Here is a 55,273-nt window from a genome sequence, read left to right on the forward strand (position 1 = left end):
CGACCTCGACGCCGTCGCCGACGAACTGAACACCCGTCCCCGTCAAACCCTAGGTTGGGCCACTCCCAGTGAGAAAATGGCCCAACTACTCGGTGTTGCAACCGCCGCTTGAATCCGCCTCGGTGGGGCGCTGGCGGACCAAGATCTGCGTCGTCAGGGGTGCCAACCCGCCGCTGTGAGGGCGGTGCGGAGTTGGGTGATGACCTGGGTGGGTGCGTGGCGGATGGCCCAGGCCGGGAAGCGGAGCACCCGGTCGCCGCGCTGCCACAGGTCGTTCTGCCGGCGCATGTCCGCCCATGCCGTGGCCGGATGGAGATGCTGGCCGCCGTCGATCTCCACGAGCACTCCCCACTCCTCGAACAGCGCGTCCAGGTAGCGGCGCCGGCCGGCGGCATCCCGCCGGACCGCCTGCCGGGTCGGCTCGGGCAACCCGGCGCGCCGGACGAGGGCGAGGAACTCCAACTCCGGCAGGGAGTCGCGTCGACGGCCGTCTGCCGGATCAGGCTGCGCCGCCGGGCGCGGGGTAGGCGATCGAGTACGCGCCGGACATCGTCGCCGCCGACGAGGCGCTGCTGGTATCCGGCCGCGATGATGGCACACGCCTCATGGTCATCGGCCGCCCATTGCGCTGCGTCCACGATCGACCGGGCCGGCATCGTCCGACGCGGTTGCCCGACGTCGAGGATGTCCGCGTCGGTCAGGATGGTGGTGCGGTGTACCCGGACACCGGGTGGCATGGAACGCGGTCGGTGTCCGGACGGCACGAGCAAGTGCACGAGTCCGTCACCATGTCTGCGCAAGCCCCATGCCTGCGCGGCGCTCAACCCGCCGAGCACCGCCGCCGGGCCGACGGACAAGACGGCGATCCACGGCAGTTGCGCAGGTGTCAACGGCCCGTTGTGCGTCACGTAAACGGCTCGGTGCACCTGCCGCCAGCGACCGGATGCGACCCGGTGCCGGATGGCCTTCGCTGACAGATGCAGGCGAGCCTGATCGAGGCTGAGCACCTGCTCCTGGTGGAACAGCAACCAGGTCAGCTCGTCCGCGTCGTCTCGCGGTAGGTCCGGCCCCCAGCCTCGAAACGTCGCCCTCGGATGACGCTCCCGGGCACTCCGCCAACCTGCCCTCGGATCGCCCTCCGAAGCGTCTCGCCAGCCCGCCCGTTCACCCGGTCCGGGGTCGCGTCGTGTCACCCGCCCGCTAGGAGGCCGAAACTGTCCCACCCCGCGCCCTGCGGATCGACCCGCTGCGGATGCACCTGCCGCCCATCCCGTGCCCTGACTCCCCACACCGCCACCCTGCCGCGTAGCTGTCCCTGCCCGCTGCCCCTGTGGACAGTCGAGGGATCTTGGTCCACGAGCGCCCTTACAGGGGCGGATTCGGACCAAGATTCGCGGCGGATTCAGCCGAAGAGAGTCGTCAGGTAAGGGGTGGTGAGGGTGTGGTGGGGGTCGAGGCGGGCGCGGATGCGCTGGAAGTCGGGCCAGCGGGGGTAGACGGGGGCCAGGGAGGCGGCGTCGCGCCAGTGCAGCTTGCCCCAGTGCGGCCGGCCACCCAGTCCGGTCGCCACCGCCTCGAAGGCCCGGAAGTACGGCTCGTACGGCATGCCGACGTACTGGTGCAGGGCCAGGTACGCCGAATCCCGACCGTGGGCGTGTGACAGCCAGATCCCGTCAGCTGCGGTGAACCGCACCTCGACCGGAAAGAGCACCTTGAACGGCAGTCCGTCGATGATGCGACGCACCGCCGCCAGCGCCTCGGGCAGCGCCTCGCGCGGCAGCGCGTACTCCATCTCCAGGAAGCGGACCCGGCGGGGGCTGCAGAAGACCGCGTCGGAGCGGCCGGTGTAGCGGCGCTCGCTGAGCGCCCGCGCGGAGATCGCGCTGATGCCCGGTGCCAGGCCCGGCACGGCCCGGCCGAGCCGACAGACTCCGGCGAAGACGGTGTTGGCCAGGAAGTCGTCGTCCAGCCAGCCGCGCCAGCGGGACAGCGGGCGGTCGTCGACGGGCACCCGGTCGTTGGTCTTGAGTTGCACCCGGTCGGTGTACGGGAACCAGAAGAACTCCAGGTGGTCGTGTGCGTCGACCAGGGCGGGCACCTGCGCCAGCACGGCGTCAAGCGTCGCCGGACGTTCGTGGGCCAGCAGAACGAAGGCGTCCACACAGCGCAGCGTCACCTCGACGAGTACGCCGAGCGCGCCGAGCGACACGCGGGCGGCGTCGAACACCTCCGGATGCTCCTTGGCGGAGCAGCGCAGCACCTCGCCGGTGCCGGTGACCAGGGTCAGCGCCGCGACGAAGGTGGCCAGGCCGCCGTGGGCAGCACCGGTACCGTGGGTGCCGGTGGAGATGGCCCCCGCCACGGTCTGCGCATCGATGTCACCGAGGTTCGGCAGAGCCAGTCGGTGCGCGGCGAGTAGGGCGTTCACCTCCCGCAGCGTCATCGCGGCCGGTACGGTGACGAGGCGTCGATCGATGTCCACGCGTACGTCGATGGCGAGTCGGGTCAGGTCCATCCGCTGCCCGTCGCTGACCGCGACCGGGGTGAAGGAGTGGCCGCTGCCGACCGGGCGGATCCGCTCGCCGGCTTGGGCGGCACGTCGGATCTGCTCGGCGACCTCGTCGACCGAGGACGGCCGCAGTACGGCGGTGGCCGCGCCGCGTTGGTTACCCGCCCAGTTCGACCAGGCGGCGGCCTCGGTGACGGTGCTCTCGACCATCGGCCCGCTCCTAGAGATGAATATGAACAGAATTCATATCAGGAACGTTGTCCCTGGTAAACACCGCAATCGAGGTCCGCTCGTTGTACCGGTAGTCACGGACTCGTGACGTGCAGATATGTTCATCCGTCGAGAGGGGGTGGCGAGTGTCCACTTCAGCCGCCACGACCGGGCCACTGCGTCGAGTACCAGTGCAGGGTCGTAGTGTCGCGCGGGTCCAGCGGATGCTGGACGCCTGCGCCGAACTCGTCGACGAGGTGGGGTACGAGGGACTGACCACCACCCTGCTCGCCGAGCGGGCCGAGGTGGCGATCGGGTCGGTCTACCAGTTCTTTCCGGACAAGCGGGCGATCGTGCAGGCGCTGACGCTGCGCACGATGGAGTCCTACCTCCAGCGGCTCGATGAACGCTTCGCCTCGGACGACCTGACCCACTGGTGGGACGGGGTCGACGCGGGGATCGATGAATACATCACGATGCACCGCACCGTTCCCGGGTTCCGTACCCTGCACTTCGGCGACGTGGTCGACCTGCATCTGCTCGATGAGCAGCGGGACAACAACGGGGTGATCGCCGACCAGCTCGCTCGGGTGCTCACCGAGCGGTTCGGGCTGGCCGACGTGCCGGACCTGCGTTTCCATCTGGAGATCGCGGTTGAGGCGGCCGACGCCCTGATCAAGCTGGCGTTCCGGCGGAGGCCGGACGGGGACGACCGGGTGCTCACCGAGGCGAAGGCACTGATCCGGGAGTACCTGCACCGGCAGGTCGACGCTCGGGGTGACGCCGGCCGCCGGCCGGTGGTGCAGCCGGCGAAGCCGGCCGACGACCAGATCGTCGCCGAGGCCGAACCCGCCCAGCCGGCGGCCCAGCCCGTCTGACACCGACCGCACCCACCGCCGACGCGGCCCCGCCGGCCCACCGGTCAGAGGAAGGCTCGACCCTCGCCCCGGTAGGTCGGCACGGTGGCCACCACCCGGTCGCCGTCCACCAGGTGCAGCTCGTTCACCCGTTCGCACAGCTCGCCCGACTTCGCGTGCCGGAACCAGACCCGGTCGCCGATGCGCAGGTGGGCGGCGGGTGCGCCGCTCAACGGGGTCTGCACCTCGCCGGCGCCTTCGGCACCGAGCAGGCTGAGCCCTTCGGGCAACCAGGGGCGGGGCAGTCGGCTGCGGTCGGCCGAGCCGGAGGCGATCCAGCCCCCGCCCAGCACGGTGGCCAGGTCGGGCGTCGGGCGCCGGACCACCCCGCAGGCGAAGAAGGCCGCCGGGGTAGGCCGCCAGGCGCGGTAAGCGTCGAACAGCGTCGGCCCGTACAGGCCCGATCCCGCGGTGATCTCGGTCACCGCGGGATCAGCGCGGGTCGCGGCCACGCTGCCGGTGCCACCGCCGTTGACGAACTCCAGGTCGGCGTGCTCGCGTACGGCGGCCACCGCCGCGCTGCGGCGGACCAGCAACTCGCGGTAGGAACCGCGCTGGGCCAGCCGGATCGCGGTGCCGAGCGCCGCCCGCCCGGGCGGTGCGTCGCCCAGGCCGGCGATCTGCGCCTCGTACGACATCAGCCCGACCAGCCGGAAGCCCGGTCTACGGGCGACGGTGGCGGCCAGCCGGCCGGCCGCCCGGGCGCTGTGCACCGGTGAGCGACGGACACCGACGTGCAACCGCCCGTTCAACAGCCGCCACGAGGCGTCCAGGTCCAGACAGATCCGTAGCTCGGCACGGCGGCCGGAGGGTGACACCGCGTCGCAGAAGTCAAGTTGGTCCGGGTCGTCGATCATCAGCGTGATCGCGGCGGCGAGCACCGGATCGGCGCCGACTTCGGCGAGCGCCCCCCGGTCGACGGTGGGGTACGCCACCAGCACGTCGGCGGTGATCCCGGTGCGGACCAACCAGATCGCCTCGGGCAGGGTGAACGCCAGCACCGAGTGCCAGCCCGGTCGGGCCAGCGCGCGGGCGATCAACTCGCGGCTGCGCACCGACTTGCTGGCGACCCGCAACGGCTTGTCGCCGGCCAGGTCGACGAGCGCGGCGGCGTTGGCGTCGAAGGCGCCGAGGTCGACCGCCGCGTACGGCGGGTCGAGGTGCGCGGTCGCCCGGTCCAGCCGGTGGCGCAGATTCTCGCTGTCGGTGGCCACGTGTGCACGCTAACTGTGAAACGGTTAATGCGAAATACCCTCGTGTCCTGGTTGCCCGGGTCGGGCTGGCCACAGCGGCCTAGGCTCGGCGAGCAGGCGGTGCAGGACGGGAGGACGTCCCTACCGGGTCTAGAGTGTTCCACCGGGGGTGCCCAGCGATGGGCCGGCACGTGGAGGTACGGCCATCGAAAGCGAGTTCAACGGCGAGTCGTCCGGCGTGTCGCCGTCCGCCGACCAGCCCGCCGGCACAGCCGACCAGCCCGCCGGCACGACCGGCGGCTCCGGCGGTGCCACGAACCAGTCCGGCAAGCCCGGGACGCAGGGTCCGGCGGGCGGCTCCGGCGGTCAAGCCGACCTGACCGGGTACGGTGCGATCCGCTCGGTGCTGCGCATCCGTCCGTTCCGGCGGCTCTGGATCGTGCTCGGCGCGGCCTCCTTCGGTGACTGGCTCGGCCTGCTCGCCACGAGCGTCTTCGCCGCCGCCCAGGTGGAGGGCAGCACCGCCAAGGGCGCAGCCTTCGGCGGCGTGATCGCCATCCGGCTCTTGCCCGCGCTGCTGCTCGGCCCGGTCGCCGGAGTGCTCGCCGACCGGTTCGACAGACGCTGGACGATGGTCATCTGCGACCTGCTGCGGTTCGTGCTCTTCGCCTCCATCCCGCTCTACGCGCTTACCGGCGCCAGCGGCGCGCGGGTGGTCAGTTGGGCGGCGATCGCCACCTTCCTGATCGAGACGGTCACCCTGCTCTGGATCCCCGCCAAGGAAGCCGCCGTACCGAACCTGATCCCGCGGGCCCGGCTGGAGACGGCCAATCAGCTCACCCTGATCACCACGTACGGCCTCACCCCGGTCTTCGCCGCGATCGTGCTCTCCGCGCTCGACGGCATCATCCGGGGTGCCACCGGCGGTGAGATGCCGGGCTGGGCCCAGCCGGCCCAACTCGCGCTCTGGTTCAACGCGCTCTCCCGGCTCGCCACCGCCGTCGTGGTGGCCTTCGGCATCAAGGAGATCAGCCAGGGGCAGACCGACGAACGGGAGCGCACCGAGCAGAGCATGATGCGCCAGTTCACCGAGGGCTGGCGGTTCATCGGGCAGACCCCGCTGGTGCGGGGACTGGTCCTTGGCATCCTCGGCGCCTTTGCCGGTGGCGGCATCGTCATCGGCACCGCCCGGTTCTTCGCCGATTCGCTCGGCGCCGGTGACGCCGCGTTCTATCTGCTGTTCGGCGCGATCTTCATCGGTCTGGCGCTCGGCATCGGGCTCGGGCCGATGATCGTGCGGGAGATGTCCCGGCGTCGCTGGTTCGGCATGAGCATCGTGCTGGCCAGCGCCTCGGTGATGACGCTGGCCTTCGCCATCCACCTGTCCATGGCGCTCGTCGGTGCGGTCTTCGTCGGAGCCGGCGCCGGGATGGCCTTCCTGTCCGGCACCACCCTGCTCGGCGGCGAGGTCGCCGACGAGGTACGCGGCCGGGTCTTCGCCGTGGTGCAGATCGGTACCCGGCTCGTGCTGATCCTGGCGATCGCACTCGGGAGCCTGCTGGCCGGTGTCGGTGGCTCCCGCACGCTGACCATCGCCGACCTCGGCATCTCCGTCTCCTCCACCCGCCTGCTGCTGCTCGCCGCCGGCGCGGCCGGCATCTTCGCCGGGATCAGCGCCTTCGGGCAGATGGACGACAAGAAGGGTGTGCCGGTCCTGGCCGACCTGTGGGGGTCGATCCGGGGCCGTCCGCTGATGCCGGCCGAGCCGTTCGTCTCGGCCGGACTCTTCGTGGTGTTCGAGGGCGGCGAGGGTGCCGGCAAGTCGACCCAGCTCGGCAAGCTGGCCGAACTGCTCCGCGGCCAGGGACGGGACGTGGTGGTCACCCGGGAGCCCGGCGCCACCGGCGTCGGTACCCGGATCAGATCGCTGGTGCTGGACACCACGCCCGACGAGGCACCCTCGCCGCGCGCCGAGGCGTTGCTCTACGCCGCCGACCGGGCGCATCATGTGGCCACCGTGGTCCGGCCCGCGCTGACCCGGGGCGCCGTGGTGATCAGCGACCGGTACGTCGACTCGTCCCTGGCCTACCAGGGTGCCGGCCGCACGCTGCCGGTCGACGAGGTGTCCTGGCTCTCCTCGTGGGCCACCGGTGGGCTCAAGCCCGATCTGGTGGTGCTGCTCGACGTCGATCCGCGTACCGGGCTGTCCCGGGTCGCCGCGCGCGCGGAGAGCGCCGACCGCCTGGAGGCCGAGTCCATCGCCTTCCACGAGCGGGTCCGCTACGCCTTCCTCGATCTCGCCGCCGCTGACCCCAAGCGTTACCTGGTGCTCGACGGCGCCCGCCCGGCCGAGGACATCGCCGAGCGGGTCGCCCGCCGGGTGGAGGAGATGCTCGGCAGTGCCGACGGGGTCGAGCACCCGGGCCCGGCGCACGGTCCGGACACCTCGGTGCAGCCCGAGTTATCCCCGTCGGAGCTGGTGACGACGGAGCGGACCTGATGCCGGACGCCTTCGCCGACCTGGTCGGCCAGGACGAGGCGGTGCAGACGCTGCGGCGGGCCGCCGCGGCCGCCGCCGCCTTGTTGGGCGCCACCGGCGAACCCGAGGCGACCGTCGGCGCCGACCCCGGCGGGGGGATGACCCACGCATGGATCTTCACCGGCCCGCCCGGCTCGGGCCGGTCGGTCGCGGCGCGGGCCTTCGCCGCCGCGTTGCAGTGCGTGCACGGCACCGGCTGTGGCGAGTGCCCCGGCTGCCACACCACCCTCGCCGGCACCCACGCCGACGTCCGGCTGGTGGTGCCCGAAGGGCTCTCCATCGGGGTCAACGAGATGCGGGCGCTGGTGCTCCGCGCGGCCAGCACACCGTCCGCCGGACGCTGGCAGGTCGTCATCATCGAAGACGCCGACCGGTTGACCGAGGCGGCCGGCAACGCACTGCTCAAGGCGGTGGAGGAACCGCCGCCGCGTACGGTCTTCCTGCTCTGCGCGCCGTCCACCCACCCGGACGACATCTCGGTGACCATCCGGTCGCGGTGTCGGGTGGTGCCGCTGCGGCAGCCGGCGGCCGAGGCGGTGGCCGAGGTGCTGGTCCGCCGGGACGGGGTCGCTCCCGACGTGGCCCGCTGGACGGCCGCTGCCACCCAGGGCCACGTGGGGCGGGCCCGTCGGCTGGCCCGTGATCCGCAGGCGCGGGCCCGGCGGGAGGCGGTGCTCGCGGTGCCGCGTCGGCTCACCGGGGTGGGTGCCGCGTTCGACGCGGCGTCCGCGCTGATCGAAGCCGCCGAGGCGGAGGCCGAGGCGTCGGTCGTGGAGATCGACGCCGCAGAGCGCGCGGCGCTGCAGACGGCACTCGGTGCCGGCGGCACCGGTCGGGGTGCGGCCGGCGCCGCCCGGGGAGCCGCCGGCCAACTGAAGGACCTGGAACGACGCCAGAAGTCACGGGCGACCCGGGCCCAGCGGGACGCGCTGGACCGGGCCCTGGTGGACCTCGCCGCCTTCTACCGGGACGCATTGACCATGGCGCTGGGTGCACCTGTGTCGCCGGTGCACTCCGACACCGCCGAGTTGGCCGAGGCGGGTGCCCGTAGCTGGCAGCCGGAGGGAGCGCTGCGGCGTCTGGAGGCGGTGCTCACCTGTCGCGCCGCGATCGAGGCGAACGTCAAGCCCCGGATCGCCGTCGAGGCGATGATGCTCGCTCTCTGGAAGGGCTGACCACCGCCGCTCGGCGTTCCCGGCCGCCCGGTAACCGGACCGTTGCCCACAGCCATCGACAGGCGCAATTCGCGTGCGGTACGGTCCGGTGTGCCGTGGTGACGGTGGCGGCACGCACAGTGATGAAACCGGGAGGAGTCCGGCGATGCCGCGCGGTGAGATCGACGAGGCGTGGATTGAGGAGGCGGTCCGGCGCTACCGCCGCATCGAGTCTCTCCAGGCCGAGTTCGACCAGGCCGTGGCGACGGTCGAGGTCACCGTCCGCTCACCGGACAGCCTGGTCGAGGTGGTGGTCACCGCCGGCGGCCGGATCACCGACGTACGCTTCCTCGGCCCCCTGCACAACCGGGCACCGCGCGACGTGGCCGACTCGGTGCGGGCCGCCGTCACCGCCGCCGCCGACGCCGCGGAGTGGGCGAGGGAGAAACTGCACAACGAGACCTTCACCGCGTACCGACCGCTGACGGGGGCCTGAGATGGACAGCCTTCGCACCCTGGCCGGCCGCCTCGACGAGGCGAGCGCCACGCTCACCGCGCTCTCCCGGTCGGTCACCGCCGGTGACCCCGCACAGGTTGCGTTCGGTGCCGACGCACCTGGTCGGCCGGGCGAGGTCGGGCGGGCGTTGCACCGGCAGTGGGTGGCCGCCACCGGTGATCGGGCCCGGGAGGCGCACAACGCGGCCAGCCAACTGGCGTCCGTGGCGGCCGCGCTGCGCGAGGCCGCCGACCGTTACTCCGACACCGACTCCGCCATCTCCCGTCGGATCGCCGGTGAGGCGTGATGGATTTCCTCGACCGGCTCGCCGAGCCTGGCCTCGACCTGCTGGAGCGGGTCGACACGCTGCTCGCGGCCGGTGCTCCCGAGGGGCACCGGGTCTGGCCGTTGCTGCGCCGGATGCAGGTGCTGCCCGGTGACGCGCTGCGCGGCTTCCTCGACCTGCGGCCGGGGCCGCTGGCAACCGCCGGGCACGCGGTACGCCGGCACGTGCACGGCTACGACCACGCCTGCGCCGCGCTGACCGACCCGGTGCTCTGGTCCGGCTCGGCCGCCACGGCGTACGGCCAGTCTCGGGCGGCGCTGCTGCGGCACCTGGACGAGGGCCCCGAGAGCCTGGTCGGGCGGCTGGAAGCCACCGCCGGCTACGCCGACGCACTCGCCGACTGGGTGGAAGGCAGCCGGCTCGCCGTCGCTCGGGCACTGGCCGAGGCGATCGGGTCGGCCGAGGCGGTAGCCGTCGTCGCCATCACCTCGGTCGGCCGGACGACAGCAGGAACCGGGGCGACCGGATCGGGGGCGGTCGCCGCCGCCGAGATCGGTGCCCGGGTGCTGGCGGTGCTCTCGGTGGCGTACGACGGCGTCGAGACGTTGTTGCGGCAGTGGTCACCGAGCCTCGCCGAGTCTCCGTGGCGACCGGGAGGTGGACGGTTCCGCCCGGACACCGGTGGTGGCCCGGCGGGCGGCCGGACCACCCGGGTCGGCTGGTGACGTCCGCCCGCGTCGTCTCCGGTGGCGGCACCCGTGCCGGCACAGGGCGCACGGCGCCGCTCGCGGACACCTCCGAAAGGTGGCCCGTCAGCGGCGCCGTGGCCTTCCCTGCACCCCCCGCAGGTCTGCTCTCCACTCAACGCGCTCGGCGCGGTCTTGTCCCGCCCGTGACGCAGGTTTCAGCCGTCCGGGCGGCATCGTCGTACCGGTGGTCGGGATGGGAATCGGTCGAGTCGACAATCATGGATGGCTGTGGGCCGCGGTCCCGTGGCACGTCGCCAACGGTCGACCCGGCGCGTTTGCGCTCACGCGACGTAGGGTGAGGCAATGGGCATGCTCTGCGCGGTCAGCTTCCAGCGGTACGGGCGTCTCTACTACCTCGACCCGGGCGAGCTGCGCCCCCAGGTGGGCGACAAGGTGCTGGTGCCCACCGACGACGGTCCCGAGGTGGCGGAGTGCGTGTGGGCGGCGCAGTGGGTCACCGAGGAGACCGCGGGTTTCCCCCGGCTGGCCGGGCTGGCCCAGGAGGAGGATCTGCGGCGCGACGAGGAGTTGCGGCGGCGCAAGGCCGAGGCGAAGGTGGCGGCCAAGCGGCTGATCCGCGAGCACGGCCTGCCGATGAAGGTGGTGGCGGTCGATCACGTGCTGGGCAACGGCGATGGTGGCGGTGAGCGCAGCACCATCTACTTCACCGCCCCGCACCGGGTGGACTTCCGCTCGCTGGTCCGCGATCTCGGCGCGACCCTGCACTGCCGGGTGGAGCTGCGCCAGCTCTCGGCCCGCGATTCGGCCCGGGTGCAGGGTGGCATCGGCTCCTGCGGGCGGGACCTGTGCTGCGCCACGTTCCTCAACGACTTCGAACCGGTCACCATCCGGATGGCCAAGGACCAGGATCTGCCGCTCAACCCGCTGCGAATCTCCGGCGCGTGCGGCCGGCTGATGTGCTGCCTCAAGTACGAGCATCCCCTGTACGCGAAGTTCGCCGAATCCGCCCCGGCGATCGGTGCCCGGGTCACCACGCCGGACGGCGAGGGCCGAGTGGTCGGCCACAGCGTCCCGAGAGACGCCGTCACCGTCCGCCTCGACGCCGACGGCTCCCGCTCCAGCTGCTCCCGCGCCGACGTCTGCGGCTCCCGCCGCGCCTACGAAACCCGCTGACCCACCCCACCCCCTGCTGGTCCGCGTCGATCACGAGGTTAACGGCAGTTTCCGAGATCAACTTCGCCGCTAACCTCATGATCAACGGCCGGTGTGGGGTGGTCAGGTGAGGGTGACGGGGGGTTCGGCCAGGCGGGGGGTCAGGGGGGTGCTGGGGGTGAGCCAGGAGGAGTCGGGGGACTGGTCGGGGTTGATCCGCCAGTCGCGGGCGACGCGGTCGACGGCGATCGGGTAGAGGGTGAGCGTGCCGTCGGGGTCGATGCGCATCCTGACGAAGCCCTTGGCGTCCTCGATGCCCTGCCCGGCGAACAGCTCGTTGACATTCACCCCGAAGGCGCTTGCGAGCAGCAGGTACCCGGCCACCAACTGGCTGGCCACCAGCCCGATCACCGGCAGGTAGACAACTGCCGCGGCCACCGCCGGCAGCGGCCAGGACCAGTCGTGGAACGGCAGGGCGAGCCAGGCCCAGGTGCCGGCGGCGGCCAGGCCGACGTGCGCCAGCCCGTGCCCGACGCCGAGGATCCAGTGCCGGGCGTGGCGCTTGCCGCTGGAACTTGGCGGTTTCGCGAACATCGCCGCCGCGAGCACCGTCACCAGCACCATCATCACCAGCGGCACGCTGAACAGCCGCTGTTCGGAGGCCTCGGACCGGAAGTCGGCCACGCCGGCCATGGAGAGCATCAGCAGGGTTTGCAGCACGCCCAGCAGCGTCGAGAAGCCCGGGTTGCGGCGCGGCAGCCGGGCGAAGATCCCCCAGCCGTACCGGCGGGAGCGGGCGGCGTCGGGGTAGCGGCCCGCCAACTCGTACGTCCGGGACGGGCTGGACCGCCGGGCCAGGGTGTCGGGCGGTGGCACCTCGATGCGCTCCGGCAGCTTGTGCGTCGGGTAGAGGTAGGCACCGCCGCTGCCGGAGGTCACCAACTGCCGTCCGTCCGGCCCGGTGTACCGCGCGTAGTGGTGCAGGTCGCCGGAGATCAGCAGGCGGACCTGCGCACCGGTGGGCGCGACGATGGTCCGGATGAAGTAGTCGATCGAGTCGTACGCGGTGGGCCGGTCGACGGCCTTGACCCAGGCCGGAGCCGGTACCGCCAGGATCACCCGGCTCTGCGGTCCGAGCCGCTTCGCCACCGCGTCGAAGTAGGTGAGCTGCGGGTCGTCGACGTACGAGCCGGACTGGTCGTCGAGACCGAGCAGCCACCAGTCCGCCGGCAGCTCGACGGCGAAGTACGACCGGGACTGGCCGGTGCGCCAGCCGCCGAAGTGCCGGTCCCGGGTGCGGACGAACAGCCGCAGGAACGCGGTCAGCCCGTCGTACCAGTCGTGGTTGCCGGGCACCGCGAAGATCGTCGGCTGCTCCGCCGGGGTGGCCGGTAGTGCCGCCTGGTACGGCCCCTTGCACCGGTCCTCATATGCCGCGTACTCCGCCGACGGGTAGACCTGGTCGCCACCCATCACCAGGGTCTGCGCCCGGGGCAGCCGGTGCCCGTCCACCGTGATCTCCCGCTGGGCGAGCAGGTACGCCACCGAATAGGTGGCGTTGAACCCGTCACCCAGGTCGGCCACGTAGTCGAGCCAGAGCCCGCCGTCCGGCCCCACCTGCCGGGAGATTTCCGCGTCCAGCGCCTTCTGGAGCTCCCGCTTGTCCAGGTACGCCCCGAACAGCATCGCCAGCAGCGTACGCAGGCCGGTGCTGATCAGCAGGATCGGCGCGAGCCACGGCACCGGCTTGCGCGGCGTGAAACCCAGCTCCAGTGGATCGGTGCTGCGGGGCCGCCGGGCCGCCCGACCGCCGGCGGCCTCCCCGGCGTACGGCCCCGGTGGCTGCGGCCGGTCGCGGGACGGCGGCCCGGCGTCGGCCGGTTCGTCGCGAGAGGTGTGATCGTCGGTCATTCGCCGCAGCGTAGTGCGACCCGGGTGACCCGACGACCCCGTAAACGCCCTGGGCGTCCGGTTCGCTCGACCCGGCGGCCAATCCCGCTCGGCCTCGGAGTGCCGCGTGCCGTACACTTGACCACCGTTGCCGCCTTAGCTCAGTCGGCAGAGCGACGCACTCGTAATGCGTAGGTCGACGGTTCGATTCCGTCAGGCGGCTCGGTATGCAAGCCCAGGTCAACGACCTGGGCTTCGCCGTTTCCCAGGGTTGATCCCGCTGCCGTTGGTAAAGCCGGTCCGCATTTCGTGCCGTGACCGTTTCGTCCGGCCGGTTGGCGACCGCGTCCAGGTCGTCATCGACGCCGAGGCGTGCCCGCGCATGCGCTGCACGGCCTTGACGTTGGCGCCCGCCGCCACGGCCAGACTCGCCGCTGTATGCCGTAGGTCGTGCGGAGTCAGCCCAGCCAGCCCGACCGACGCCGCAGCCGGCGCGAAGACCCGAGGCCGGAAGTTGATGTTGCGCAGCGGACCGCCGTTCGAAGCGGTGAACACGAGATCCTCGCGGCGCTTCCCGGCGACGTGCGCGGATGGAGCACCGCTCCGAGCACGGCGTGTGCCGCAGCTCGTGCCAGAGCCGGTCGACGTGCACCGGTTGCGCGTCGGGGTCGGCGTCGACCAGGTCCAGGGCGTCATCCCACGACGGCAGCAACTCACCCGAGTCCGGGTCGGTGTAACCGCCCGCGTCGGCATCCCACTGCGGCGCGCTGCCCGGCCTATAGACGACAGTTGCTGAACCAGGGAAGAGCCTTTGCCTCCGGCGGGGGCCAGACGACTCCGAGATGGAGTTGCCGAACGGTTCCGGTTCGTGGGTGGCGGGATGGCAAGAGAGCGGGGCGTCGGTACAGTCGCGGCGACTCCGGGGAGGGCACCGACATGGCAGAGGTTGACAAGGCGGTCGAGCGGATCCGAGCGACGGGAGCGTATCGGCTGCTGATCGTCGGATACCGCTGCCTGCTCCTCGGGCCACTCATGATGGGGCTGACCATCGGCGCGATAGCCATCTGGTCCCTGAAGCCGCCGGTGGTCTGGGTGCCGATCGCCATCACCTTTGGGACAGTGTTTGTCGGGGTGGCCTCGACATGGGTGGGGCTGGCGACGCTGTACACCCGTCGACTCATGCCACGGGGCGGCACCAACCGACACGCAGCCCTGATGAAGACCTTGCGACGGGACGTGATGACGCGAGCAAGTCGTGGCACGTAACGGTCCGCCTCGTGATGCGTAGGTCGACGGTTCGATTCCGTCAGGCGGCTCAAGGTGATGACCAGCGGAGACGCAGGTCAGGGCATTCTTTGCAGTCGCCTTGGCTCACCAGGCGACGACGCCTTGGCGGCTGGGCTGCAGGGAGCCGACCCGCAGCGATCCCATGGTGATGTCGCTGGCTTCCGGGTTAGGGAAGCCAGTGAGTTCGGCGGGCCTGCCGTCGATGGACGCTTCGAGGCTGAACTTCAGGGTGTTGCCCACAGCGCAGTCACTGCTGCCCTTGTCGCAGGTCGTCCACTTGATACCGGCCCACGCGGACCGGTCCGGCTGGACCGTGGTCGGAGTCGGCGGGCCGGGCTGGTCGACCGTCTCGGTTTCCACGTCGACAACCTCGTTGGCAGCGTTGACCAGGGAGATGTGGGCCCAGCCGTCGACCTTGCAGGCGTCCGGGCCGATGTTGGTCAGCCGTACGAGCGCCACGTTCTCGGCATGCGGCTGCGCGGTGATGACGGCCGTCATGTTCTCGGTCCGGCATGCGGCGACCGAGTCCGATCCGGGAGACGAAGAGCCGGAAGAGGCGGAGGGGGTCGAAGTGGAGGCGGTGGCGGGCGATCCGACTGCGGGCGGCGAAGGAGGGACGGATGGCGCGGTCGAACCGCAACCTGTTGCGGCAGCAGCGAGGCCGACTACCGGGAGCAGGCGTAGCGCGAGGCATGAGAAGGAGCGCATGTCGGATCCCTCCGTTGAGGTCCTGGCTTTACGCACCATGCCCATCCGCTCGCGTGCTAACCTCCGCCCTTCGTCTTGGCCTTGCCGATCCGTCCGAGGTGGGTGTGCTCGAAGCCCTCGGTGGTCTTGAGGCCGTAGCCGAGGGCGCGATCGACGGCGATGTGGAACACCCACGCGATGGCGAGGACGCCGAGCCAGTCGATCGGGTCACCGGATGCGGCGAAGGCCACCGCGACCGCGCCGAGCAGCGCCGGCAGCGCGTAGGAGTGCGCCAGGTTGTAGCAGAAGGCACCCACGTGTGGGCCGCGCAGATAGCCGACCATCGACAGGTCGAAGATCAGGAAGAGGGCGAGCAACCACCACCACGCGTACCCGGCGGCGACGGTCACCACGACGGCGAGGGCCGCTACGACAACGCCTTCGACGCGCTGGGTCCGGACCGGGTCCAACATCTGACAACTCCGTGGGTGTCGATCCGAGTTACAGCCAGTCGTGTTCGCGGGCGTAGCGCGCGGCCTCGTGACGGGTGTGGGTCTGGGTCTTCTGCATGGCGTTGGAGAGGTAGTTGCGTACGGTGCCCTGGGCGAGGTGGAGCCGGGCGGCGATGTCGGCGACCGAGTAGCCCTCGCTCGTCACCCGCAGCACGTCGAGTTCGCGGTCGGTCAGCGGGCAGTCGTCGACGATGGCGAGCGCGGAGACGTCCGGGTCGATCCACCGTTTGCCGGCGTGCAGGTCGGTGATGACCGAGGCGATGTGTGCGGGCTCGGCCGACTTGCTGACGAAGCCCTGCACGCCGAGCTTCAGTGCCTTGCGCAGTACGCCGGGCCGGGCGTGCCGGGTCAGCATGAGGACCAACTGCTCCGGTCGGACGCGGCGGATCTGCGTGATGGCGCCGAGGCCGTCCGTGCCGGGCATCTCCAGGTCGATGACCAGCACGTCGGGCCGGTGTTGCAGAGTGGCTTCAACGGCCGTGGCGCCATCGGTCGACTCCGCGACGATGTCGATGTCGCCTTCGAGCGGCAGCAGCGCGGCCAGCGCCTTGCGCAGCAGGGCCTCGTCGTCCGCGAGCACGATCGTGGTGGTCATCGGTCATCCTCCGCAGCGCCGCCGGTGGCAGCATCGGCACGGGCGGGCGGAAACCTCGCGGCGGTCAGGAATCGCCCGTCCTGCTGTTGCACGGCCAGCTCGCCGCCGTCGGCTGCCAGCCGTTGACGGAGGTTGGACAGCCCCCTGAGCTCGGGTAGCGTATCGCCGCTCACGCCGTCGTTGACGATCGAGATGCCGGCTTCGGCGAGCGTGATCTGCACCTGGGTGGCCTGTGTGTGTCGCAGGATGTTCGTGGTGGTCTCGCGCAGGACCTGGCCGAGCAGTTCGCTGCTGCGCGGTCCCACCTCGGCCTCCCGGGTCACCCGGACCCGGATGCCCGCCGCCTCGAACAGGTTCTTCGCGTTCTCGAGCTCCGCCGAGAGGTTGAGCCGGCGCTGGGCGTACGCCAGTTCTTTGGTCTGGGTGATGGTGTCGCTGACCAGAGCGTACGTCTCCCGCAGCTCCTTCTCGGCTCGATCGGTGTCGCGGCGCACCAGTTTCCGGGCCAGTGCGATCTTCAGCTTGACCACGTGGAGAGTGTGGCCCTGGATGTCGTGCAGATCGCTGGCGAAGCGGACACGTTCGCGGATGACCGCCAGCTCCGCCTCGCGCTCCCGGGCGTGGTCGAGTTCCCGGATGAGGTCGTAGAAACGCTCGCCGACGATCGTGAGGACGGTCACCAGGATGGTGAGGCCCGTCGGGACGAGCACGTAGGTGATCAGGACGCGGCGTACGTCGTCCTGCTCGACCAGGAACCGCATCGCACCGACGGCGGCGACGTAGCCGAACAGTCCGAACGCTGCCAGGGTCCGGCGTCGTACCTGGCGGAGGGAGAGGGACCCCACCGCGCAGATGCCCCAGTAGGCGTTGGGGCTGCCGGTCAGCAGCACCCCGAGCGGCCACACCACAGCCCCGACGATCGTGCAGGGCAGGGCGACTCGGGCGAGGTCGTCCGCCGTCCAGCGTTCGAAGGCCACCACCGCCGCCACGGCACCCGGGGCCAGGACGATGAAATGCCACCAGGCGTGTGCTTCGGTGGCCAGGAGAACCACCGCGGCGAACACGACCGGCGGAAGTGACGTGAGGAGATTGATCCGGCGCAGCCGCTTCTGCGTCGTCTTGGTGAAGGCCGGCGATCTCGCGGTCACCCAGCCAGTATTCCCACGTCCAGGCGGGGCGAGCAGTGACACCACGTCACATGTACCCGTGACGTGGCACCACTGATGGATCGGCGCGACCGCTGGTGTCATTGGTGCATGTCCACCACACCAGTGATCGAAGTCGAACGGCTGAACGTCAAGTACGGCGACTTCCACGCCGTGAAGGACCTTTCCTTCGAGGTCCGGCGTGGCGAACTGTACGCGCTGCTCGGCACGAACGGGGCGGGGAAGACCTCGACCCTGGAGACCATCGAGGGGCACCGGACGCCGACCTCCGGCACCGTGCGCGTCTTCGGGCGCCAGCCGGGCGACCGCCGGGTGGTCCGTCCCAGAATGGGGGTCATGCTCCAGGAGAGCGGTTTCTCCCCCGACCTCACGGTTCGCGAGTCGGTCCGGCTGATCGGCACCCTGACTCGGCGGACCGACGATGTCGACCGGGTGCTCGACGTCGTCGATCTCACCGGCAAGGCCGGTCGGAAGGTGTCACAGCTCTCGGGCGGGGAGAAGCGGCGGCTGGACTTCGCCACCGCCGTCTACGGCACCCCGGAGCTGATCTTCCTCGACGAGCCGACCACCGGCCTGGACGTCCAGTCGCGCGACCACCTGTGGACGACAGTGGATCGGCTCCGCGAGAACGGCGCCACGATCGTGCTCACCACGCACTACCTGGAGGAGGCGCAGCAGCGCGCCGACCGGATCGGGCTCATGCACGAGGGCACCTTCCACCGGGAGGGCACCGTCTCCGAGCTGACCCGCACGCTGCCGGCGGTTATCCGCTTCTCGCTGCCGCCGACGGCACCGGCGCTGCCGTTGCAGGCCGCCACGAACGGCGACGGCAAGGTCGCGATCGAGACCTTCGGCCTGCAGAAGGACCTGCACATCCTGCTCTCCTGGGCGCAGGACCACGCCGTCGAGCTGCGCGACCTGGAGGCCGGGCCGACCCGCCTCGACAACGTCTTCCGCGCCATCAGCGGCTGACCCGCCTTCCGAGAGGAATCCTTCCCGTGTTCCCCATCGCTTTCAGCGAGCTGATCCAGATCTTCCGGAACCGGCTGGTACTGGTCACCAGCTTCATCATCCCGGTCGTCGTCTCCGGGTACTTCGTCCGCCAGCACGAGACCTTCGCGGCCCTCGGCAGCCTCGGCTACATCGCGGCGATCGTGCTGTTCACCGTGGCCGCGTTCGGGCTCTACGCCACGACCGTGACGACCTTGGCGTCCCGGCGGCAGAATCTCTTCCTCAAGCGGTTGCGCTCCACGGCCATCGGGGACGCCGGCATTCTCGCCGGCCTGCTGTTGCCCGCCACCGTCGTCGCCGTGGTGCAGGTGGCCGCGATCCTGACCGCGTTGGCCATGGTCGCCGGCGGGCCGGCCAACATACCCCTGCTGGTGGTGGCGATCGTCGCGACCGTGGCCATGCTGATCGGCCTGGGGCTGGCGACCGCCGGCCTGACGAACTCACCCGAGCACGCCCAGGTCACCACCCTGCCCGTCACCCTCGGCGTGATCGGTGTGGCCAGCTGGGTGGGCATCACCGGCACCGAGGAACTCGCCCTGCTCAAGCGGCTGCTGCCCGGTGGTTCCGCCACCGAAATGGTGATGAACGCCTGGAATGGCGGCGTCGCCGTGACCGACTCCCTGCTCCTGCTGGCCCCGACGCTGGGCTGGGTCGTCGTCGCCGTCGTGGCGGCCACCCGCCTGTTCAAGTGGGAACCCCGCCGCTGAGGCGGCAAGCGCCGTCGAAGTGCCCGCAATACCCCGACCATCCGTCCGACCAGGTCGCACACTGCCGCTGAAAGGCGCCCGATGAAGGAGTGACCGTGACCACCCATGCGATCAGTGACGGCAGGACCGGGCGTATCGGTTCGAGGCGCCCGGCCTGGCCCGAGATCATCGCCGGCGGTGCCGCGTACGCTGCCTCGTTCCTCGTGGTTGCCTTGCTGCTGCCACGGGTTGCCGACGATGCGGTGGCGGGTGTCGTGGGCCTCGTCGTCTCGGGTGCGATGGGACTTGTCGCATTCGCGGTCGCCGTGCTTATCCGTATTCGTGGGCTGTCGGCCTTCGGCGTCCGCCGCGCGACAGCACGACAACTGCTCGTCGCCGCCGCGCTCGGTCTCGGTGCTTACATACTCGGCACCATGGCCGCGATCATCTACATGATCGTCAGCGGCGACGCGCAGAACGTCCAGACGAGCTACCAGGAGGCCGCCAACGCAGGCTGGCTGTCACTCGCCCTCACCCTCGTCGCGGGGTCGGTCATCACACCGCTCGGCGAGGAGGCCTTCTTCCGCGGCGTACTCGCGAATGCCCTGTTCGCCCGATACCGGGCCTGGATCGCGGTGATCGCGAGCGCGGCGATCTTCGCTGTCGCGCACGGCATCAACCCGGTACTGCCCGCTGCGTTCGTCGTCGGCGTGCTTGCCGCCCTGCTGTTCCGCTGGTCCGGCTCCATCTGGCCAGGCGTCGTGCTGCACGCCGTCAACAACGCCGCCGCGACGCTCGTCTCGATCATCGTCGCGACGGCGGGATGACCAGAGCGAGCTCCGAACACCGAGGCCGTCCGCTTGACACCCACCCATCTCCACGAGAGGTCTGACCGATGACCGAGCAACCCGACGACTCCTTCGACGAGCGCGCCGCGACGCCCGCCGAGACGAAGCAACCCGGTGCACCGACGCTGGTCGAGGATCTTCTGCTCCTGCTGTTCCAGCCGAGGTCGGGCACCATCGCCGGAGAGAACACCCTCTTCTACGTCCTCGCCGGGGCCGTACTCGCGGATCTCGCCCTCGCCGACCGGGTGACGATGGCGGACCGGCGCAAGGTGAGCATCGTCGAGGGTCATGCACCGTCAGACGAGCTTCTCCGGTCGGCGTGGGACTACGTCTCCGAGAAGCCCCGAGGCGTCCAGACGGTGCTCGCCGCGATCGGCCCGCAGCTGCGCAAGCCGGTGTTGGAGCGGCTCGTCGAACGCGGCGACATTGTCCGAGAGGAGCGGAAACTGCTCGGCCTGTTCCGTACGACCGCGTTGCGCGACGGTGGCAACGGGCGCCGCGCGCGCCTGCTGGCGGAGGTCCGGCGGGTGCTCGTGGACGGAGCGGAACCGTCGGCCCGGGTGGCCGCGCTCGCGGCACTGCTGTCGGGCAGCGGAACTCTCCCTCAGTTCTACCGCGACATTCCGTGGACCACACCCGTGATCAATCGCGCCAAGGAGCTCGAACAGGGCAACTGGGGGGCCGGTGCGGCAGCGGAGGCCGTGACCCGGACCGTGACCGCGACCGTCGTCAACAGTGTCATCGTCACCACCACGGTGCTCCCCCGCAGCTAGCACACCCCTCCGCCGCCGGCTCCCGTGCAGCGCCGACCTGCAACTTCGCGGATGTTGTCGGGTCTGGAGGGGCCGCAGACGACAACATCACCGAAGTTGCCGCCTGCGAGCCGGCGGCGTCGGGTAGCGGGTCGATGGGGCGGGTCAGGTGTAGAGGTTGGCGGCGTACTGGGGGCCGTAGTGGCGTTCGAGGTCGGCGAGGGTGTCGACGCGGGCTTCGACCTCCTTGACCAGGCGGGCCCGGCTGGGCAGCGGGTCCGCTGGCCAGGTCTCCGGCTGCCACAGCTGGGACCGCAGGAACGCCTTCGCGCAGTGGTAGAAGATCTGCTCGATCTCGACCAGCACGGCGAGCACCGGCCGGTGTCCCTTGACCACCATGTCGTCGAACCAGGGCGCGTCACGCAGCAGCCGTGCCCGCCCGTTGATCCGCAGGGTGTCGGGGCGCCCGGGAATGAGGAAGATCAGGCCGACGTGCGGGTTCGCCAGGATGTTGCGGTAGCCGTCGGCGCGCTTGTTGCCGGGACGCTCCGGAATGGCGATGGTCCGGTCGTCGAGCACGTGGACGAAACCCGCCGGATCTCCCTTCGGAGAGACGTCGCAGGCGCCGTCCGCTCCGGCGGTGGCCACCAGGCAGAACGGCGAGGCGGCGAGCCACTGCCGGTCACGCTCGTGCAGTTGGGTGCGCTCCTTGGCGACTGCGCGGGGGCCGGGGGCGCCGAGTAGCTGGGTCAATTCGGCTACGGATGTGATCTCCACCGTCACTGGGTGCCTCCCCGTGGAGTTGACCGTGGTGGCGGCACCCGGGCGGGAAACCGCCCCGGTCAGTCTAGTCGCGCACGGCCGTCAGGTTTGTCCCTCGGTGCCGAGGGGTACCGGCCCGGAGAGTGCTTTCGAAGAGCAGTGGAGGCCCGGAGATGGAGAGTCGACTCAAGATCCTGGGGCACCCCGTCCACCCGATGCTTGTGATGTTTCCGTTCGCCCTGCTGGTCACCGCCGTGCTCTTCGACGTCGTCGACACGGTCGGCGGGCCGGACTTCCTCGGCGAGGTGGCGTACTGGAACCTCACCGTCGGCCTGATCGGCGGCCTGCTGGCGGCGGCGGCCGGCACGTTCGACCTGCTGGCCATCCCCACCGGCACCCGGGCCAAGCGGGTGGCGCTCACCCACGCCGTCGTGAACGTCGCGGCGATCCTGCTCTTCGCCGCCGTCTGGGTGGTGCGGCTCAACGCCGACTCGCGGGGCGCGGGCGGGGCACTGATCGCCATCGAGGTGGTGGCGCTCGGCATTCTCGGAGTCGGCGGCTGGCTGGGCGGTGAACTCGTCGACCGGCTCGGCGTCGGGGTCGACCGGGAGGCCGGACTCGACGCGCCGAGTTCGTTGCGGCCGGCGGCCGCCAGTCAACGAATGGGAGACGCGCGATGACCAGGCCGGGACGCGGTTGGCGAGGCGGCCAGCAGGGCTGGGACCCGATGGGCGAGTTGCAGTCGCTGCGGGCCGAGCTGAGCCGGCTGGTCGGCGGTCGACCCGGGCCGCCCGAGGTGGAACTGGGCGAGACGAGCGACGGCTGGGAGGTGGTCGTCCGGCTGCCTGGCGTCGCGCCCGAGGAGGTCGCGGTGGAGTTGGACGACCGCGAGTTGTGCGTACGGGCGCGGACTGAGGCCGAGGTCAACGCCGACCACGGCATTCCCGGCGGGTTTGAGACCCGGGGCTTCGAGTACCGCGTACAACTGCCGTCGCGGGTGGACCCCGAGGCGATCGACGCGGTGATGGACCACGGTCTGCTGCGGGTCCGACTGCCCCGGGCGAACCGTCCCGCACCGCGCACCATAACCGTCGGTCGCACCGGACCGCGTTCGACGGGCCCCTCCGGTGGCGTGCCGAGCAGCGTCGACCCGGCGGCGGACCGGGAACTGCACCAGCCGGACGTCGCCACCGGCGATTCCGGCCGGTAGCGCGCGCGGTGGCTTCGGCCGTGCTGGAAGGGGCCGCCGACCGGGTGCCGGACGTGGCCCGGATCGCCGTGCTGCGTGCCAACGCGCTCGGCGACTTCATCTTCGTGCTGCCCGCGCTTGAGGCGCTGCGGGCCGCGTACCCGCAGGCGGAGATCGTGTTGCTCGGCGCGCCCTGGCACGAGCAGCTGTGGCGCGACCGGCCGGGCCCGGTCGACCGGGTACTCGTGGTGCCGCCCGCGCCGGGGATCCGGACGGCGACCGAGGGCGAGCCCGAGTCGAGCATGGTCGACTTCCTGGCCGCCGCCCGCGCGGAACGGTTCGACCTGGCGCTGCAACTGCACGGCGGCGGTGCCAACTCCAATCCGCTGGTGGCCGCGCTCGGTGCCCGGCTCACCGCCGGCCTACGGGCCGAGGACGCGCCGCCGTTGGACCGCTGGCTGCGCTACGTCTACTACCAGCACGAGGTGATCCGCTATCTGGAGGCGGTGGCGCTGGTGGGCGCCGCGGCCACCACGATCACCCCGGCGCTGGCGGTCACCGAGACCGACCGGGCCGAGGCGCGCACCGTGCTCGGCGAGCCGGAACGTCCCCGGGTGGCGTTACATCCCGGCGCGACGGACACCCGTCGTCGCTGGCCCGCCGACCGCTTCGGGGAGGTGGCCCGGACACTGCACGCCGACGGTTACGAAATCCTCGTCACCGGCACCCCTGCCGAGCGGGACGTGGTCGACCAGGTGGTGGCCACCGCCGGGGTGCCGGTCCGACCGCAGGTGGGCACGCTCGGCCTGAGTGGGCTGGCCGGCTGTTACGCCGGCTGCGAGCTGGTGGTCTCCAACGACACCGGGCCGCTGCACCTGGCCGCCGCCGTCGGTACCCCCACGGTGGGCATCTTCTGGGTCGGCAACCTGATCACCACCGCTTCCGTGACGCGGGGGCGGCATCGGCCGATCACCTCGTGGACGGTGCACTGTCCGGTCTGCGGGGTGGACTGCACCCCCGGCATCTACCCGCATCGTCCGGGCGACGGCGACTGCCCGCACCGTGACTCCTTCGTCACCGACGTGCCGGTGGCCGAGGTGCTCGAAGCCGCCCGCGAGCTGCTGTTCCGCTGAAGGAGTGGCACCTTTCTCAGCGCCTGCGGTAGCGGAAGGGGCCCTTCCTAACCGCTGGTTGGCGCGTCCGGTTCGGCGAGGACGACCTGCCACGCCTCCACGTCGCGTTCGGTGACCGTGGTCGGCGACTCCAGGTGGTAGGCGCCGCTGGGCAGGACGCCGGCGCCGCCGTGCCGCGCCAGCACGGCGAGCTGCGCGGCGACGTCCTCGCCCTGGTGCCGGGTCGGCACCCGTCGCCAGAAGTCGAACCCGCCGGAGTCGAGCAGTTTGGCCCGGTCGTAGAGCACGCAACCGCCGACCCAGGACACCCGGTACGCGCGCCAGTCACCGTCCGCCAGCCCCAGCGATGCCGTCACGTGCAGCAGGTTCGCCGCGGAGTGGATCTGCGCCCGGTCCCACTCGGGTGTCTCCGGCCGGACCCGCTCCGGCACCGGTCGGCCCGTCCACTCCCGGTAGTGCCGGTGCGTGTGTGGCCGTACGTCGTCCAGGTAGGACAGGCCGTGCACCCCGTTGCCGACGAAACCGCAGCCCAGCTCACCGATCGCGGTCACCAGCCGGTGCAGCGTTCCCGGTTCCAGCCAGACGTCGTCGTCGAGGAAGAGGACGTACCGGGCGGCGGAGGCGTCGAGCAGGAAGCTGCGGTGTTCGGCCAGCCCGCGTCGGGGCAGTCGCCGGGTCAGCAGCACCGGATGCCCCCGGTGGCGCAGCGCCCGGACCATGGTGGCCGCCGCCGGGTGGAGGTATCCGGGTTCGCCGTCGGACTGGTCGCTGACCACCACGCCGAATCCCGGCACCCCCTCCTGGGCGGCGAGCCCGGAGAGGGTGACGGCGAGTTCGGTGGGCCGGTTGCGGGTCGGGACGAGCACGTCGACCAGCCGGTCGACGCGGAACTTCGCGGGCGTGCCGGCATCGAGGGGTCGGTTCACGGCGCCTTGCCGGTCAGCGGCGGCGCGTCCGCACCGGTGGTTCCGGCCGCGCCGGAGGTCTCCACCTCGGGCGCGGGCCCAGTCGGCCCGGCCTCCGCGCCGGTCACGCCCGCCTGGCCGTACGCGCGGATCCGGTCGATGATCGCCGAGGTGGAGCGGTCCGGCACGTAGCCCAGGGTGCGTACCTGGCCGCCCAGCCGCTGCACCAGCGGCGCCTCCGGCACCAGCTCGGGCGGGTAGTCGCCGCCCTTGACGTAGACGTCCGGCCGGACCGCTTCGATGAGGGCGGCCGGCGAATCCTCCTCGAACACCACCACGTGATCGACGCAGGTCAGCGCGGCGAGCAGGGCGGCCCGGTCCTCGATCGGGTTGACCGGCCGGTCCGCGCCCTTCAACCGGCGTACGCTGCCGTCGGAGTTGACCGCCACCACCAGCAGGTCACCGAGCGCGCTGGCCTGTTCCAGGTACCGCACGTGCCCCCGGTGCAGCACGTCGAAGCAGCCGTTGGTGAACACGATCGAGCGGCCGGCGCGTCGGTGCTCGCCCACGATCTCCGTCAGGTGTCCGGTGTCGACAAGCACCTGTCGGTCGTCGAGTGTCGGTCGGCCCAGCGCGGCCAGCAGATCCTCGCGGCGGCACACGCAGGTGCCCGTGCCGGCGACGGTGCTCGTCGCGGCGAGCTGCGCAAGTTGGGCGGCGGTGGACAGCGCAGCGTCGGCGGCAAGCGCGAGGGTCATCGCCGCCAGGTAGGCGTCCCCGGCACCGACGGCGTGGCTGGCCGGCACGGGTGTGCTGTGGCTGCGGGCGGGCACACCGTCGACGCCGCCGACCACCGCGCCCTCGGTGTCCAGGGTCACCGCGACCACGGCCGCGCCGGTGTGGGCGCGCAACTCGGCGAGCCGGGACTCGGCCAGGACGGCCCGGTCGACGCCGGCACCGACCTCGGCGTTCACGGTCACCCCCGTGCCGGTCACGCTGAGCCCGTCGCGGGTCATCGCCACCCGACTCTCGCCCGGGGTGGGCTCGCCGGTTGGCCCGTCGGTACGCCGCATTCCGGCTTCACCCGGGGCCGTTCCCACGGTCAGCTCGGACGGCCCGTCGGCCGGGTCGACCTCGGGATGTTCCAGGTGCAGCTCGTGCCCACCGGTCGTCGCGGTGCCGGCGGGGTCAGTGGGGGCAGCCGAGTTCGTGGCCGGTCCGGCCATGCCCGCACGCGCGAGCAGGCGGGTGGCCTCGGCGAAGCTCGGGGTCACCACGGTCGGTGCGAGGCCCCGCCAGTCGGCGAGGTCGTGGGCGTCGAGCGCGACCGTGGCGTACCGGTCCCGGTGCTCGACCAGCCAGGCGCGTACCGGTGCGGGCAGGGCACCCAGGCCGTAGTCGCAGACCACCAGGGTCGGCTTCTCGCCCCCGCTGGCGGCCCGTAGTTCCTCACTGGCGCAGTCCAGGGCGGTGAGCAGGCAGTCCACCCCCACATCGCTGAGCGGGTCGTCCGGGTCGCCGGAGTCCTCCCGCAGCAGGATCTGGTCGCCGGCGAGCATCCGGCGCTTGACCGGGGTGGACCGTCCCGGTTGGCTGACCGTGCGGTCCCAGACGCCGGCCCGGTCGAGGCAGTCGTGCAGTTCGTCGCCGGCCGCGTCGGCCCCCACGGGCGCCACCAGCACCGAGCGCCCGCCCAGCGTGGCGATGTTGACGGCGGTGTTGGCGGCGCCGCCCGCCGCCGAGATACGGCGGCGCAGGGTGAGGACCGGGGCGGGGGCCTCCCGGCACAGCCGGTCGGAGTCGGCGAACCGCCACTCGTCGAGCATGGCGTCGCCGATCACCAGGACTGGACGCCCGAGCCAGCTCTGCACGACGTCGGCGAGCCGGAGCTGTTCCGCTGCTGCTCGTGCCATGCCGGCGGTTCCCCTCCGGTCGCCGGGGTCAAACCTGCCGGCCGGGCGCCCGCCAGCGGCGACGTGCGATGGGCCACCACCGCAGCGCGTTTCGTGACGTCGGTGCCGGGAACGAATTCGGACGAACCCCCGAGAGGAGAACCCAATGGCAGCGACGTTGCAGGGCAAGCGGGTCGCCTTCCTGGCCACCGACGGCGTGGAGGAGGTCGAGTACATCCAGCCGCGCCAGGCTGTCGAGCAGGCGGGCGCTACCGCCGAGCTGGTGTCGATCAAGCCTGGAAAGATCACCTCCTTTGAGCATCTGGACCCCTCCACCACGTACGAGGTGGAGGTGAGCGCGGCGGACGCGGATCCCGCCCGGTACGACGCGCTGGTGCTACCCGGCGGGGTGGCCAACCCGGACTTCCTGCGTACCGATGCCGACGCCGTCCGATTCGTGAAGTCGTTCTTCGACGCCGGCAAGCCGGTCGGGGTGATCTGCCACGGCCCGTGGACGCTCGTCGAGGCGGACGTGGTGCGGGGTCGTCGGCTGACCAGTTGGCCGAGCCTGCGTACCGACCTGGTGAATGCCGGCGCGGAATGGGTCGATGAGCCGGTCGTGACCGACAACGGGCTGGTCAGCAGTCGCAAGCCCGACGATCTGCCGGCCTTCTGCTCCAAGATCGTAGAGGAGTTCGCCGAGGGCCGGCACTGACCCGTACGCCGATCCCCGCGATCTTGCAGTTTCCGTCGCCGAATTGCCATGTATGAGGCGTAATGTCGCGACAGAAACTGCAAGATCGTCGGGGTGGAGGGCGGGGGTGGCGCTATTTCAGGATCAGGCGGTTGGTCTGTTCGAAGACGTCAAGGTCGGCCAGGGTCTCCAGGACGCTTGCGGAGAGCGGCTGGGGCATCGCCTCGCGGTGGAAGAACCCGGCGTCGATCGTCTCGTCGGTGACCCGGGCCAGCCGGCCGTCCCACTCCTCGACCCGGAACGCGGTGGTGAAGATCTGGTAGGTGTGGCCGTACATGTTCGTGTGGGTGCGGTCCGGGCCGGTGTAGAGCGCGAAGGCACTCACCCGTAGCGCCCGCAGCCCGGTCTCCTCGCGTACCTCCCGTACGGCGCAGTCCGCGATCGACTCGCCAAGCTCCATCGCGCCGGCGGGCAGCGCCCACTGCCCGTTGTCGGAGCGGCGGATCAGCAGGATGCGGGCCGAGTTGTCGCGCACCACGGCCCGCGCGCCGACGAACATAAGCGTCCGGTCACCGGCCAGGGCGCGCAGCTGCCCGACGTACGAATCAGCCCAGGAGATGCTCACCCGGACAATTTACGGGGGTTCCCAACGTGTGACCGGCGACACTAACTTGTTACCCATGCGTAGCACGATGATGGACGCCCCCCTTCAGGTCTCCCGGATCCTCGAACACGGCGCCACCGTGCACGGCGCGGCCGAGGTGGTGACGTGGACCGGCGCCGAACCGCGCCGCAGCACGTACGCCGAGGTCGGGCGGGACGCAGCCCGGCTCGCGCACGCCCTACGGGCGGAGTGCGGGGTGACCGGCGACGAGCGGGTCGCCACCTTCATGTGGAACAACACCGAGCACCTGGTGGCGTACTTCGCCGTGCCGAGCATGGGTGCGGTGTTGCACACGCTGAACATCCGGCTCTTTCCGGACCAGGTCACCTACATCGCCAACCACGCCGAGGACCGGGTGGTGCTGGTCGACACGACGTTGATCCCGCTGCTGGCGAAGTCCCTGGGCGGCATGACAAGCGTGCGGCACGTGGTGGTGGTCGGCGGCGGCGATCCCGCTCCGCTGGTGGCGGCGGCGGGTGACCGGATCGCCGTACACCACTGGGACGCGCTGCTGGCCGACCGCCCGGAGGTCTACGACTGGCCCGAGGTGGACGAACGCGACGCCGCCGCCCTCTGCTACACCTCCGGCACCACCGGCAACCCCAAGGGAGTGGCCTACTCGCACCGCTCGATCTACCTGCACTCGTTGCAGATCTGCATGCCGGAGGGGTTCGGGCTCGGGCCGACCGACCGGGAACTGGCCATCGTGCCGATGTTCCACGCGATGTCGTGGGGGCTGCCGTTCGCGGCCTTCCTCTCCGGCGCGTCGCTGGTGATGCCGGACCGTTTCCTCCAGGCCGCGCCGATCGCCGAGATGATCGCCGCCGAGCGGCCGACGCTGGCCGGCGCGGTGCCGACCATCTGGACCGACCTGCTGGCCTACCTGGACAGCCACGACGTCGACACCTCCTCGCTCAAGGAGGTGATCGTCGGTGGTTCGGCCTGCCCGCCCTCGCTGATGCACGCCTTCGACGAGCGGCACGGCGTCGACGTGATCCACGCCTGGGGGATGACCGAGATGTCGCCGCTGGGCTCGGTGTCGCGCCCACCGGCCGGGGCGAGCGGCGACGAGGCCTGGCGCTACCGGTACACCCAGGGCCGGGTGCCGGCGGGAGTGCGGGCCCGCATCGTCGGTCCGGCCGGGGAACCGCTGCCCGCCGACGGAGCCTCCGTGGGCGAGCTGGAGGTTCGTGGGCCGTGGATCACCGCCCGGTACGTCGGGGACGACGCGCCTGACCCGGAGAAGTTCCGCGACGGCTGGCTGCGTACCGGTGACGTGGGCACCCTGTCGGCGGACGGGTACATAACCCTCACCGACCGGGCCAAGGACGTGATCAAGTCCGGTGGGGAGTGGATTTCCTCGGTGGAACTGGAGAACGCGCTGATGGCCCATCCGGCGGTGCTGGAGGCCTGCGTGGTGGGCGTACCGGACCAGCGGTGGGACGAACGGCCGCTGGCCACGGTGGTGCTCCGGGAGGGGGCCTCGGCGACCCCGGAGGAGTTGCGGGACTTCCTGGCCGGGGCGGTGGCGCGCTGGCAGTTGCCGGAGCGGTGGGCGTTCGTCGAGGCGGTGCCGAAGACCAGCGTCGGCAAGTTCGACAAGAAGGTGGTGCGCTCCCGGTACGCCGACGGCGACCTGAATGTGCGGGAACTGGCCACGCCGTAACGTTTTTCGGCGCATCATCGCCATTGGGAGTAGTGGCCTGCACAGACCTCTCTCCGGTGGGCGGCCCCGGCGTTCGCACCGCGCCGGGGCCGCCCGTTTCTTGCGGGGCGACCCGCAATGCCAGTATTGCGAAACTTGTTCTTCTCTGTCCTGCGGACGGCGAAAACTCCCAGGTCGAAGGGCTTATTCGCGGGCGCTGAGCAGCACCTTGCCGACCACCGAGTCCTCCACCGCCTGATGGGCGGCGGCGGTCGCCGACAGGGGATAGGAGTGCAACGGCAGACCGGCGTCCTCACCCACCCGGATCCCACCCTGCGCGGCGGCCGCCGCGACGTCCACCACCGCCTGCGCCTTGGCCGCCTTCGGCATCGTGTAGACCAGTACGAACTGCCAGCGGGCGTTCGGCGCCATCAGCGGGCCGACGGGCAACGTCACCTCGTCGCCGCCGTTGTTGGCATACACGCAGACCACCCCGCCGGGGCGCAGCAGCCGTACGTCGGTGGCGGCGTTGCGGGCGGGGGACACCTCCACGACGCCGTGCACCCCGTCGGGCGCGATCTTGTGGACCTCCTCCACCACGTCCTGTTCCCGGTAGTTGACCACCAACGAGGCACCGGCTGCCGCGGCCAGTTGCGCCTTCTCGGCGCTGCTCACCGTGGCGATCACGCAGGCGTCGGCCCAGGCCGCCAGTTGGATCGCCGCATTGCCCACGGCACCGGCCCCACCCTGCACCAGCACCGTGTGATCGCTGAGGGCACCCGGACGCAGGCTGTCCGGCAGATACTCGCCGGCGGTCAGGCACCGGTGCGCGGTCAGGAACGGAATGCCCAGGCAGGCGCCCAGTTCGAAGGGCGCGTCGCCGAGGCGTACCGCCTGGCGGACCGGGACCACTGTGTAGTCGGCAGCGGTACCCCAGGGCCGCTGCCAGGCGGCCTCCCAGACCCACATCCGCTCGCCGATCAGCTCCTGGTCGACACCTTCGCCGACCGCCTCGACCACCCCGGCGCCGTCCTGGCCGGGCGTCTGCCAGCCGGCCGGCAGTGGACCCTGCCGGCGCGACTTCCAGTCGGTCGGATTCACCCCGGACACCGCGATCCGCACCAGTACCTCGCCCGGACCGGGTTCCGGCACCGGCCGCTCGACCAACTGGAGCACGGAGGGATCACCGGTGCGCTCGTACACCATCGCCTTCATGCCACCGACCGTAGGCGCGCCGGGGACCGCCCGGTGCCGGTTCAGCCCAGCCGGTCGACGACCTCCGGGGTCAACTCGTCGATCGACTCCAGCACGGTCGCGGCCAGCCGCCGCGCATCCGGATCCAGCGGGTACGCCCCGTGCGGCACCGCCACCACCACCATCCCGGCGGCCGCCGCCGAGCGGACCCCGTTTGACGAGTCCTCCACCGCCACGCAGCGCGTCGGATCGAGGCCGAGCCGCTCGGCCACGGTCAGGTAGACGTCCGGTGCCGGCTTGCCGCGCTCGGTCTGCTCGGTCGACAGGGTGCTGCGGAACGCGCCGGTCAGGTCGGTGGCGGCAAGCGCCGCGCCGATCAGCCGGGTCGGCGACGAACTGGCCAGCCCCAGCGGCCACCGCGCGGCCAGCCGGCGGACCACGTGGACCGCACCGTCGATCACCGGCACCCGGGCCGCGTACCGGCGGGCCATCTCCTCGACCACCTCGGCGGCGACCTGATCGGCGGTGCGCCGCACCCCCAACTCGTCGCTGAGGTACCGGGCCCACTCGCCGGTGCTCATCCCCATCAGCCGACGCTGCGTGTCGTCCTGCCAGACACCCCCGTGCTCCGCGACGTAAGCCCGCCGAACCTCCTCCCACACCGGCTCGGAATCAACGATCACCCCGTCCAGGTCGAAAACCACCCCATCCACCGTCACACCCCCATCCTCCCCCACCCACCGCCACGTCGATCAAGAAGTTTGCGTCGGGGATTCCGCAGCAGCCAGACGTAAACCTCTTGGTCAACTCGCCAGGGGCGGGAGGCCGATGGGGCTGTCCGGCGGAATGACCGTGTGGGCGGCGCGGGCGATGGGGTCGAGCAGTTCGCGGAGGCGATGGGACCGCTCGGGGCCGAGGGCCTGCCAGGGGCGGGTGGCGGCGAGGTCGGTGGCGTCCTCGATCGCCTGGAAGGACGTCCGGCCGCGCTCGGTCGGCTTGCCCTCGGCGTCCAGCCAGCCACGGACGGTGAGCCGCTCGCGTGCCTGCGACCAGTCCTGCTCCGACCAGCCCCGGCCGAGCAGGTTGGCCGCCGGCATGTCGACCGCGACCCGCCAGGCGAGCGTCTCCACCGGGTCGAGGTCGGCGGCGACAAGTGCCGCCACGTGCCCGTCGCCGCGATGTTCGCGCAGCGTGGTGGCGGCCTGCCAGAGTCGAGCCAGCGGGTACTCACCACGGGGCAGGGCCGCGTTCGCCGCGCCGAGCACCCGGCCGGCCGTCCCGAGCCCGTCGGTGGCGGCCTCAAGCAGGTCGGCGGCCTCCACGAGATGCCGCTCGGGCAACTCGTAGGTCAACTCGGCGAGCGCCTGCACCGCCCCGGTCAGCCGGGCGCGCAGCGCCTGGTCCGGCGTGGCCAGTTCCCACACCGCCGGCAGGGCCCGGCTCACCATGTGCGGCGCGAAGTTGTAGAAGGCGGCGATCACCGGAGCCGGACCGGTCGGCCCGAGCGGGGCGGCGCGGCCGGCGAAGTAGCCCCGCCAGTAGCCGCGTAGTCCGGTCGCCTCGTAGGCGGCGCGGGCGCGCGGATGGAAGTAGGTGACGGCATGCAGCGGCTCGTAGTGCGTCCACATCAACCGGGCGATCCGCCCGTCGGCGTCCACTGCCGTCACGTGCACCTCCGGGTTCGCTTCGACAGGCGTCCCGGGCGAGGTACCCGGGACGCCTGTCGAACCTACTGCCGGTCGGTGACCGTCCGGAAGCCATCTGTGGTCAACGGCATCGATGTTGCGTGCTGTCGGGCGGCCCGCCCGAGGCTCACTCGGCGGCGAGCACGTCCACCACGAAGCGCAGCGGGCCGGCCGGACGACCGCCGCCACCGTCGCCGTAGGCGTCCTCGGCCGGGATGTCGAGCTGCACCCGGCTGCCCACGGTCACGCCCACCAGGCCCTTGTCCCAGCCCGGGATGACCTGCCCGACCCCGATCGGGAAGGTGGCGGGCTGCCCCCGCTCCCAGGAGGAGTCGAACTCCTCGCCGCTCTCGTAGAAGACACCGACGTAGTTGGTGGTGATCGACTGACCGGCCGTGACCTTCGGCCCGGTGCCCTCGATCAGCGGGGTCACGGTCAGCTTGGTCAGCTCACCCTCCCCGGCGGTGACCGTCGGCTTGCTGCCCAGCGCCGGGTCCGCCCCCTCCGGCAGCTGCGGTGCAGGCGGCGCGGCCGGCTCGTTGGTGGCCTCCGCCGGGGCGGAGGGAGTGCCGGCGGCCTGCTCGGGGGCGTCGTCACCGCCGCGCTGGCCCACGATCACGAACACGGTGATCAGCACCGCCACGACGGCGATGCCGGCGAACGCACCGGCCCAGGCCTGCCGGCGGCGCTTCGCCTCGGCCGCCTTCTGAGCCGCCAACTGCTCGGCCAGCCGCCGCCGCGCCTTGGTCTCCTGCTCGCTCACGTCCTCGACTCCCTGCTGAGAGGTGTGGGGTGGATCCGGCCACGGGCAGCCGTCGCCGACACACGGTACCTGGTGTCCGAAGCACTTCCGACCATCGATGGCCCGCGCCGACCGGCACGGGCATGACGATCATGGAGTCCGGGTCGGGGTCGCATCCGCCAAACGGTGCATTCGGGCGACCAGGGGTGTAGTCAGGCGGACCTGCGCGGAGTGGCCTTCTTGGTGGCTTTCTTCTCCGCGGTCTTCTTGGCTGGCGTGGCCTTCTTGGCGGTGGCCTTCTTCTCGGCGGTCTTCTTCGCGGGTGCCTTCTTGGCCGGCGCCTTGGCGGCCTTCTTCTCCGCCGCCTTCTTCTGCGCCGACCGGGCCGACGAGATCGGGGTCGGCTCGGCGCCACCACCCGCCGGTGCCTCGCCGCGAGCCGCCCGGGCCCGCTCCACGGACGCCTTCAGCGCGGCCATCAGGTCGACGGCGGCGGCGGGCGCCTCCTCCACCTCCTCCGGCTGGACCACCTCGCGGCCCTCCACCTTCGCGTCGATGACCTCCTGCAACGCTGCCCGGTAGTCGTCGCTGAACTCGTCCGGGTGAAAGTCCCCGGCCATCGAGTCGATGAGGGAGGTGGCCATCGCCAACTCCGGTGGCCGGATCTTCAGGTCCTCGTCGAGGAAACCGAAGTCCGGCTTACGGATCTCGTCGGGCCAGAGCATCGTGTTCAGCAGCAGCACACCTTCGCGGACCCGCAGGGTGGCCAGTTGCTCCCGCTGGCGCAGCGCCACCTTGACGATCGCCACCCGCTCCGCGTCGGTCAACGCGTCCCGCAGCAGCAGGTACGGCTTTGTCGCGGTGCCCTCCGGCTCCAGGAAGTACGCCTTGTTGTAAAGAATCGGGTCGACCTGCTCGGCCGGCACGAACTCCAGCACGTCGATCGCGTGCGAGGTGCTCAACGGCAGGTCGGCGAAATCCTCGTCGGTGAGGATGACCATCTCCCCGCCGCCGATGTCGTAGCCCTTGGCGATGTCGTCGTAGCTGACCTCCTCGCCGCAGACCTGGCAGGTGCGCTTGTACCGGATCCGTCCGCCGTCGGCCCGGTGCACCTGGTGGAACCGGATGTCCTTCTCCTCCGTCGCGGAATACAGCTTCACCGCGATCGAGACCAGGCCGAACGACACGGCTCCCTTCCAGATGGCCCGCATGCTGCGCTCCCTTCCCCGGTATCGACCATGCTCGCATCACAGCGAACCGGGCGCGAGGTGTTCGGCCTGCTACTACAGTCGGCCTGTGCCCGGCGCGCCGCTCAAGCCGATGCTCGCGATGACCGGGCAGCTTCCGGTCGGTCCCGATTGGGCGTACGAGTTCAAGTGGGACGGCGTACGCGCGCTGGCCGACATCGCCGACGGACGGCAACGCCTGTACGCCCGCTCCGGCGTGGAGATCACCACCGCCTATCCCGAGTTGATTCCGCTCGGCGAGCAGGTCGGTGACGCGCTGCTCGACGGCGAGGTGGTCCTGTTCGACCCGGCCGGACGGCCCTCGTTCACCGCCCTGGCCGAGCGGATGCACGTGCGCAACGCCGCGAAGGCGGCCCGGCTGGCGGCAACCGTACCGGTCACGTACATGATCTTCGACGTGTTGCGGCTGGCCGGTCAGGACCTCACCGGCTGGCCGTACGCCCGGCGGCGGGAGACCCTCGACGGTCTGGCGCTGGGCGCGGCGCGGTGGGCGGTGCCGCCGGTCTTCGCCGACGGCCCGGCCACCTACGAGGCGGCCGGCGAGCACGGCCTCGAAGGGGTGATGGCCAAGCGGGTCGAGTCGGCCTACCGGCCCGGGGTGCGTTCACCGGACTGGGTGAAGGTCAAGCTGGAGGTGACCGGCGACTTCGTGGTCGGCGGCTGGCGGCCCGGCGCGCGGAAGATCGGCGGACTGCTGGTCGGGGTACCCGGCGCCGACGGCCGACTCGTCTACCGGGGCCGGGTCGGTGGTGGGATCGGTGCCGCCCTCGAACGGGACCTGCTGCGCGAGCTGGAACCGCTGCGCGCCACCGCCTCGCCGTTCAGCGGCGACGTGCCCCGCGAGGATGCCCGGGGCGCGATCTGGGTAACTCCGCGACTGGTGGTGGAGGTCAAGTACGGCCAGCGCACCCCCGACGGGCGCCTGCGGTTCCCCCGGATCCTGCGGATCCGCCCGGACAAACCGGCCGAGGAGGTCGACGATGTCAGCTGACCGGTTCCCGGTCGAGGTGCAGGGCCGCACGCTTGAGCTGTCCAACCTGGACAAGGTGCTCTATCCGACGGCCGGCTTCACCAAGGGCGAAGTGATCGACTACTACACCCGGATCGCCCCGGTACTGCTGCCGCACCTGGCCGACCGGGCGCTGACCCGTATCCGCTACCCGAACGGGGTGACGGGCGGCTCGTTCTTCGAGAAGAACGCCCCGGCCGCCACCCCGTCCTGGGTGCGCGTCGAGACGCTGCCCGCCCCGGGCTCCACCAAGGGCCGGGAGACCATCGACTACGTCGTCGCCGACGACCTGCCCACGTTGGTCTGGCTGGCCAACCTGGCCGCCCTGGAACTGCACACCCCGCAGTGGAAGGTCGGCACCCACCCGGACCTGATGGTGGTCGACCTGGACCCCGGCACCCCGGCGGCGCTGCAGCAGTGCTGCCAGGTGGCCCTGTCGCTGCGTGACCGGCTGGCCGCCGACGGCATCGACTCCTACCCGAAGACCTCCGGCAAGAAGGGCATGCAGCTCTGCTGCCCGATCTCCGGCACCCAACCCGCCGACGACGTGTCGGCCTACGCCCGGCGCGTCGCCCAGGAACTCGAACGCGAACAGCCGAAGCTGGTGGTGTCGAAGATGGCGAAGAACCTGCGACCGGGCAAGGTCTTCATCGACTGGAGTCAGAACAACGCGGCGAAGACCACGGTGGCGCCGTACTCGTTGCGCGCCCAGCCCGTGCCGTCGGTGTCGACACCGCTGACCTGGGACGAGGTCTCCGCCGGTGCGGCGGGCCGACGCCCGGCCACCAAGCCCTACACCGCCGGCGAGGTGCTGGACCGGGTCGAGCAGCACGGCGACCTGCTCGCCCCACTGCTCGACGGCGGCCCCGAACTTCCGCAGTAGGCAGCGGCGCCCGTCACCCGGCCCTGGCCGCGGGTGCCGGCCCGTTGTGCCGCCGCAGTCGTGCGTGCGCCCCGGCGAGCATGGCGATCACGAGCAGGCTGACGATCACGTCGCTGACCAGGGCCTGGGTGGGTGACGTCGGTGAGTACGGGGGCACCAGGTAGGCCAGCACGGCTGCCCCGACCAGCGCTCCCGCAGCACTGGCCAGCACCTGCCGCTGACCCCACCCGGCGTGTCCCGCCCAGCGGACCAGCAGCCCCACCAGCACGGCGACGACAATCACCGACACGGCGACGCCGATCCAGCCGGAGAGCATGCTGACCACCAGGTAGCCGAGCAGCACCAGCAGGCCGGGCCGGGCCGGCCGGGGGGCGCCGGCCGGAGCTGGCGGCGGTCGACGCCGCCAGCGCGGCAGGGCCGCCAGCACGACCAGGGCGAGGACCACCGACGCGGCCCCGACGAGCTGACCGGGGCTGGCCAGGAAACCCTTGCGTCCACTGTCGTCGGCGAAGACGAGCAGGCTGCCCAGCAGATAGAGGACGGCCACGACGACCAGGCCGGGCACCCCCAGCCACGGCCGCAGCCGGCGGGCCGGGGAGAGGTACGACTCGACGATGGCGATCGGCGCGCAGATGGTCAACGCCACATGGTTACCGAGGAAACTGATCGCCTCCTGCGCGCTGATGCCCAGCACCGGAACGCGGGTGCGGTCCGCCGCGCTCAGCTCGGCGAACTCCGTGTCGGCCAGGTAGTCGGGGTTGAACAGCGACTGGTCCACCAGGCCCGCCTGGAGCACCCCGAACCCGGCGGCCAGCAGCACGATCATCGGCCAGCCGCCGCCCGTACGTCGGGCCGCCTCCCGGATCAGCACCGCCGCACCCCCGTACATCGGTGCCAGCACGACCACCACGCCCAGCATGTCGGTGCCGGCGAAGCCGCCCCACGAGCATTCGGCGGCCCAGGGGGCGAGGAACAGCAGCGCCACGACCGGGACGAGTCGCCGCAGCATCGGCTGCCGGTCGCCGTCGAGAGCCGTCCGCTCGTCCCCGTGACTAGTCATGGCTTCGACTCTCCAGGGGAGGTGGCACCTTCCACCAATGCCATCAGTCATGTCTTCACCGATTGGACCGGGCGGGTCGGCCTCGACAGGTCGGGTGACAGCGGGTAGGACGTACCTATGCGCGCCGCCCTACCCGTACCGTCCGCCGCCGGTCTCGCCGATCCGGACCGGCCACTGCTCAGCTACCTCGACCATCGGAGCGGCGCGCGGCACGACCTGACCGCCGCCGCGCTGGGTGACCTGGCGGCACGGGCCGCCGGGCTGTTGCGGGACGGTTGTGGCCTGCCCCCGGGCAGCCGCGTGGCGGTGCTGCTGCCGCCGCACTGGCGTACCGCCGCCGTGCTGTTGGGGGCCTGGGCGGTGGGGCTTGAGGTGTCGTTCCGGCCGCGCGCCACCGCCGGGCTGCCGGTGCTGGAGCCCGGCGGCGACCGACCGTACGACGCCGTCCTGGTCACCCCGGAGCGCCTGGACGACTGGTTGGAGGACGTACCGGACGGGCTGCACCGTTACCTCGTCGGCACCGGGCCGCGGCCGCTGGCCGACGTGCCGGTCGGCTGGCTCGACTGGTCCGTGGAGGTGTTGCGGCACGGTGGTGCCCCGAGCGACAGGCCCGTGCTGCACGCCAACGACGCGGCCAGCCCGGACGGCACCAGCTACGCCGAGTGGGGTTCGATCGCCAGGGCGGTGGCCGAGCAGCTCGACCTGCGGGCCGGTGACCGGCTACTGGTCGACGTCGCCGAGCACGATCAGCCCTTGAAGTGGCTGCTCGCCCCGCTCTCCGCCGGAGCCTCCGTGCTGCTCTGCGCCAACCTCGACCCCGCCCACCGGGACGCTGTGGCCGCCGCCGAACAGGTCACCCGCGTGCTCTGAAAACCCCGGATCCAACCGGCGACCCCGGTCAGTCGACGGTGGGGAGGGGCGGGCCGAGGACGTCGTCGGCGTCGACGATCGTGTACGCATACCCCTGCTCGGCGAGGAAGCGCTGCCGGTGGGCGGCGTACTCGGTGTCGATGGTGTCCCGGGAGACCACCGTGTAGAAGTGCGCCTGGCGGCCGTCGGCCTTCGGGCGCAGCACCCGGCCCAGGCGTTGCGCCTCCTCCTGCCGGGAGCCGAACGTGCCGGACACCTGGATCGCCACCGCCGCCTCGGGCAGGTCGATGGAAAAATTTCCCACTTTGGAGATCACCAGGGTGCGGATCTCCCCGGTGCGGAAGGCGTCGAAGAGGCGCTCGCGCTCCTTGTTCGTGGTCGAGCCCTGCACGATCGGGGCGTCGAGATACTCGCCCAGCTGGTGCAACTGGTCGATGTACGCGCCGATGACGAGCGTCTGCTCGTCCGGATGCCGGTCGAGCAGGGCGCGTACCACCGGCAGCTTGGTGCGGGCGGTGGCCGCCATCCGGTAGCGCTCCTCCGCCTCCGCCGTCGCGTACGCCATCCGCTCGGCGTCGGTCAGGGTGACCCGGACCTCGACACACTCGGCGGGGGCGATCCAGCCCTGTGACTCGATGTCCTTCCAGGGCGCGTCGTACCGCTTCGGGCCGATCAGGCTGAACACGTCGCCCTCCCGGCCGTCCTCGCGTACCAGGGTGGCGGTCAGGCCCAGCCGGCGGCGGGCCTGGAGGTCCGCGGTGAAGCGGAAGATCGGCGCGGGCAGCAGGTGCACCTCGTCGTAGACGACCAGGCCCCAGTCGCGGGCACCGAACAGGTCCAGGTGGGTGAACGCGCCGCCGCGCCGCGAGGTGAGCACCTGGTACGTGGCGATGGTGACCGGGCGGATCTCCTTGCGCTCGCCCGAGTACTCGCCGATCTCCTCCTCGGTCAGCGAGGTGCGGGCGATCAGCTCCCGCTTCCACTGCCGGCCGGCCACCGTGTTGGTGACCAGGATCAGCGTGGTGGCCTTGGCCTCGGCCATCGCCGCCGCACCCACGAGCGTCTTGCCGGCTCCGCAGGGCAGCACCACCACACCCGACCCACCGGCCCAGAACGCCTCGACCGCCTCCCGCTGGTACGACCGCAGCGTCCACGGCTTGCCGCCGTCCTTGCCGGCCTCGGCCAGCTCGATCGGATGCGCCTCGCCGTCGACGTACCCGGCGAGGTCCTCGGCCGGCCAGCCGAGCTTGAGCAGGGCCTGCTTGAGTCGCCCCCGCTCGGAGGGGTGCACCTGGATCGTGTCGTCGTCGATCTTGTTGCCGAGCATGCCGGCGAGCTTCCTGCTCTTGGCCACCTCGACCAGGACCACCCGGTCCAGGGCGCGCAGGACGAGGCCGTGCGCCGGGTCGTTGGCGAGCTGGAGCCGTCCGTACCGGTCCATCGTCTCGGCCACGTCCACCAGCAGCGCGTGCGGCACCGGGTAGCGCGAATACTTGATCAGGGCGTCCACCACGCCCTCGGCGTCGTGGCCGGCGGCGCGGGCGTTCCACAACCCGAGCGGCGTCAGCCGGTACGTGTGCACGTGCTCGGGCGAGCGCTCCAACTCGGCGAAGGGCGCGATGGCCATCCGGCAGGCCTGTGCGTCGGGATGGTCGATCTCCAGCAGGAGGGTCTTGTCCGACTGCACGATAAGCGGTCCACCACTCACGCCGAATCCTCTCGTCCGTACGGCTGATCCGGCCGCCGAGGCAGGTGGCTGACCTGCCACTGGGCGACCATCCAGTGTTGCACGCGCGGGCGGGTGGCGAGAAAGTGCTCATCCCGCGCAACCCTGCCGGTGCTCCGGTGCGTCTAGCAGTAGGGGACGAGTTGTCGAGGTCGGCGGCCCGACGGGTCGCGGGACGGGCCGTACGCCCTCGCGGTCGTCAAGCCGGTCGGTGCCGGTGCGTAGCGCGTTCGATCCACGGCCGGACGGGCCAGGCAAGCGGGGGCCGTTCCCGTCGCAGTGGAAGCCAACGGGGGCGAGCGACGCACCCGGGGCCGTACCGGCACCCCCACCCCACCGTTTGGTCGCCGGGCGTCGCCGGGTACGAGCCCAGTCGGATCGGTACGCGATGGTGCTGGCCGACAGCCCTCAAGGGTGACACCCTTGACGTCGAGGGCCGGACCGTACGGGGGAGGGCAGATGACCGTTGACCAGGAAGTTGTCCCCGAGCGCGAGCAGGCAGAGCCGTCCGAACCCGTCTCCACCGCCACGATGGTCGCGTACGCGATCGTCGGTGTCGTCCTGTTCGGCTGGTTCCTGTTCGGCTGGCTGGTGCTCCAGCAGGGCTTCATCGACTCGGTCGGTGAGGCCGCCGGGACGGGTTTCGCCCTGCTGTTGATCGTGGCGATCGTCGGGTCGGTGCGGCGTAGCCGCCGCTGAGTCTCACTGGCGGCGTAGCCGCCGCTGAACCTCACTTCTCCAGCACCGCCGCGGTGATCCGGTGCAGCGCGAAGGTGTGCAGCATCTCGGTGCGTTCGTCCTCGGCACGCAGGTAGCCGGCACCGAGCGACACGGGGCGCACCAGCCGGGAGGCGGTTGCCCCGTGCGCGTCGACGTAGCCGACCCAGACCAGCGCCCTGTCGCGTACCGCCTGTTGCAGCACAGCCAGGGCCTCGTGGTGACCGTGCGCGGGGGTCGGCCCGTCCGGCGTCGTGCCCCGCACCACCGCGGGGGCCCGCCGGGCCGCCCGCGCCACCGCGTCACCTCGGCGCATCTGCTCCACCACGCCGAGCAGACGGGGCAGCGGCAGGCGCGGGGTGGCGAGAGGATCGAGTGCCCGGCTCGCCACCGACACCCGGGCCGGTGCCCGTCGGGTCTTCGGCCGGGTGAGCACCGTCGCCCCGGTGGCATCCTCGGCCACCGGGGCGTAGCCGGCCTCCCGGAGCACGCTCAGCAGCCGGCCGCCCTGGTACGGGGTCACCAGCACCGTCGGCGCGAGCCGGCGCAGTGCCAGTGCCTCCACCCGCCGGTCGGCGAGCACCTCGGCCAGCAGCGCCTCGTCGTCGCTGCGCAGGTACGCCCCGGCGGAGCCGATGCGCAGCCCACCGTGCTTGCGGGCGGCGTCGTCGACCAGGTACGTCAGCCCCTGCGGTACCGGAGTCCGGGACCGGCGACGGAACAGGTCGTGCAGGTCGTCAGCGGAGTAGCCGGCGTCCAACGCACGTCGCACGCTGCTCGTGGTGATCCGGTGCACGCTCGCTCCACCGGCCGACTCCGGCTCGGCGACCACCTCCAGTTCGGCGGCGAGCGCCGGCTCGGGTGGCCCGGGCACCACCACGGTCAGGTCGGCCTGGACCAGGAAGTGGTCCACCGGGGCGGGTAGCAGCGTGTCCAGGGCCCGGACCGCACTGCCGCCGTCCTCGGCCTCGGCCAGCAGCCCCAGCGGGTCGTCAGTGGCGCCGTGCTCGCTCGCCGTCGCCTCGGCCAGCAGCAGCAGCCGTCCGTACGAGGTGAGCGCTCCCAACCCGGTCACGCCCAGCGTGGCGGCCTCGGCAAGCACCTCCCGATGCGTGTTCTCCCGGCCCCGGCTGCGTCGCGGCGCCTGCCAGTCCAGCAGCGCCAACACCTCCTCGACGCTTGGCGCGCTGGCCGGTTCCAGCTCCGCGAGCACGCCGAGCACCGCCCGCCGGGCGGCCGGCGCTCCGGCCCGTTCCGCCTCCGCCGACAGCACCGTGATCGGCCGGTCCCGGTCGTCACGCTGCCCGACCAGCCCGACCTGCCGGGTCATGGTCAACCAGGCCCGGGCCAACTGCTCCCAGCGTTGGGCCAACGAACCAGCCCGCCACATCTCGTACCCGGCGGTGGGCAGCACCTGCTGGTCGGCACCGTACCGACCGGCGGTGCCGGGCAACTCCATCTCTCCGGTGAGCCCAGCCGCGTACGCCACCTCCAGCAACAGTGCGGCGGTCGACTCGTCCGACCCGGTGGCCCGCGCCAGCCGCCGCAGGTCACGCACGCCGAGGCCACCGGACCGCAGCACCGGGGCCGGTTCGGCGGCCAACTGCTCCAGTAGCGCCTCGGTGTGGCGTACCACCTCCATGGTCTGCCCGGCCCCGGCGGAGTCGGCCGCCTTCGGCTCGCGGGGTGTGGCAGCCACCTCGGGCGGGCTGCTGCGCAGCGGACCCAGCGGACCGGTCTCGCGGCGCAGCAGCAGCCCGATCTCCCGGGGCAGCTCGACCATGCCGGTGGTGCCACCCTTGCCGCCGGAGACCCGCACCAGCAGCCGGTGGTCGACCAGCCAGCGCACCGGGGACCCGGTCGCTGCCCCGCCGTTGGTGTCGTCCGGCGGCAGGTCGTCGTCCGCCCCGACCGCCGGTGCCTGCAACGCGCCGGGCGGCACGCTGCCGACCGGTGGGCCGGCGGCCAGCCGGTCCAGGATCGCCCGGGCCGACGGCGGCGCGGCCAGCAGCGTCCGTCGCAGCTTCGCCGGGTCCGCGCAGAGCGCGGCCGTGCGTGGGTCCAGCTCCGTCGCCGGCCGGCCGAGCCCGGCGGGGTACGGAGAGATCTCGTCGATGCCCCCGACGAGGTGCAGGGCGCTGTCGGGGCCGTAGAGCAGGAACCGGGCACGTAGCCGGTCGACGGCGGCCCGGACGGCGGTGGGCGCGGGTGGGTTGGGGCCGATGGTGGCCAGGGCGAGAACCCCGTCGACCGAGGTGGTGCCGTCGGCCGGGTCACGGGTCAACCGGGCCGCGTCCATGATCTGGAGGGTGAACTGGTCCAGCCCGTCGAGTGCGCGCGACACCGAGACGCGGGACTGTGCCCGGATGGCGAGGGCGGCCATGTCGGCGGGGACCGGTACGACGAGGTCGGGCCGGAGCTGAAGGAGCGCGGCGAGGGACTCGTCGGGCAGCGACCGCAGGTGGTCGGCGAGTGAGGTGCTCATCGTCGTTCCACGCTAGCCCGGCCGGGGCCACTCTCGCCTATCGGACGTCCCGGCCGGTCCGGCTGGCCGGGTAGCTTTCCAGGATGCCCTCGTTGACCGTTGGATTCGATCTCGACATGACCCTCGTCGACTCGCGTCCCGGCATCGCCGCGACCTACCGCGCGCTGACCGAGCGGACGGGCGTGCCCGTCGACGCCGACGCCGCCGTGTCCCGGCTCGGCCCACCGCTGCGTACCGAGATCGCCCGCTGGTTCCCGCCGGAGCAGGTCGAGGAGGCGGTCACCGCGTTCCGTGAGCTGTATCCGGCGTACGCGATCACGCCGACCGTGCCGCTGCCCGGCGCCGTGGCGGCGCTCGCCGCGGTCCGCGACCGGGGCGGCCGGGTGTTGGTGGTCACGTCCAAGATCGGTCGGCTGGCCCGGCTGCATCTGAACCACCTGGGACTGGCTGTCGACGAGGTGGCGGGTGACCTGTTCGCCGAGGAGAAGGCGACCGCGTTGCGGGCGCACCGGGCGACCCACTACGTCGGTGACCACGTGGCGGACATGGCGGCCGCCGGTGCGGCCGGGGTGCCCGGGATCGCGGTGGCCACGGGACCGTGCTCGGCCGACGAACTGCGCGCCGCCGGGGCGGCGGTGGTGCTGGCGGATCTCACCGGATTCCCGGCGGCGCTCGACGGGATGATCCGGCTAGCCTTGAGGCAGTAGACGGTTCAAGCGAAGCAGAGGTTCTCAGGTGCCTACGGGTCGAGTGAAGTGGTACGACGCGGCCAAGGGATATGGCTTCGTCACCAGCGACGAGGGTGGCGACGTGTTCCTGCCGAAGACCGCGCTACCGGCGGGTGTCACCGAACTCAAGGGCGGCCAGCGCATTGATTTCAGCGTGGTGGACAGCCGGCGGGGCACCCAGGCGATGGGGGTGAAGCTGCTGGACGCTCCGCCGTCCGTGGCGGAACTGCGTCGACGTCCGGCCGAGGAACTGCACGGCCTGGTCGAGGACATGATCAAGGTGCTGGAGGCGAAGGTCCAGCCGGACCTGCGCCGGGGCCGCTTTCCGGACCGCAGGACCGCGCAGAAGATCGCTCAGCTGGTCCACGCGGTCGCCCGCGAACTGGAGGTCTGAGGCACGAGCCCGGCGTCGGCGGCCCGGCCGAGCAGTGCCTCGACGGCAGCGAAACCCGCCTCACCCAGGTCGGCGGTGAACTCGTTGACGTAGAGGCCGATGTGCCGGTCCACCACGTCGGGCTCCATCTCCTGGGCGTGCGCCAGCACGTACCCTCGGCTGGCCGCCGGATCGGCCCAGGCCCGTTGCACGGAGTCCCGGATCCAGCCGGCGGCCTGCTGCGGGTCGACCACACCGCGGCGGGCCAGGATGGCGCCGAGCGGGATCGGTAGCCCGGTGTCCGACTCCCACCACTCGCCCAGGTCGACCAGGGCGGTGAGACCGTGCCGGGGATAGGTGAACCGGGCCTCGTGGATCACCAGTCCGGCGTCGTACCGCCCAGCGGCCACCCCCGGCATGATCTCGTGGAACGGCACCACCTCGATGCGCTGCGGCGTCCGCCCGGCCGCCCAGAGCCGGAACAGCAGGTACGCCGTGGTCCGGTCACCCGGCACCGCCACCGTGGCGCCGGTGAGATCGTCGCGATCCGGCCCGCCGCCACGGTCGGCCCGGGTGAGCACCAACGGGCCACAGCCTCGACCCAGCGCGCCCCCACAGGGCAGCAGGTGGTAGTCGTCCAGCAGCCACGGCAGCGCCGCGTAACTCACCTTCACCAGGTCGAACGCGCCGCGCTCGGCGGCCGTGTTGGTGACGTCGACGTCGGCGTACGTCACCTCCACCGGCGGCGCACCGGGCACCTGTCCGTGCACCAGGGCGTGGAAGACGAACGTGTCGTTGGGGCAGGGCGAGATCGCCAGCGAGAGCGCCACACCCCCACCGTAGCCCCGTCGACTCACCCCACCCCCGCCCGGCCACACTCGCCCATGCCTGCCCTTCCACCTGCACCCGTGCCCGTGCCCGTGCCCGGCCTGCCTCACACCAGGGTCTTGCGCTCCTGACCGGTTCGGTAGCTCCCCGCGCTGCTGACCGATCCCGTCCCGGCTTGCGCGGTGCTCCGCCCCGGTTCTACCGCTGCTGTGCTGCCAGCGCGTGTCCCGGCGCTGTTCGCTGCTGCTCGGCCCGTACCGGCGGGACGTGCCGCGCCAACGCGACGTGCGACATCAGCGACGCGAGCGCCTAGAGCGACGCGAGCGCCTAGGCGGATGTCCGCGACCTTCCGTCCGCAGGAGGCGTCCGACCGCAGGTGCGGGTGTGGTGAGCGCGTCCTGTCGAGCTGAAGGCGTAAACGGATCGCCACCGGGTGCGTGAAACAGCCGCCGGCGGGCACCGGCTGCCGCCAGCGGTCAGCGGCAAGGGTCCGCCGTCTACCGCCTGCCGTCTACCGCCTGCTGGGCGTGGTCCGCCGTCTGCCGTCTGCCGCCTGCTGGGCGTGGTCCGCCGTCTGCCGTCTGCCGCCTGCTGGGCGTGGTCGGCCGTCACCCGTCACCCGTCACCCGTCACCCGTCACCCGTCACCCGTCACCCGTCACCCGTCGGCCGTCATCCGTCGGCCGTCATCCGTCGGCCCTCATCCGTCGGCCCTCATCCGTCGGCCCTCACCCGTCCGCCCTCACCCGTCCGCCGTCGGACGGGCCTGGTTCGCCGGGCGCCTCTCATCGAGCGCGGTCAGTCGTCCGCAGTCGTTGGGTGCCGTCAGGTGGGCGATAGCGCGGACGGTTCAGCTCGACAGCGCGCCAACACCCATGTGCCGCCGCCCGGAGGGCCGGACTTACATTGGCTACGATGCACTCGTCGAGACCTTATCCACAGGATTATCCACAGCTTCGCCGCCGGGATTGAGTGATCTTTCAGGGCGCTGGGAGCATTGGTGGATGGGGGAAGACAAGAATCCGGTGCTCGATCTGGGGTCGATGCTGCGGGCGTTGCGTCGGCAGGCCGACCTGAGTCAACGGGAGCTGGCAGAGCGGTCCGGGGTGCCACAGTCGACCGTGGCGCGGATCGAGTCGGGCCGGTCCGCGGGTTCCCAGTTCGGGACGGTGCAGCGGTTGGTGCGGGCGGCGGGCGGGGCGCTGCGGATCGCTGGGCCCGACGACCGGGCCTTGACCGCAGATGAGGTCGGCGAGGACGTCCGTCGGGACGAGGCGGGCCGCCGCTATCCGGCGCACCTGGACGTGCGGAAGGTCCGGACGCTGAAGGACTGGCCGGGTGCCTGGTGGGCACATTGGTATTCGCTACCGCCTGACCGCTGGCCGCTGCGGGTTCCCGAGGTGACCTACGACCTCGACCGGGACCGCCGGGACGAGCGGCGACTGCGGGAGCGGCTCCGCGATGCGGTCCGGATCCGTCGTCTCAGCGACGGTGTGCCGGAAGGATGCTGGCGGTTCGTGGCGGAACTGCCCGGCGGCGACGTCGTCGGCGAGCTGCGCGCCCACGAACGCAACCTCGACCTGCTGCTCGGGGAAGACCTGGGCGATCGTCGCGAGGTGGTGCTCGACGGTGTGCTGGTGGCGCCGCGGCTCCGCCTGCTCGGCATCGGGCGGCGGCTGGTGGCTCGCCTCATGGAGGAAACCCGGCAGACCGGCCCGCACGCGATCTGCGCCACAGCCGAGTTCGGTGGCATCCAGTTCCTGCTGGCGTGCGGTTACCGGATCGAGTGGAGCCGGCCGCAGAGCCTGCGGCTCGACCTGCCGAGGTGAGCCGGACTGCACGTCGAAAGGAACAGCGGGCACGAGGCGGGCGTCAGCGCAGGGCGGAGGCGGCGGCGGTGAGGGCGGTGAGGGCGTCGCGCATCCGCCACGCATCGCGGTCGCGGGGGCCGATCGGATTCGAGATGGTACGCAGCTCGACGAACGGTACGCCAGCCTGGCTGGCGGCGACCGCCACACCGTACCCCTCCATGGCCTCGGCCACCGCCTCCGGATGGCGCCGGACCAACTCGTCGGTGCTGGCGGCGGTGCCGGTCACGGTGCTGACGGTCAGCACCGGTCCCACGGTTGCGGCCGGCAGCGCCGTGCGCAAGGCCGTGAGCAGCGCCGGATCGGCGTCGAGGACCGTTCCACCGCCGAGCAGCTCGGCCGGCATGCCGAGTTCGTCGATCGGAACGAAGCCGTCGGGTGACTCCGCGCCCAGGTCGGCGGCGACGGCCCGGCTGCCGAGCACGGTGCCACCGACCTCGACGCGGCCGGCGAATCCGCCGGCCACCCCCGCACTGACCACTGCTCGGTACGGCCGGCCGGCCAGCTCGGCGAGCGCCAGCATCCGGGCCGTTGCCGCACCGGCGACCGCCGGGCCCACTCCGACCGGCAGCACCGCCACGGTCGGGTCGGCGAGACCGGCCTGGATCGCCTCCGCCTCGGCGGGTACCGCCGTCACCACGAGCAGACCGCTCACGTGAGCGAACCCGGTGAGCTGCGCCGCGTCTCGTCGTCGCCACCACCGGAACCGGTGACGGTCGAGGAGGGCCGGTAGATATGGAAGCCGGGGGGTGCCAGTCCCGGCTCCTCCGGACCACGCCCGCCCTGGAAGGGGGCCGGGGATGTGGGAGTGGACTCAGAGCCGCGTTCCGTCTCGGTGCCGTCCGCCTCAGCGGTGTCCGTCTCGGCTGGCTTCTCGGTGGCCAACTCGTCGTCGGTGAGCGGCCGTCCGTGCAGCCTCTCGGCCCGCAACCGCCGGGCCATCACCAGGCCCCGGGCAGCGGCGAGCGCGCCGACGGCAGCGGCGACGGCGATGCCGATCCGGCCGTCGAAGGGTACGAGCCCAAGACCGCCACCGGCGACGAAGGCGAGCATCAGCACCGTCTCGGAATGGGCGAAGGAACTGGCTCGCAAGCGTTCCGGGATGCGTTCCTGGATCGAGGCGTCCACGGCCAGCTTGGCGATGCCGCTCATCATGGCCGTGACCACACAGAGCAGGGCGACCATCGGCAGCGAGAAATTCAGCACGGTGAGCACAGCCACCCCGGCGACGATCACCATGCCGCTGGATTGGAGGGCGGCCGGACGGTGGATGCGCAATCGGGTACCGATCGCGGTGGCCAGGAAGGTGCCGACGGCCAGCGCGCCGCCGACCAGGCCGAGTGACCCCTCGTCGCCGAGGTCGCGCCCGAACACCACGGTGGTCAGATCGCCCGCCTTGATGGTGAAGGCCAGGAAGAGCAGCAGGAAACCGTAGACCGCGCGCAGGGTGGCCGCGCCGACCAGCGTCGAGATCACCAACCGCCCGGCCGGTCTGCCCCGGCCCAGTGGTCGCTCGTCCGTGCCCCGCCGTAGCGCCCGCAGCGGTCGTGGTACCCGCTCCGGTGGTTCGGAGTCGGCCTTCGGTGGCAGTCGGAGGGCGATCACCATGCCGACCAGGAAGATCACCGAAGCGACCCGTAACGGCCACTGCGGTCCGAACCAGAACGCGGCGAGGCCGATCGGGGCCACCAGCGCTCCCGCGACCGTGCCGTAGACACTGGCGCGCGCACCCACCTGGGACAGGCCGAGCCCTTCCGGCAGCAACCGGGGTACGGCGGCGGAACGGGCCACCCCGTACGCCCGGGAGAGCGCCAACACGCCGAAGGCCGCCGGATAGAGCCCGAAGCCGTGGATGTAGTCGGAGATCAGCCAGGCCAGGAACGCCCGACCCAGCATCGTGGTGGCCAGGGCGTACCGCCGGCCGTGCCGGAAGTGATCGAGCAGCGGCCCGACCACGGGAGCGAGCATGGCGAAGGGCACCATGGTCACCAGCAGGTAGAGCGCGACCTTGCTCCGCGCCTCGCCGAGCGGCACGTTGAAGAAGATCGTCCCGGCCAGCCCGATGGCGATCAGCGTGTCACCGGCACAGGAGATCGCGTGCAGGTCGAACAGGCGGACCATGCCGGTCTCCCCGCCGGCACCCCGGGCGCGGGCCCGGGCAGCACTGCGGGTCACCCAGCGACCGCTGGTCAGCGAACCGCGCAGCATCAGCCGGGTGGCGCGGATGCCGGTGCCGACGGTCCGCCCGAGGAGGGACCGCTCAGAGCGGGAGAACAGCGGCATGGCACCCATCCTGACCCATCAGCCCGGGCGATGCTGTGCCACCGGCGGAGAACACCTCTGGGGAGTGCCTCACAGTCGACCCACCCGATGGGGAACAATGGTCGGGTGACCAGGCCCGCCTCCGCCCGCGCCGCTCGTCTTGACCAGGTCTGCGCCGCCGCCGTCGAGGTGGCGCGTGCCGGCATCACCGAGGTGGGCCCCGACGACGTCGGTGACCACCTCCAGGTCGTCGCCGAAGGTGATCGACTCGTCACGCACTACTTCGAGTGCCGGCTGGCCGGTTACCGCGGTTGGCGGTGGGCGGTCACCGTGACCCGGGTGCCGCGCAGTCGCACGGTGACGCTCTGTGAGACCGTGCTGCTGCCCGGGCCGGACGCGTTGCTCGCCCCCGGCTGGCTGCCCTGGCAGGAGCGACTCAAGCCCGGCGACCTTGGCCCCGGCGACCTGCTGCCGACTCCGACCGACGACGAGCGACTTCAACCCGGTTACCTCCTCTCCGACGACCCGGCGATCGAGGAGACCGCCTGGGAGCTGGGGCTCGGCCGTCCCCGGGTGATGTCGCGGGAGGGGCGGATCGAGACGGCTCAGCGCTGGTACGACGGTGATCACGGCCCCTCGGCACCCATCTCCGCCTCCGCGCCGCCCGCCGCCCGCTGCGGCACCTGCGGCTTCTACCTGCCACTCGCGGGCAAGCTGCGGCAGTGCTTCGGTGTCTGCGGCAACTTCTACGCGCCGGACGACGGCCGGGTGGTCAGCGCCGATCACGGCTGCGGCGCTCACTCGGAAACGCTGATCGAGACGGACACGGCGGTCGACGAGATGCCCACCGTCTACGACGACAGCGCGGTGGAACCGATGGCGGTCAGCCGTGCCGCCGGGTCCGTCGAGAGCGGCGAGCCGGCGGAGCCGTACGGGCACTCCTGACCGTTGCCGGCCGCCGACGGCTCAACCTGCGGCTCGACGGCGGCGGCGGTTGGCGTCGTGCCGCATCATCACCGCGAGACCGGGGAAGCCCCACAGGAATCCGGCCAGGCAGATCCAGAGCCAGTTCTCGTGGCCACCGGCGACCAGCCGGTCGCGGAAGAGCAGCAGCACCAGTCCGGCGACGGCCCAGGCTGCCATCCCCGCGAGGGCGAAAGGGACCATCGGCGGGTCGAGCGGCTCGGGGCGGGGTGGCGGGGTGGGCACCCGGTCAGGGTACGTGACCCTGCTTTCCGCCGGGCCAACCATCTGCGACGATGCGCGCGACAACCCGATGATCCGCTGTGAGGTTCCTGATGGCAGTAGCGCCGCCCGACAACGGCACCCCACCCGATTCCCGCCAGCCGCGCAACGGCTTCGACCGGTACTTCGAGATCTCCGCCCGTGGTTCGACGCTCACCCGCGAGGTACGCGGCGGCCTGGCCACCTTCTTCACGATGGCGTACATCGTGGTGCTCAATCCGCTCATCCTGGGCAGTGCCGTCGACGGTGACGGCAACACCCTGCCGATCCCCGCGATCGCGGCGGCGACCGCCCTGGTCGCGGGTCTGATGACGATCCTGATGGGCGTGGTCGGCCGCTTCCCGCTGGCGGTCGCCGCCGGCCTCGGCGTCAACGCCCTGGTGGCGTACGAGATCGCGCCCGAGATGACCTGGGCCGACGCGATGGGCCTGGTGGTGATCGAAGGTGTGATCATCGCGGTGCTGGTGCTGACCGGGCTGCGTACCGCCGTGTTCCGTTCGGTGCCGACCCAGATGAAGACCGCGATCGGCGTCGGCATCGGCCTGTTCCTCACCATCATCGGCCTGGTGGACGCCGGCCTCGTCCGGCGGATCCCGGACGAGGCGAACACCACCGTCCCGGTCGGTCTCGGCATCGGCGGCAAGCTCGTCAGCTGGCCGATGCTGGTCTTCGTGGTGGGTCTGCTGGTGACCCTGGTGCTCGTGGTACGCCGGGTCAAGGGCGCCATCCTGGTCGGGATCCTCGCCTCCACGGCGCTGGCCATGCTGGTGGAGGCGGTGGGCGACATCGGTCCGTCCTTCGTCGACGGGGTGCCGAACCCGAAGGGCTGGTCGCTTAACGTTCCGACGTTGCCGAGCAACCCGTTCGACGTGCCGGACCTGTCCCTGCTCGGTCAGTTCAACGTGTTGGACTCGTGGGGGCGGGCCGGTTGGCTGGTCGTACTGATGTTCATCTTCACCCTGCTCATCACCGACTTCTTCGACACGATGGGCACGATGGTGGCCGTCGGGCAGGAGGGCGGCATGCTCGACGAGCAGGGCACCCCGCCGCGTACCCGGGAGATCCTGCTTGTCGACTCGATCGCGGCGGCCAGTGGTGGTGCGGCAAGCGTTTCCAGCAACACGTCGTACATCGAGAGTGCCGCAGGTGTCGCGGAGGGCGCCCGGACCGGGGTGGCCAACCTGGTCACCGGCGTGCTCTTCCTGCTGGCCATGTTCCTGGCGCCGCTGGTGGTGGTCGTCCCGTTCGAGGCGGCGTCCGTCGCGCTGGTGGTGGTCGGTTTCCTGATGATGACGGCGGTCCGGACGATCGACTGGTCCGACTACGAGATCGCCATCCCGGCCTTCCTCACCATCGTGTTGATGCCGTTCACCTACTCGATCTCCAACGGGATCGGAGCCGGTCTGATCGTGTACGTGGTGATCAAGCTGGCCAAGGGCAAGTCCCGGGAGATCCACCCGTTGCTGTACGCGGTGGCGGCACTGTTCGTGGTGTACTTCCTGCGCGGTCCGATCGAGACGCTGCTCTTCTGACAGTTGCCCGGCCGGGCGCGTGTGATCTGTGTGACGTGATCGACGCGCCCGGCTTGGAGCAGGGGAAACGTCGGGGTGAGCATGGTCATATCCGCTGCGGCTCGGTCAGCTAATTAGTTAGGCTAACTATCGTGACGGAGCGGACGGTGACGGCTCAGAGCATGCCACCGGCGCAACTGGCCCTTCAGTTGCGTGATGCGATCACCCGGTTGAACCGGCGGGTCCGCCAGGCCCGGCCGGTTGGTGACCTCACGGTCACCCAACTGTCCGCGCTCACCAGCCTTCGGCTGGCGGGCGCGCTCACGCCGCGGGAGCTCGCCGACGTCGAACGGGTGCAGCCACCGACGATGACGAAGATCGTCGCGAAGCTGGAGGAGCGCGGCCTGGTGCAGCGCACCCCGCACCCGACCGACGGCCGGCAGGTCATCCTCGCGACGACCGAGGGGGGCCGGGCCGTGCTCGACCAGTTCGAGCGGGTCCGGGACGAGTGGCTGGCCCGGCGGCTGGCCGAGCTGAGTGACACCGATCGGGAGACCCTGCACCGGGCCGCGGAGATCCTGCAGCGACTCTCCCGCGCCTGACGCCGCGCACACCGGGTGTGTGCCCCGCGCCGTGCCGTCCGTCGTTGACGACGCGTACGACCGCGAGGAGGCGCACCAAGAGTGCAGGCACGGCTGAGCACGATGTTCCAGTCCCTACAGGTCCGCAACTACCGGCTCTTCGCATTCGGGCAACTGGTCAAGCTGATCGGTGTCTGGATGATGTTCATCGCCCAGGACTGGCTGGTCCTCGAGCTTTCCGGCGACTCGGCCACCGCCCTCGGCGTGGTCGTCGCGCTGCAGTTCACTCCCGTGCTGCTACTCACCCTGCTTTCCGGGCGGCTCGCCGACCGGTACGACAAGCGGCTGCTGCTCTTCGTCGCCAACGCCTTCTGGACCGTGCTGTCGCTGGCCATGAGCGTGCTGGTGCTCACCGACCTGGTCCAGCTCTGGCACGTCTTCGTCTTCGCCGCCCTGCTCGGCGTCGCCAACGCGATGGAGACCCCGGTACGCCAGGCGTTCGTCTCCGAGCTGGTCGGTACGGCGCTGCTGCCCAACGCGCTCTCGCTCAACGCGGCCGTGTTCAACTCGGCCCGGATCGTCGGCCCGGCCGTGGCGGGCCTGGCCATCGCCGCCTTCGACGTCGGGCCGGTCTTCCTCGTCACCGCGCTCAGCTCGATCGCGCCGCTGGTCACGGTGATCCGGATGCGGCCGGCCGAACTGCACCGGGAGCCGCTACCGACCCGTGGCGAGCGGGCCGCGGCGACCGTGCTCGACGGGCTGCGCTACGTGGCCCGCCGTCCCGACCTGCTGCTCCCGATGGTGGTGATGTCGGTGATCGGGATGTCGCTGTTCAACTTCCAGCTGACACTGGCGGCCCTGGCGAAGACGGTGTTCAACACCGGGGCGGCCTCGTTCGGCCTGTTCAGCACCACGCTCGCGGCGGGCGCGCTGGTCGGTGCGCTGGCTGGGACCGGGCGGCGGAGTCGCCCGTCGGTGTGGCTGGTGCTGGGTGCCGCGATCGGCTGCGCCACCTTCGGCACGCTCGTCGGGCTGGCCCCGGCGTACTGGATGGTGGTCGCACTGTTGCCGCCGACCGGCTTCTTCATGGTCTATTTCGCCCAGGCGGCGAACCAGCGGGTGCAACTCGGCACCGACGCCGCGTTCCGTGGACGGGTGATGGCGCTGTGGGTGCTGGTGTTCCTCGGCACCAACCCGGTCGGCGCCCCGATCATCGGCTGGGTCGCGGAAACCTTCGGTGCCGGTGCCAGCATCTGGGCCGGTGGCCTGCTCTCGCTGACCACCGCGCTGCTGGCACTGGCCTGGCAGCTGCGCCGGGCCGGGGCCCGGCTGCGGTTCCGCGTCCTGCCGCTGCCCCGCTTCTACGTCACCGAGATGTGACGATTTCCTATGGCCGGCCGCGCCCGCCGCCCCGGTCGGTCCAACGCTGCGGTGTTACCGGCGGTTCGGTAGCGCACCGCCGCATGCGCGGAATGCGGAAAATCGGTTACGTGACGCTACGCAGCGACATAGCTTCGATGGGTGGAGATCCTACGCTTACTGCTGCTGGCCGTGGCGCTGGCGGCTGTGGTCTTCGTGCCGGTGCTGATCGCGCTGGTCATCTGCACCGACGAGGTCGTCGACCGACTGACCTGCCGGTACGGCGAGTGGCGGCAGCGGCGCCGGGATCGGCGTCTGATCGTCCGGCTGAACGAGGCCGCCGACGCGGTCGGGGTCGCCACCCGGATCGACCTCGACGCGCTCGACCGGGTGGACCGGCGGCCACTGGAGCAGATCGCCGCCGACCTGCGGTGCCTGCGCCGGGACCGGGCCGGTGGCACCAGACCGGTGGTGTGGCACAGCGACGTTCTCGACGCGTACGACGATCGGCTGCGCCTGGCCTGCCGGGCGCTGGGCGTCACCGAGCATCTCGCCGCGTTGACCGGTCTGGACCGGCAGATCGAACGGGTACGGGTCGAGGCCGAGTTGGACGCCGCTGGCCTACGGCTGCCGGCCGCCCGTCCCGAGCAACCCGAGCGGAACCACTGACTGCCATCCTGTGACAGGTGCGACTCTTCATCGCGATCTACCCACCGGTCGAGGCCATCGCGCACCTGACCACCCGGTTGGCCGGGTTACGCCTGGCGGCGGCCTCGGCCGCCGGCACGAACGTCCGGCTGGTCGACCCGGCCACGGCCCACCTCACACTCGCCTTCCTCGGCGAGGTCGACCCCACCCGGCTGACCGAGTTGCGGCAGGTCCTCCCACGCGCCGTGGCGGCTGCCCGCAGCGGTGCTGCGGCGGAGGCGCCCGTCGGGTGCGACGACCCGCCGGTGCTCCGGCTGGGCGGCGGTGGTCGATTCGGCTGGGGCAGAAGCACCGTGCTCTGGGCCGACGTGCGCGGTGACGTGAGCCAGCTGGGGGTTCTGGCCGGCGCCGTCCGGACCGCACTGACCGTCGCCGGGTTTCCCGGCGACGAGAAGCCGTTCCGGCCGCACCTAACCATCGCCCGGCCGGGTGACCGGCTGCCGCACGCCGACATCGAGGCGGACCTGGCCGCCCTCGACGACTACCTCGGCCCGCCCTGGCCGGCAGAGGAGTTGGTGCTCGTGCAGAGCCAGCCCGGACCCCCGTCGCGCTATCACCGGCTCGCCGCCTGGCCCCTCTGAACCCGCCCCCGCCCCGCTGACATCTCGCGATCTTGCACTTTTGGTCGGTGAAACGTCCGTTATCAGACTGATGCCCCGACAAAAAGTGCAAGATCGGCGCGGTGGAGGGGGTGGGGGTGGGGGTGGGG

Annotated in this window: 55 protein-coding genes, 1 tRNA gene and 1 pseudogene; 32 read left to right on the forward strand and 25 right to left on the reverse strand. The window is 71.5% G+C overall.

The window, feature by feature from the left end:
- Positions 1-112: pseudogene (locus tag KBX00_RS25675) on the forward strand (IS30 family transposase); the annotation flags it as partial.
- 41 nt (positions 113-153) lie between these two features.
- Here KBX00_RS25675 and KBX00_RS29485 read toward each other — a convergent pair.
- A complete protein-coding gene (locus KBX00_RS29485; RefSeq protein ID WP_301548616.1) occupies positions 154-462 on the reverse strand; it encodes a DUF559 domain-containing protein in 309 nt (102 codons plus the stop codon).
- A gap of 940 nt (positions 463-1,402) precedes the next feature.
- Complete coding sequence (locus tag KBX00_RS25685; protein WP_210830631.1) at positions 1,403-2,719, reverse strand: D-arabinono-1,4-lactone oxidase; 1,317 nt, start codon at positions 2,717-2,719, stop codon at positions 1,403-1,405.
- 224 nt (positions 2,720-2,943) lie between these two features.
- Here KBX00_RS25685 and KBX00_RS25690 point away from each other — a divergent pair, with 224 nt between their 5' ends.
- Positions 2,944-3,597: a TetR family transcriptional regulator gene (locus KBX00_RS25690; protein WP_210830680.1), complete on the forward strand. Its 654-nt coding sequence runs from the start codon at positions 2,944-2,946 to the stop codon at positions 3,595-3,597.
- A gap of 44 nt (positions 3,598-3,641) precedes the next feature.
- Here KBX00_RS25690 and KBX00_RS25695 read toward each other — a convergent pair whose 3' ends face one another.
- A complete protein-coding gene (locus KBX00_RS25695) occupies positions 3,642-4,850 on the reverse strand; it encodes an amino acid deaminase/aldolase (protein WP_210830632.1) in 1,209 nt (402 codons plus the stop codon).
- Between the two features lie 382 nt (positions 4,851-5,232).
- Here KBX00_RS25695 and tmk point away from each other — a divergent pair, with 382 nt between their 5' ends.
- The 6 genes from tmk (at position 5,233) to KBX00_RS25725 (ending at position 11,187) form a co-directional block, all read left to right on the forward strand.
- Positions 5,233-7,329, forward strand: a complete 2,097-nt coding sequence (gene tmk / locus KBX00_RS25700; protein WP_210830681.1) for a dTMP kinase — start codon at positions 5,233-5,235, stop codon at positions 7,327-7,329.
- A complete protein-coding gene (locus KBX00_RS25705) occupies positions 7,329-8,543 on the forward strand; it encodes a DNA polymerase III subunit delta' (RefSeq protein ID WP_210830633.1) in 1,215 nt (404 codons plus the stop codon). The genes tmk and KBX00_RS25705 overlap by 1 nt, the downstream gene beginning before the upstream one ends.
- Before the next feature lie 145 nt (positions 8,544-8,688).
- Positions 8,689-9,018 (forward strand): YbaB/EbfC family nucleoid-associated protein, encoded by a 330-nt coding sequence (locus KBX00_RS25710; protein ID WP_210830634.1) that lies wholly within the window; start codon positions 8,689-8,691, stop codon positions 9,016-9,018.
- Position 9,019: 1 nt separating this feature from the next.
- Entirely contained in the window at positions 9,020-9,325 is a 306-nt protein-coding gene (locus KBX00_RS25715; RefSeq protein WP_210830635.1) for a hypothetical protein, read from the forward strand.
- The gene (locus KBX00_RS25720; RefSeq protein ID WP_210830636.1) at positions 9,325-10,029 is read left to right on the forward strand and encodes a hypothetical protein; all 705 of its coding nucleotides are present in this window, start codon (positions 9,325-9,327) and stop codon (positions 10,027-10,029) included. Before KBX00_RS25715 ends, KBX00_RS25720 begins: the two co-directional genes overlap by 1 nt.
- Positions 10,030-10,356: 327 nt before the next feature.
- Positions 10,357-11,187: a regulatory iron-sulfur-containing complex subunit RicT gene (locus KBX00_RS25725; protein ID WP_210830637.1), complete on the forward strand. Its 831-nt coding sequence runs from the start codon at positions 10,357-10,359 to the stop codon at positions 11,185-11,187.
- 102 nt (positions 11,188-11,289) lie between these two features.
- On the opposite strand, the gene KBX00_RS25730 is transcribed toward KBX00_RS25725, so the two are convergent.
- Positions 11,290-13,077, reverse strand: coding sequence for a metallophosphoesterase (locus tag KBX00_RS25730; RefSeq protein ID WP_210830638.1), 1,788 nt, complete (start codon positions 13,075-13,077; stop codon positions 11,290-11,292).
- A gap of 129 nt (positions 13,078-13,206) precedes the next feature.
- On the opposite strand from KBX00_RS25730, the gene KBX00_RS25735 reads away from it, so the two are divergent.
- Positions 13,207-13,279 (forward strand) — tRNA-Thr (locus KBX00_RS25735).
- 17 nt (positions 13,280-13,296) lie between these two features.
- Here the strand turns inward: KBX00_RS25735 and KBX00_RS25740 are convergent.
- A complete protein-coding gene (locus KBX00_RS25740; RefSeq protein ID WP_307869081.1) occupies positions 13,297-13,809 on the reverse strand; it encodes a tyrosine-type recombinase/integrase in 513 nt (170 codons plus the stop codon).
- A 183-nt stretch (positions 13,810-13,992) separates the two neighbouring features.
- Between KBX00_RS25740 and KBX00_RS25745 the strand changes: the two genes are divergently transcribed.
- On the forward strand, positions 13,993-14,322 hold the full coding sequence (locus KBX00_RS25745; protein WP_210830640.1) for a hypothetical protein: 330 nt from the start codon (positions 13,993-13,995) through the stop codon (positions 14,320-14,322).
- A gap of 105 nt (positions 14,323-14,427) precedes the next feature.
- Here KBX00_RS25745 and KBX00_RS25750 read toward each other — a convergent pair whose 3' ends face one another.
- Genes KBX00_RS25750 through KBX00_RS25765 form a run of 4 tightly spaced genes read right to left on the reverse strand, consistent with a single transcriptional unit; the run spans position 14,428 to position 17,285 of the window.
- The gene (locus KBX00_RS25750) at positions 14,428-15,096 is read right to left on the reverse strand and encodes a DUF4232 domain-containing protein (RefSeq protein ID WP_307869082.1); all 669 of its coding nucleotides are present in this window, start codon (positions 15,094-15,096) and stop codon (positions 14,428-14,430) included.
- 11 nt (positions 15,097-15,107) lie between these two features.
- Positions 15,108-15,503 (reverse strand): DUF4260 domain-containing protein, encoded by a 396-nt coding sequence (locus KBX00_RS25755; protein ID WP_210830642.1) that lies wholly within the window; start codon positions 15,501-15,503, stop codon positions 15,108-15,110.
- Between the two features lie 28 nt (positions 15,504-15,531).
- Positions 15,532-16,137, reverse strand: a complete 606-nt coding sequence (locus KBX00_RS25760; protein ID WP_210830643.1) for a response regulator transcription factor — start codon at positions 16,135-16,137, stop codon at positions 15,532-15,534.
- Positions 16,134-17,285, reverse strand: coding sequence for a sensor histidine kinase (locus tag KBX00_RS25765; protein WP_210830644.1), 1,152 nt, complete (start codon positions 17,283-17,285; stop codon positions 16,134-16,136). The genes KBX00_RS25760 and KBX00_RS25765 overlap by 4 nt, the downstream gene beginning before the upstream one ends.
- A 108-nt stretch (positions 17,286-17,393) precedes the next feature.
- Between KBX00_RS25765 and KBX00_RS25770 the strand changes: the two genes are divergently transcribed.
- From KBX00_RS25770 to KBX00_RS25785, 4 genes are all read left to right on the forward strand, one after another.
- Positions 17,394-18,275 carry an ABC transporter ATP-binding protein gene (locus tag KBX00_RS25770; protein ID WP_210830645.1) on the forward strand — a complete coding sequence of 294 codons (882 nt, stop codon included), beginning with the start codon at positions 17,394-17,396 and terminating at the stop codon, positions 18,273-18,275.
- Between the two features lie 26 nt (positions 18,276-18,301).
- A complete protein-coding gene (locus KBX00_RS25775) occupies positions 18,302-19,021 on the forward strand; it encodes an ABC transporter permease (RefSeq protein ID WP_210830646.1) in 720 nt (239 codons plus the stop codon).
- Positions 19,022-19,116: 95 nt separating this feature from the next.
- Complete coding sequence (locus KBX00_RS29745; RefSeq protein ID WP_210830647.1) at positions 19,117-19,827, forward strand: CPBP family intramembrane glutamic endopeptidase; 711 nt, start codon at positions 19,117-19,119, stop codon at positions 19,825-19,827.
- A 68-nt stretch (positions 19,828-19,895) separates the two neighbouring features.
- Complete coding sequence (locus KBX00_RS25785; RefSeq protein WP_210830648.1) at positions 19,896-20,621, forward strand: GPP34 family phosphoprotein; 726 nt, start codon at positions 19,896-19,898, stop codon at positions 20,619-20,621.
- A 144-nt stretch (positions 20,622-20,765) separates the two neighbouring features.
- Here KBX00_RS25785 and KBX00_RS25790 read toward each other — a convergent pair whose 3' ends face one another.
- Positions 20,766-21,383: a pyridoxamine 5'-phosphate oxidase family protein gene (locus tag KBX00_RS25790; protein ID WP_210830649.1), complete on the reverse strand. Its 618-nt coding sequence runs from the start codon at positions 21,381-21,383 to the stop codon at positions 20,766-20,768.
- Positions 21,384-21,535: 152 nt separating this feature from the next.
- Between KBX00_RS25790 and KBX00_RS25795 the strand changes: the two genes are divergently transcribed.
- Genes KBX00_RS25795 through KBX00_RS25805 form a run of 3 tightly spaced genes read left to right on the forward strand, consistent with a single transcriptional unit; the run spans position 21,536 to position 23,684 of the window.
- Positions 21,536-22,042, forward strand: coding sequence for a DUF2231 domain-containing protein (locus KBX00_RS25795; RefSeq protein ID WP_210830650.1), 507 nt, complete (start codon positions 21,536-21,538; stop codon positions 22,040-22,042).
- The gene (locus KBX00_RS25800) at positions 22,039-22,572 is read left to right on the forward strand and encodes an Hsp20/alpha crystallin family protein (RefSeq protein ID WP_210830651.1); all 534 of its coding nucleotides are present in this window, start codon (positions 22,039-22,041) and stop codon (positions 22,570-22,572) included. The genes KBX00_RS25795 and KBX00_RS25800 overlap by 4 nt, the downstream gene beginning before the upstream one ends.
- Positions 22,573-22,592: 20 nt before the next feature.
- Positions 22,593-23,684, forward strand: coding sequence for a glycosyltransferase family 9 protein (locus tag KBX00_RS25805; RefSeq protein WP_307869083.1), 1,092 nt, complete (start codon positions 22,593-22,595; stop codon positions 23,682-23,684).
- A gap of 47 nt (positions 23,685-23,731) precedes the next feature.
- Here KBX00_RS25805 and KBX00_RS25810 read toward each other — a convergent pair whose 3' ends face one another.
- The gene (locus tag KBX00_RS25810; protein ID WP_210830653.1) at positions 23,732-24,610 is read right to left on the reverse strand and encodes a glycosyltransferase family 2 protein; all 879 of its coding nucleotides are present in this window, start codon (positions 24,608-24,610) and stop codon (positions 23,732-23,734) included.
- A complete protein-coding gene (rfaE2, locus tag KBX00_RS25815; RefSeq protein WP_210830654.1) occupies positions 24,607-26,502 on the reverse strand; it encodes a D-glycero-beta-D-manno-heptose 1-phosphate adenylyltransferase in 1,896 nt (631 codons plus the stop codon). The genes KBX00_RS25810 and rfaE2 overlap by 4 nt, the downstream gene beginning before the upstream one ends.
- Positions 26,503-26,647: 145 nt before the next feature.
- Here rfaE2 and KBX00_RS25820 point away from each other — a divergent pair, with 145 nt between their 5' ends.
- Entirely contained in the window at positions 26,648-27,196 is a 549-nt protein-coding gene (locus tag KBX00_RS25820; protein ID WP_210830655.1) for a type 1 glutamine amidotransferase domain-containing protein, read from the forward strand.
- A 112-nt stretch (positions 27,197-27,308) separates the two neighbouring features.
- On the opposite strand, the gene KBX00_RS25825 is transcribed toward KBX00_RS25820, so the two are convergent.
- Positions 27,309-27,800 carry an NUDIX domain-containing protein gene (locus tag KBX00_RS25825; protein WP_093404100.1) on the reverse strand — a complete coding sequence of 164 codons (492 nt, stop codon included), beginning with the start codon at positions 27,798-27,800 and terminating at the stop codon, positions 27,309-27,311.
- A gap of 55 nt (positions 27,801-27,855) precedes the next feature.
- Here KBX00_RS25825 and KBX00_RS25830 point away from each other — a divergent pair, with 55 nt between their 5' ends.
- Positions 27,856-29,505, forward strand: a complete 1,650-nt coding sequence (locus tag KBX00_RS25830) for a long-chain fatty acid--CoA ligase (protein ID WP_301548618.1) — start codon at positions 27,856-27,858, stop codon at positions 29,503-29,505.
- A gap of 183 nt (positions 29,506-29,688) precedes the next feature.
- Here KBX00_RS25830 and KBX00_RS25835 read toward each other — a convergent pair whose 3' ends face one another.
- From KBX00_RS25835 to KBX00_RS25855, 5 genes are all read right to left on the reverse strand, one after another.
- Entirely contained in the window at positions 29,689-30,699 is a 1,011-nt protein-coding gene (locus tag KBX00_RS25835) for an NADPH:quinone reductase (RefSeq protein ID WP_210830656.1), read from the reverse strand.
- Between the two features lie 41 nt (positions 30,700-30,740).
- On the reverse strand, positions 30,741-31,397 hold the full coding sequence (locus KBX00_RS25840; RefSeq protein ID WP_210830657.1) for an HAD family phosphatase: 657 nt from the start codon (positions 31,395-31,397) through the stop codon (positions 30,741-30,743).
- Positions 31,398-31,481: 84 nt separating this feature from the next.
- A complete protein-coding gene (locus KBX00_RS25845; RefSeq protein WP_210830683.1) occupies positions 31,482-32,306 on the reverse strand; it encodes a hypothetical protein in 825 nt (274 codons plus the stop codon).
- A 184-nt stretch (positions 32,307-32,490) separates the two neighbouring features.
- A complete protein-coding gene (locus KBX00_RS25850; RefSeq protein WP_210830658.1) occupies positions 32,491-33,126 on the reverse strand; it encodes an FKBP-type peptidyl-prolyl cis-trans isomerase in 636 nt (211 codons plus the stop codon).
- A gap of 191 nt (positions 33,127-33,317) precedes the next feature.
- Positions 33,318-34,316, reverse strand: a complete 999-nt coding sequence (locus KBX00_RS25855; RefSeq protein ID WP_210830659.1) for a Ku protein — start codon at positions 34,314-34,316, stop codon at positions 33,318-33,320.
- Positions 34,317-34,401: 85 nt separating this feature from the next.
- Between KBX00_RS25855 and ligD (KBX00_RS25860) the strand changes: the two genes are divergently transcribed.
- Together ligD (KBX00_RS25860) and ligD (KBX00_RS25865) are read left to right on the forward strand one after the other, a co-directional pair.
- A complete protein-coding gene (gene ligD / locus KBX00_RS25860) occupies positions 34,402-35,343 on the forward strand; it encodes a non-homologous end-joining DNA ligase (RefSeq protein ID WP_210830660.1) in 942 nt (313 codons plus the stop codon).
- Positions 35,333-36,244 carry a non-homologous end-joining DNA ligase gene (gene ligD / locus KBX00_RS25865; RefSeq protein WP_210830661.1) on the forward strand — a complete coding sequence of 304 codons (912 nt, stop codon included), beginning with the start codon at positions 35,333-35,335 and terminating at the stop codon, positions 36,242-36,244. Before ligD (KBX00_RS25860) ends, ligD (KBX00_RS25865) begins: the two co-directional genes overlap by 11 nt.
- Before the next feature lie 13 nt (positions 36,245-36,257).
- Here ligD (KBX00_RS25865) and KBX00_RS25870 read toward each other — a convergent pair whose 3' ends face one another.
- The gene (locus KBX00_RS25870) at positions 36,258-37,304 is read right to left on the reverse strand and encodes a hypothetical protein (protein ID WP_210830662.1); all 1,047 of its coding nucleotides are present in this window, start codon (positions 37,302-37,304) and stop codon (positions 36,258-36,260) included.
- Positions 37,305-37,421: 117 nt separating this feature from the next.
- On the opposite strand from KBX00_RS25870, the gene KBX00_RS25875 reads away from it, so the two are divergent.
- On the forward strand, positions 37,422-38,174 hold the full coding sequence (locus tag KBX00_RS25875; protein WP_210830663.1) for a TIGR03089 family protein: 753 nt from the start codon (positions 37,422-37,424) through the stop codon (positions 38,172-38,174).
- Positions 38,175-38,202: 28 nt separating this feature from the next.
- Here KBX00_RS25875 and KBX00_RS25880 read toward each other — a convergent pair whose 3' ends face one another.
- Positions 38,203-39,882: a DNA repair helicase XPB gene (locus KBX00_RS25880; RefSeq protein ID WP_210830664.1), complete on the reverse strand. Its 1,680-nt coding sequence runs from the start codon at positions 39,880-39,882 to the stop codon at positions 38,203-38,205.
- 477 nt (positions 39,883-40,359) lie between these two features.
- Between KBX00_RS25880 and KBX00_RS25885 the strand changes: the two genes are divergently transcribed.
- Positions 40,360-40,599 (forward strand): hypothetical protein, encoded by a 240-nt coding sequence (locus tag KBX00_RS25885; protein WP_210830665.1) that lies wholly within the window; start codon positions 40,360-40,362, stop codon positions 40,597-40,599.
- A 31-nt stretch (positions 40,600-40,630) separates the two neighbouring features.
- Here KBX00_RS25885 and KBX00_RS25890 read toward each other — a convergent pair whose 3' ends face one another.
- Positions 40,631-43,102 (reverse strand): helicase-associated domain-containing protein, encoded by a 2,472-nt coding sequence (locus tag KBX00_RS25890; RefSeq protein ID WP_210830666.1) that lies wholly within the window; start codon positions 43,100-43,102, stop codon positions 40,631-40,633.
- Positions 43,103-43,185: 83 nt separating this feature from the next.
- Between KBX00_RS25890 and KBX00_RS25895 the strand changes: the two genes are divergently transcribed.
- Together KBX00_RS25895 and KBX00_RS25900 are read left to right on the forward strand one after the other, a co-directional pair.
- Positions 43,186-43,809 carry an HAD family hydrolase gene (locus tag KBX00_RS25895; RefSeq protein WP_210830667.1) on the forward strand — a complete coding sequence of 208 codons (624 nt, stop codon included), beginning with the start codon at positions 43,186-43,188 and terminating at the stop codon, positions 43,807-43,809.
- 28 nt (positions 43,810-43,837) lie between these two features.
- Entirely contained in the window at positions 43,838-44,224 is a 387-nt protein-coding gene (locus KBX00_RS25900; RefSeq protein ID WP_210830668.1) for a cold-shock protein, read from the forward strand.
- Here the strand turns inward: KBX00_RS25900 and KBX00_RS25905 are convergent.
- The gene (locus KBX00_RS25905; RefSeq protein WP_210830669.1) at positions 44,185-45,033 is read right to left on the reverse strand and encodes a 1,4-dihydroxy-6-naphthoate synthase; all 849 of its coding nucleotides are present in this window, start codon (positions 45,031-45,033) and stop codon (positions 44,185-44,187) included. The genes KBX00_RS25900 and KBX00_RS25905 overlap by 40 nt on opposite strands.
- A 1,001-nt stretch (positions 45,034-46,034) precedes the next feature.
- On the opposite strand from KBX00_RS25905, the gene KBX00_RS25910 reads away from it, so the two are divergent.
- Positions 46,035-46,859 (forward strand): GNAT family N-acetyltransferase, encoded by an 825-nt coding sequence (locus tag KBX00_RS25910; RefSeq protein WP_210830670.1) that lies wholly within the window; start codon positions 46,035-46,037, stop codon positions 46,857-46,859.
- A 43-nt stretch (positions 46,860-46,902) separates the two neighbouring features.
- Here KBX00_RS25910 and KBX00_RS25915 read toward each other — a convergent pair whose 3' ends face one another.
- Complete coding sequence (locus KBX00_RS25915; RefSeq protein ID WP_210830671.1) at positions 46,903-47,553, reverse strand: futalosine hydrolase; 651 nt, start codon at positions 47,551-47,553, stop codon at positions 46,903-46,905.
- A complete protein-coding gene (locus tag KBX00_RS25920; RefSeq protein ID WP_210830672.1) occupies positions 47,550-49,181 on the reverse strand; it encodes an MFS transporter in 1,632 nt (543 codons plus the stop codon). Before KBX00_RS25920 ends, KBX00_RS25915 begins: the two co-directional genes overlap by 4 nt.
- Positions 49,182-49,268: 87 nt before the next feature.
- Between KBX00_RS25920 and KBX00_RS25925 the strand changes: the two genes are divergently transcribed.
- Positions 49,269-50,105 (forward strand): DUF3027 domain-containing protein, encoded by an 837-nt coding sequence (locus KBX00_RS25925; protein ID WP_210830673.1) that lies wholly within the window; start codon positions 49,269-49,271, stop codon positions 50,103-50,105.
- A gap of 21 nt (positions 50,106-50,126) precedes the next feature.
- Here KBX00_RS25925 and KBX00_RS25930 read toward each other — a convergent pair whose 3' ends face one another.
- Positions 50,127-50,369 (reverse strand): DUF2530 domain-containing protein, encoded by a 243-nt coding sequence (locus tag KBX00_RS25930; RefSeq protein WP_269740182.1) that lies wholly within the window; start codon positions 50,367-50,369, stop codon positions 50,127-50,129.
- Positions 50,370-50,458: 89 nt separating this feature from the next.
- On the opposite strand from KBX00_RS25930, the gene KBX00_RS25935 reads away from it, so the two are divergent.
- From KBX00_RS25935 to thpR, 5 genes are all read left to right on the forward strand, one after another.
- The gene (locus KBX00_RS25935; RefSeq protein WP_210830675.1) at positions 50,459-51,937 is read left to right on the forward strand and encodes an NCS2 family permease; all 1,479 of its coding nucleotides are present in this window, start codon (positions 50,459-50,461) and stop codon (positions 51,935-51,937) included.
- A 131-nt stretch (positions 51,938-52,068) separates the two neighbouring features.
- Positions 52,069-52,518 carry a MarR family winged helix-turn-helix transcriptional regulator gene (locus KBX00_RS25940; protein ID WP_210830676.1) on the forward strand — a complete coding sequence of 150 codons (450 nt, stop codon included), beginning with the start codon at positions 52,069-52,071 and terminating at the stop codon, positions 52,516-52,518.
- Between the two features lie 81 nt (positions 52,519-52,599).
- The gene (locus KBX00_RS25945; RefSeq protein WP_210830677.1) at positions 52,600-53,877 is read left to right on the forward strand and encodes an MFS transporter; all 1,278 of its coding nucleotides are present in this window, start codon (positions 52,600-52,602) and stop codon (positions 53,875-53,877) included.
- 141 nt (positions 53,878-54,018) lie between these two features.
- A complete protein-coding gene (locus KBX00_RS25950) occupies positions 54,019-54,525 on the forward strand; it encodes a hypothetical protein (RefSeq protein WP_210830678.1) in 507 nt (168 codons plus the stop codon).
- A gap of 17 nt (positions 54,526-54,542) precedes the next feature.
- On the forward strand, positions 54,543-55,145 hold the full coding sequence (gene thpR / locus KBX00_RS25955; RefSeq protein WP_210830679.1) for an RNA 2',3'-cyclic phosphodiesterase: 603 nt from the start codon (positions 54,543-54,545) through the stop codon (positions 55,143-55,145).
- Positions 55,146-55,273 lie beyond the last annotated feature (128 nt).

It is taken from the genome of Micromonospora sp. C95, assembly GCF_018070465.1.
Lineage (GTDB): Bacteria > Actinomycetota > Actinomycetes > Mycobacteriales > Micromonosporaceae > Micromonospora.

Bases quoted from the DNA above. Each gene is read 5' to 3' on its own strand.
- KBX00_RS25685 (WP_210830631.1), bottom strand. From the start codon at position 2,719: ATGGTCGAGAGCACCGTCACCGAGGCCGCCGCCTGGTCGAACTGGGCG.
- KBX00_RS25690 (WP_210830680.1), top strand. From the start codon at position 2,944: ATGCTGGACGCCTGCGCCGAACTCGTCGACGAGGTGGGGTACGAGGGA.
- KBX00_RS25705 (WP_210830633.1), top strand. From the start codon at position 7,329: ATGCCGGACGCCTTCGCCGACCTGGTCGGCCAGGACGAGGCGGTGCAG.
- KBX00_RS25710 (WP_210830634.1), top strand. From the start codon at position 8,689: ATGCCGCGCGGTGAGATCGACGAGGCGTGGATTGAGGAGGCGGTCCGG.
- KBX00_RS25715 (WP_210830635.1), top strand. From the start codon at position 9,020: ATGGACAGCCTTCGCACCCTGGCCGGCCGCCTCGACGAGGCGAGCGCC.
- KBX00_RS25720 (WP_210830636.1), top strand. From the start codon at position 9,325: ATGGATTTCCTCGACCGGCTCGCCGAGCCTGGCCTCGACCTGCTGGAG.
- KBX00_RS25725 (WP_210830637.1), top strand. From the start codon at position 10,357: ATGGGCATGCTCTGCGCGGTCAGCTTCCAGCGGTACGGGCGTCTCTAC.
- KBX00_RS25730 (WP_210830638.1), bottom strand. From the start codon at position 13,077: ATGACCGACGATCACACCTCTCGCGACGAACCGGCCGACGCCGGGCCG.
- KBX00_RS25740 (WP_307869081.1), bottom strand. From the start codon at position 13,809: ATGCCGACGCGGGCGGTTACACCGACCCGGACTCGGGTGAGTTGCTGC.
- KBX00_RS25745 (WP_210830640.1), top strand. From the start codon at position 13,993: ATGGCAGAGGTTGACAAGGCGGTCGAGCGGATCCGAGCGACGGGAGCG.
- KBX00_RS25750 (WP_307869082.1), bottom strand. From the start codon at position 15,096: ATGGGCATGGTGCGTAAAGCCAGGACCTCAACGGAGGGATCCGACATG.
- KBX00_RS25755 (WP_210830642.1), bottom strand. From the start codon at position 15,503: ATGTTGGACCCGGTCCGGACCCAGCGCGTCGAAGGCGTTGTCGTAGCG.
- KBX00_RS25760 (WP_210830643.1), bottom strand. From the start codon at position 16,137: ATGACCACCACGATCGTGCTCGCGGACGACGAGGCCCTGCTGCGCAAG.
- KBX00_RS25770 (WP_210830645.1), top strand. From the start codon at position 17,394: ATGTCCACCACACCAGTGATCGAAGTCGAACGGCTGAACGTCAAGTAC.
- KBX00_RS25785 (WP_210830648.1), top strand. From the start codon at position 19,896: ATGACCGAGCAACCCGACGACTCCTTCGACGAGCGCGCCGCGACGCCC.
- KBX00_RS25795 (WP_210830650.1), top strand. From the start codon at position 21,536: ATGGAGAGTCGACTCAAGATCCTGGGGCACCCCGTCCACCCGATGCTT.
- KBX00_RS25800 (WP_210830651.1), top strand. From the start codon at position 22,039: ATGACCAGGCCGGGACGCGGTTGGCGAGGCGGCCAGCAGGGCTGGGAC.
- rfaE2 (WP_210830654.1), bottom strand. From the start codon at position 26,502: ATGGCACGAGCAGCAGCGGAACAGCTCCGGCTCGCCGACGTCGTGCAG.
- KBX00_RS25820 (WP_210830655.1), top strand. From the start codon at position 26,648: ATGGCAGCGACGTTGCAGGGCAAGCGGGTCGCCTTCCTGGCCACCGAC.
- KBX00_RS25830 (WP_301548618.1), top strand. From the start codon at position 27,856: ATGCGTAGCACGATGATGGACGCCCCCCTTCAGGTCTCCCGGATCCTC.
- KBX00_RS25835 (WP_210830656.1), bottom strand. From the start codon at position 30,699: ATGAAGGCGATGGTGTACGAGCGCACCGGTGATCCCTCCGTGCTCCAG.
- KBX00_RS25845 (WP_210830683.1), bottom strand. From the start codon at position 32,306: ATGTGGACGCACTACGAGCCGCTGCATGCCGTCACCTACTTCCATCCG.
- KBX00_RS25855 (WP_210830659.1), bottom strand. From the start codon at position 34,316: ATGCGGGCCATCTGGAAGGGAGCCGTGTCGTTCGGCCTGGTCTCGATC.
- ligD (WP_210830661.1), top strand. From the start codon at position 35,333: ATGTCAGCTGACCGGTTCCCGGTCGAGGTGCAGGGCCGCACGCTTGAG.
- KBX00_RS25870 (WP_210830662.1), bottom strand. From the start codon at position 37,304: ATGACTAGTCACGGGGACGAGCGGACGGCTCTCGACGGCGACCGGCAG.
- KBX00_RS25875 (WP_210830663.1), top strand. From the start codon at position 37,422: ATGCGCGCCGCCCTACCCGTACCGTCCGCCGCCGGTCTCGCCGATCCG.
- KBX00_RS25885 (WP_210830665.1), top strand. From the start codon at position 40,360: ATGACCGTTGACCAGGAAGTTGTCCCCGAGCGCGAGCAGGCAGAGCCG.
- KBX00_RS25890 (WP_210830666.1), bottom strand. From the start codon at position 43,102: ATGAGCACCTCACTCGCCGACCACCTGCGGTCGCTGCCCGACGAGTCC.
- KBX00_RS25895 (WP_210830667.1), top strand. From the start codon at position 43,186: ATGCCCTCGTTGACCGTTGGATTCGATCTCGACATGACCCTCGTCGAC.
- KBX00_RS25910 (WP_210830670.1), top strand. From the start codon at position 46,035: ATGGGGGAAGACAAGAATCCGGTGCTCGATCTGGGGTCGATGCTGCGG.
- KBX00_RS25920 (WP_210830672.1), bottom strand. From the start codon at position 49,181: ATGCCGCTGTTCTCCCGCTCTGAGCGGTCCCTCCTCGGGCGGACCGTC.
- KBX00_RS25925 (WP_210830673.1), top strand. From the start codon at position 49,269: ATGGGGAACAATGGTCGGGTGACCAGGCCCGCCTCCGCCCGCGCCGCT.
- KBX00_RS25935 (WP_210830675.1), top strand. From the start codon at position 50,459: ATGGCAGTAGCGCCGCCCGACAACGGCACCCCACCCGATTCCCGCCAG.